This is a genomic window from Streptomyces sp. NPDC001194 (genome assembly GCF_042896985.1).
Taxonomy (GTDB): Bacteria; Actinomycetota; Actinomycetes; order Streptomycetales; family Streptomycetaceae; genus Streptomyces.
This window is the reverse complement of record NZ_JBIAXU010000001.1, coordinates 338,353-394,033: the sequence shown is the minus strand read 5'-3', so window position 1 is coordinate 394,033 and position 55,681 is coordinate 338,353. Positions and strand designations below refer to the sequence as shown.

Annotated in this window: 55 protein-coding genes (2 of these 55 running past the window's edge); 28 read left to right on the top strand and 27 right to left on the bottom strand. The window is 71.3% G+C overall.

Annotated elements, in window-relative coordinates:
• The 3 genes from ACFY1T_RS01855 to ACFY1T_RS01845 all read left to right on the top strand — a co-directional run.
• Positions 1-427: the 3' portion of a DUF1707 domain-containing protein gene (locus tag ACFY1T_RS01855; RefSeq protein ID WP_390786556.1), read on the top strand. Its footprint begins 254 nt before the window's first position; only the last 427 of its 681 coding nucleotides appear in the window; its start codon lies beyond the left edge, outside the window; it ends in the stop codon at positions 425-427.
• 120 nt (positions 428-547) lie between these two features.
• Entirely contained in the window at positions 548-1,168 is a 621-nt protein-coding gene (locus ACFY1T_RS01850) for a TIGR03086 family metal-binding protein (protein WP_390786555.1), read from the top strand.
• A 168-nt stretch (positions 1,169-1,336) separates the two neighbouring features.
• A complete protein-coding gene (locus ACFY1T_RS01845) occupies positions 1,337-1,735 on the top strand; it encodes a WhiB family transcriptional regulator (RefSeq protein ID WP_390786554.1) in 399 nt (132 codons plus the stop codon).
• Between the two features lie 295 nt (positions 1,736-2,030).
• Here ACFY1T_RS01845 and glpX read toward each other — a convergent pair whose 3' ends face one another.
• A complete protein-coding gene (gene glpX / locus ACFY1T_RS01840; protein WP_030159594.1) occupies positions 2,031-3,062 on the bottom strand; it encodes a class II fructose-bisphosphatase in 1,032 nt (343 codons plus the stop codon).
• A 235-nt stretch (positions 3,063-3,297) separates the two neighbouring features.
• Between glpX and ACFY1T_RS01835 the strand changes: the two genes are divergently transcribed.
• Positions 3,298-3,822, top strand: a complete 525-nt coding sequence (locus ACFY1T_RS01835) for a DUF4245 domain-containing protein (RefSeq protein WP_390786945.1) — start codon at positions 3,298-3,300, stop codon at positions 3,820-3,822.
• A gap of 103 nt (positions 3,823-3,925) precedes the next feature.
• On the opposite strand, the gene ACFY1T_RS01830 is transcribed toward ACFY1T_RS01835, so the two are convergent.
• The 4 genes from ACFY1T_RS01830 to ACFY1T_RS01815 form a co-directional block, all read right to left on the bottom strand.
• Entirely contained in the window at positions 3,926-4,516 is a 591-nt protein-coding gene (locus ACFY1T_RS01830; RefSeq protein ID WP_229336694.1) for a malonic semialdehyde reductase, read from the bottom strand.
• A gap of 119 nt (positions 4,517-4,635) precedes the next feature.
• Positions 4,636-4,881, bottom strand: a complete 246-nt coding sequence (locus tag ACFY1T_RS01825) for an exodeoxyribonuclease VII small subunit (protein ID WP_390786553.1) — start codon at positions 4,879-4,881, stop codon at positions 4,636-4,638.
• A gap of 59 nt (positions 4,882-4,940) precedes the next feature.
• Complete coding sequence (gene xseA / locus ACFY1T_RS01820; RefSeq protein ID WP_030867433.1) at positions 4,941-6,161, bottom strand: exodeoxyribonuclease VII large subunit; 1,221 nt, start codon at positions 6,159-6,161, stop codon at positions 4,941-4,943.
• A gap of 202 nt (positions 6,162-6,363) precedes the next feature.
• Positions 6,364-7,743, bottom strand: a complete 1,380-nt coding sequence (locus ACFY1T_RS01815) for an APC family permease (protein ID WP_390786552.1) — start codon at positions 7,741-7,743, stop codon at positions 6,364-6,366.
• An 82-nt stretch (positions 7,744-7,825) separates the two neighbouring features.
• On the opposite strand from ACFY1T_RS01815, the gene ACFY1T_RS01810 reads away from it, so the two are divergent.
• Both ACFY1T_RS01810 and ppgK read left to right on the top strand, forming a co-directional pair.
• On the top strand, positions 7,826-8,830 hold the full coding sequence (locus tag ACFY1T_RS01810) for a 4-hydroxy-3-methylbut-2-enyl diphosphate reductase (RefSeq protein ID WP_030867438.1): 1,005 nt from the start codon (positions 7,826-7,828) through the stop codon (positions 8,828-8,830).
• A gap of 26 nt (positions 8,831-8,856) precedes the next feature.
• Positions 8,857-9,603 (top strand): polyphosphate--glucose phosphotransferase, encoded by a 747-nt coding sequence (gene ppgK / locus ACFY1T_RS01805; RefSeq protein ID WP_376021255.1) that lies wholly within the window; start codon positions 8,857-8,859, stop codon positions 9,601-9,603.
• Between the two features lie 21 nt (positions 9,604-9,624).
• Here ppgK and ACFY1T_RS01800 read toward each other — a convergent pair whose 3' ends face one another.
• The gene (locus tag ACFY1T_RS01800; protein ID WP_390786551.1) at positions 9,625-10,152 is read right to left on the bottom strand and encodes a DUF6542 domain-containing protein; all 528 of its coding nucleotides are present in this window, start codon (positions 10,150-10,152) and stop codon (positions 9,625-9,627) included.
• Between the two features lie 135 nt (positions 10,153-10,287).
• On the opposite strand from ACFY1T_RS01800, the gene ychF reads away from it, so the two are divergent.
• Positions 10,288-11,376 (top strand): redox-regulated ATPase YchF, encoded by a 1,089-nt coding sequence (gene ychF / locus ACFY1T_RS01795; RefSeq protein ID WP_030873010.1) that lies wholly within the window; start codon positions 10,288-10,290, stop codon positions 11,374-11,376.
• Between the two features lie 108 nt (positions 11,377-11,484).
• Here ychF and ACFY1T_RS01790 read toward each other — a convergent pair whose 3' ends face one another.
• Positions 11,485-12,603: a tyrosine-type recombinase/integrase gene (locus ACFY1T_RS01790; protein WP_390786550.1), complete on the bottom strand. Its 1,119-nt coding sequence runs from the start codon at positions 12,601-12,603 to the stop codon at positions 11,485-11,487.
• Between the two features lie 22 nt (positions 12,604-12,625).
• Positions 12,626-13,138 (bottom strand): helix-turn-helix domain-containing protein, encoded by a 513-nt coding sequence (locus ACFY1T_RS01785; RefSeq protein ID WP_266625922.1) that lies wholly within the window; start codon positions 13,136-13,138, stop codon positions 12,626-12,628.
• Between the two features lie 82 nt (positions 13,139-13,220).
• Between ACFY1T_RS01785 and ACFY1T_RS01780 the strand changes: the two genes are divergently transcribed.
• The 4 genes from ACFY1T_RS01780 (at position 13,221) to ACFY1T_RS01765 (ending at position 16,756) form a co-directional block, all read left to right on the top strand.
• The gene (locus tag ACFY1T_RS01780; RefSeq protein ID WP_390786549.1) at positions 13,221-13,457 is read left to right on the top strand and encodes a helix-turn-helix domain-containing protein; all 237 of its coding nucleotides are present in this window, start codon (positions 13,221-13,223) and stop codon (positions 13,455-13,457) included.
• Between the two features lie 134 nt (positions 13,458-13,591).
• Positions 13,592-14,863 (top strand): DUF3631 domain-containing protein, encoded by a 1,272-nt coding sequence (locus tag ACFY1T_RS01775; protein WP_390786944.1) that lies wholly within the window; start codon positions 13,592-13,594, stop codon positions 14,861-14,863.
• A 637-nt stretch (positions 14,864-15,500) separates the two neighbouring features.
• Entirely contained in the window at positions 15,501-15,899 is a 399-nt protein-coding gene (locus tag ACFY1T_RS01770) for a hypothetical protein (protein WP_390786548.1), read from the top strand.
• Positions 15,900-16,189: 290 nt separating this feature from the next.
• A complete protein-coding gene (locus ACFY1T_RS01765) occupies positions 16,190-16,756 on the top strand; it encodes a plasmid mobilization protein (protein ID WP_390786547.1) in 567 nt (188 codons plus the stop codon).
• 19 nt (positions 16,757-16,775) lie between these two features.
• Here ACFY1T_RS01765 and ACFY1T_RS01760 read toward each other — a convergent pair whose 3' ends face one another.
• The 4 genes from ACFY1T_RS01760 to ACFY1T_RS01745 all read right to left on the bottom strand — a co-directional run bounded on the left by ACFY1T_RS01760 (position 16,776) and on the right by ACFY1T_RS01745 (position 19,782).
• Positions 16,776-17,333 carry an HAD domain-containing protein gene (locus ACFY1T_RS01760; protein WP_390786546.1) on the bottom strand — a complete coding sequence of 186 codons (558 nt, stop codon included), beginning with the start codon at positions 17,331-17,333 and terminating at the stop codon, positions 16,776-16,778.
• 14 nt (positions 17,334-17,347) lie between these two features.
• Positions 17,348-18,040, bottom strand: a complete 693-nt coding sequence (locus tag ACFY1T_RS01755; RefSeq protein ID WP_390786545.1) for a class I SAM-dependent methyltransferase — start codon at positions 18,038-18,040, stop codon at positions 17,348-17,350.
• Complete coding sequence (locus ACFY1T_RS01750; protein ID WP_390786544.1) at positions 18,041-18,952, bottom strand: aminoglycoside phosphotransferase family protein; 912 nt, start codon at positions 18,950-18,952, stop codon at positions 18,041-18,043.
• Positions 18,953-19,032: 80 nt separating this feature from the next.
• Positions 19,033-19,782, bottom strand: a complete 750-nt coding sequence (locus tag ACFY1T_RS01745; RefSeq protein WP_390786543.1) for a hypothetical protein — start codon at positions 19,780-19,782, stop codon at positions 19,033-19,035.
• A 195-nt stretch (positions 19,783-19,977) separates the two neighbouring features.
• On the opposite strand from ACFY1T_RS01745, the gene ACFY1T_RS01740 reads away from it, so the two are divergent.
• Entirely contained in the window at positions 19,978-21,333 is a 1,356-nt protein-coding gene (locus ACFY1T_RS01740) for a helix-turn-helix domain-containing protein (protein WP_390786542.1), read from the top strand.
• A 1-nt stretch (position 21,334) separates the two neighbouring features.
• Positions 21,335-21,865, top strand: a complete 531-nt coding sequence (locus ACFY1T_RS01735) for an NUDIX domain-containing protein (RefSeq protein WP_390786541.1) — start codon at positions 21,335-21,337, stop codon at positions 21,863-21,865.
• 23 nt (positions 21,866-21,888) lie between these two features.
• On the opposite strand, the gene ACFY1T_RS01730 is transcribed toward ACFY1T_RS01735, so the two are convergent.
• Positions 21,889-24,060 carry an ATP-dependent endonuclease gene (locus tag ACFY1T_RS01730; protein ID WP_390786540.1) on the bottom strand — a complete coding sequence of 724 codons (2,172 nt, stop codon included), beginning with the start codon at positions 24,058-24,060 and terminating at the stop codon, positions 21,889-21,891.
• A 421-nt stretch (positions 24,061-24,481) separates the two neighbouring features.
• Between ACFY1T_RS01730 and ACFY1T_RS01725 the strand changes: the two genes are divergently transcribed.
• A complete protein-coding gene (locus ACFY1T_RS01725; protein ID WP_355798172.1) occupies positions 24,482-24,691 on the top strand; it encodes a hypothetical protein in 210 nt (69 codons plus the stop codon).
• A 9-nt stretch (positions 24,692-24,700) separates the two neighbouring features.
• Here ACFY1T_RS01725 and ACFY1T_RS01720 read toward each other — a convergent pair whose 3' ends face one another.
• From ACFY1T_RS01720 to ACFY1T_RS01700, 5 genes are all read right to left on the bottom strand, one after another.
• Positions 24,701-25,822, bottom strand: coding sequence for a caspase family protein (locus ACFY1T_RS01720; RefSeq protein ID WP_390786943.1), 1,122 nt, complete (start codon positions 25,820-25,822; stop codon positions 24,701-24,703).
• Positions 25,823-25,854: 32 nt separating this feature from the next.
• Positions 25,855-26,214: a hypothetical protein gene (locus ACFY1T_RS01715; RefSeq protein ID WP_390786539.1), complete on the bottom strand. Its 360-nt coding sequence runs from the start codon at positions 26,212-26,214 to the stop codon at positions 25,855-25,857.
• 213 nt (positions 26,215-26,427) lie between these two features.
• Positions 26,428-27,060 carry a DUF6000 family protein gene (locus ACFY1T_RS01710; protein WP_390786538.1) on the bottom strand — a complete coding sequence of 211 codons (633 nt, stop codon included), beginning with the start codon at positions 27,058-27,060 and terminating at the stop codon, positions 26,428-26,430.
• Positions 27,061-27,064: 4 nt separating this feature from the next.
• Positions 27,065-27,796 (bottom strand): HEAT repeat domain-containing protein, encoded by a 732-nt coding sequence (locus ACFY1T_RS01705; protein ID WP_390786537.1) that lies wholly within the window; start codon positions 27,794-27,796, stop codon positions 27,065-27,067.
• The gene (locus ACFY1T_RS01700; protein ID WP_390786536.1) at positions 27,793-28,179 is read right to left on the bottom strand and encodes a CPCC family cysteine-rich protein; all 387 of its coding nucleotides are present in this window, start codon (positions 28,177-28,179) and stop codon (positions 27,793-27,795) included. Before ACFY1T_RS01700 ends, ACFY1T_RS01705 begins: the two co-directional genes overlap by 4 nt.
• Before the next feature lie 454 nt (positions 28,180-28,633).
• Between ACFY1T_RS01700 and ACFY1T_RS01695 the strand changes: the two genes are divergently transcribed.
• Positions 28,634-31,876, top strand: a complete 3,243-nt coding sequence (locus tag ACFY1T_RS01695) for a M36 family metallopeptidase (protein WP_390786535.1) — start codon at positions 28,634-28,636, stop codon at positions 31,874-31,876.
• Entirely contained in the window at positions 31,869-32,345 is a 477-nt protein-coding gene (locus ACFY1T_RS01690; RefSeq protein WP_390786534.1) for a hypothetical protein, read from the top strand. Before ACFY1T_RS01695 ends, ACFY1T_RS01690 begins: the two co-directional genes overlap by 8 nt.
• 69 nt (positions 32,346-32,414) lie before the next feature.
• Here the strand turns inward: ACFY1T_RS01690 and ACFY1T_RS01685 are convergent, their stop codons facing one another.
• The 3 genes from ACFY1T_RS01685 to ACFY1T_RS01675 form a co-directional block, all read right to left on the bottom strand.
• Positions 32,415-33,044: a PASTA domain-containing protein gene (locus ACFY1T_RS01685; protein WP_390786533.1), complete on the bottom strand. Its 630-nt coding sequence runs from the start codon at positions 33,042-33,044 to the stop codon at positions 32,415-32,417.
• Positions 33,045-33,339: 295 nt separating this feature from the next.
• Positions 33,340-34,035: an anti-sigma factor family protein gene (locus ACFY1T_RS01680; protein WP_390786532.1), complete on the bottom strand. Its 696-nt coding sequence runs from the start codon at positions 34,033-34,035 to the stop codon at positions 33,340-33,342.
• A complete protein-coding gene (locus tag ACFY1T_RS01675) occupies positions 34,032-34,601 on the bottom strand; it encodes an RNA polymerase sigma factor (protein ID WP_030872992.1) in 570 nt (189 codons plus the stop codon). The genes ACFY1T_RS01680 and ACFY1T_RS01675 overlap by 4 nt, the downstream gene beginning before the upstream one ends.
• A 212-nt stretch (positions 34,602-34,813) precedes the next feature.
• On the opposite strand from ACFY1T_RS01675, the gene ACFY1T_RS01670 reads away from it, so the two are divergent.
• Positions 34,814-37,003, top strand: a complete 2,190-nt coding sequence (locus ACFY1T_RS01670) for a DEAD/DEAH box helicase (RefSeq protein ID WP_390786531.1) — start codon at positions 34,814-34,816, stop codon at positions 37,001-37,003.
• Between the two features lie 18 nt (positions 37,004-37,021).
• Here the strand turns inward: ACFY1T_RS01670 and ACFY1T_RS01665 are convergent, their stop codons facing one another.
• Positions 37,022-37,993 carry an SMP-30/gluconolactonase/LRE family protein gene (locus tag ACFY1T_RS01665; protein WP_390786530.1) on the bottom strand — a complete coding sequence of 324 codons (972 nt, stop codon included), beginning with the start codon at positions 37,991-37,993 and terminating at the stop codon, positions 37,022-37,024.
• A 79-nt stretch (positions 37,994-38,072) separates the two neighbouring features.
• Here ACFY1T_RS01665 and ACFY1T_RS01660 point away from each other — a divergent pair, with 79 nt between their 5' ends.
• The 4 genes from ACFY1T_RS01660 (at position 38,073) to ACFY1T_RS01645 (ending at position 41,857) form a co-directional block, all read left to right on the top strand.
• A complete protein-coding gene (locus ACFY1T_RS01660; RefSeq protein ID WP_030872987.1) occupies positions 38,073-38,510 on the top strand; it encodes a MarR family winged helix-turn-helix transcriptional regulator in 438 nt (145 codons plus the stop codon).
• A 136-nt stretch (positions 38,511-38,646) separates the two neighbouring features.
• Positions 38,647-39,708, top strand: coding sequence for an alpha/beta hydrolase (locus ACFY1T_RS01655; protein ID WP_390786942.1), 1,062 nt, complete (start codon positions 38,647-38,649; stop codon positions 39,706-39,708).
• 284 nt (positions 39,709-39,992) lie between these two features.
• A complete protein-coding gene (locus tag ACFY1T_RS01650; protein WP_390786529.1) occupies positions 39,993-41,063 on the top strand; it encodes an alpha/beta hydrolase in 1,071 nt (356 codons plus the stop codon).
• Positions 41,060-41,857, top strand: a complete 798-nt coding sequence (locus ACFY1T_RS01645; protein WP_390786528.1) for a trypsin-like serine peptidase — start codon at positions 41,060-41,062, stop codon at positions 41,855-41,857. The genes ACFY1T_RS01650 and ACFY1T_RS01645 overlap by 4 nt, the downstream gene beginning before the upstream one ends.
• A 59-nt stretch (positions 41,858-41,916) precedes the next feature.
• On the opposite strand, the gene ACFY1T_RS01640 is transcribed toward ACFY1T_RS01645, so the two are convergent.
• From ACFY1T_RS01640 to ACFY1T_RS01630, 3 genes are all read right to left on the bottom strand, one after another.
• Entirely contained in the window at positions 41,917-42,855 is a 939-nt protein-coding gene (locus ACFY1T_RS01640) for an EamA family transporter (protein WP_390786527.1), read from the bottom strand.
• A 64-nt stretch (positions 42,856-42,919) separates the two neighbouring features.
• The gene (locus ACFY1T_RS01635) at positions 42,920-43,729 is read right to left on the bottom strand and encodes an isocitrate lyase/phosphoenolpyruvate mutase family protein (protein WP_390786526.1); all 810 of its coding nucleotides are present in this window, start codon (positions 43,727-43,729) and stop codon (positions 42,920-42,922) included.
• Between the two features lie 78 nt (positions 43,730-43,807).
• Positions 43,808-44,917, bottom strand: coding sequence for a threonine synthase (locus tag ACFY1T_RS01630; protein ID WP_390786525.1), 1,110 nt, complete (start codon positions 44,915-44,917; stop codon positions 43,808-43,810).
• Positions 44,918-45,119: 202 nt separating this feature from the next.
• Here ACFY1T_RS01630 and ACFY1T_RS01625 point away from each other — a divergent pair, with 202 nt between their 5' ends.
• The 7 genes from ACFY1T_RS01625 to ACFY1T_RS01595 all read left to right on the top strand — a co-directional run bounded on the left by ACFY1T_RS01625 (position 45,120) and on the right by ACFY1T_RS01595 (position 53,405).
• Positions 45,120-46,703 (top strand): S8 family peptidase, encoded by a 1,584-nt coding sequence (locus ACFY1T_RS01625; RefSeq protein WP_390786524.1) that lies wholly within the window; start codon positions 45,120-45,122, stop codon positions 46,701-46,703.
• A 154-nt stretch (positions 46,704-46,857) separates the two neighbouring features.
• On the top strand, positions 46,858-47,979 hold the full coding sequence (locus ACFY1T_RS01620; protein ID WP_390786523.1) for a DUF4190 domain-containing protein: 1,122 nt from the start codon (positions 46,858-46,860) through the stop codon (positions 47,977-47,979).
• A 123-nt stretch (positions 47,980-48,102) separates the two neighbouring features.
• A complete protein-coding gene (locus tag ACFY1T_RS01615; RefSeq protein ID WP_390786522.1) occupies positions 48,103-48,855 on the top strand; it encodes a GntR family transcriptional regulator in 753 nt (250 codons plus the stop codon).
• 477 nt (positions 48,856-49,332) lie between these two features.
• Positions 49,333-49,518, top strand: a complete 186-nt coding sequence (locus ACFY1T_RS01610; protein ID WP_030872969.1) for an SPOR domain-containing protein — start codon at positions 49,333-49,335, stop codon at positions 49,516-49,518.
• 29 nt (positions 49,519-49,547) lie between these two features.
• Complete coding sequence (locus tag ACFY1T_RS01605; RefSeq protein WP_390786521.1) at positions 49,548-50,042, top strand: (deoxy)nucleoside triphosphate pyrophosphohydrolase; 495 nt, start codon at positions 49,548-49,550, stop codon at positions 50,040-50,042.
• A 163-nt stretch (positions 50,043-50,205) separates the two neighbouring features.
• Entirely contained in the window at positions 50,206-50,634 is a 429-nt protein-coding gene (locus ACFY1T_RS01600) for an ATP-binding protein (RefSeq protein ID WP_384705254.1), read from the top strand.
• Positions 50,635-50,792: 158 nt separating this feature from the next.
• Positions 50,793-53,405 carry a SpoIIE family protein phosphatase gene (locus tag ACFY1T_RS01595; RefSeq protein ID WP_390786941.1) on the top strand — a complete coding sequence of 871 codons (2,613 nt, stop codon included), beginning with the start codon at positions 50,793-50,795 and terminating at the stop codon, positions 53,403-53,405.
• A gap of 55 nt (positions 53,406-53,460) precedes the next feature.
• On the opposite strand, the gene ACFY1T_RS01590 is transcribed toward ACFY1T_RS01595, so the two are convergent.
• Positions 53,461-54,189, bottom strand: coding sequence for a PspA/IM30 family protein (locus tag ACFY1T_RS01590; RefSeq protein ID WP_390786520.1), 729 nt, complete (start codon positions 54,187-54,189; stop codon positions 53,461-53,463).
• Positions 54,190-54,222: 33 nt separating this feature from the next.
• Positions 54,223-55,681, bottom strand: the 3' portion of a protein-coding gene (locus tag ACFY1T_RS01585) for a TPM domain-containing protein (protein ID WP_390786940.1). The gene runs 674 nt beyond the window's last position; only the last 1,459 of its 2,133 coding nucleotides appear in the window; its start codon lies off the right edge, out of view; it ends in the stop codon at positions 54,223-54,225.

Genomic DNA, 55,681 nt, shown 5'->3' with positions numbered 1-55,681 from the left:
CCCGCACCCGCCGGCCGGCGGCCGGGCCGCGGTCTCGGAGACCGTGGTCGCCGTGTGCAGCAGCTCCACCCGCAAGGGTCGCTGGCGCCCCGGGGCGCACACCCGCGTGGTGTCGGTCCTCGGCGACGTCACCATCGACCTCACCGAGGCCGTCTTCGAGCAGCAGGTCACCGAGATCGACGTGACGAGCGTGTTGGGGAACGTCGAGATCACGGTCCCGGAGAACGTGACCCTGCGCGGCTACGGCAGCGGGGTCCTCGGAAACTTCGAGGTGCACGGGGAGGGCCGCGCCGAGACCACCGACCCGAGCGCGCCGGTCGTGATCATCCGCGGCTTCGCCCTGCTGGGCAACATCGAGGCCCGACCCAAGCTCGGCGCCCGCCTCGTGGACCTGGCCCTCAAGCTGCGCAAGCGCCTCCAGGGGTAGCCCGGGCCCGGCGCCATTCCCGGCCCCGGCCCCGCCCCGGTTCCGGGCCCCGGCCGCGTTCCGGATCAACTGGCCGGGATCTCGGCCGACTTGGCCGAAGTCCGCCCTAGGATCGGCCCCATGACCGCATCCAAGTGGGACCTGCTCGATGCCGCGCACGCGGCGCTGCGCTCCGTCGTCGACGGAGTGCCCGCCGACGGCTGGGACCGTCCGACGCCCTGCGAACGGTGGAGTGTCGGCCAAGTGCTGCAGCACGCGGCCGGCGACCAGCTCGGCTACGCCGCCCGCCTCACCGGCGGCCCGGGCCCGGCCGAGGACCCCTTCGCGCCCTCCGGCATCCTGGCCGCCGCCCCCGCGCAGCTGCTGGCGCCGGCCCTCGACGCCGCGGCGGAGGCCTTCGCCGGTGTCGCGCCGGGTACGGCGGAGGTCGCCGTACCGCTGCCCCCGTTCACCGTCCCCGCCGAGGTCGCGGTCGGCGCGGCCGCCCTCGACGCCGCCGTCCACGCCTGGGACATCGCCGTCGCCACCGGCCTGCCCTCCCCGCTGACCCCGGCCCTCGCCGCGGCCCTGCGCCCGACGGCGGAGGCCCTCGCGGAGCCCCTGCGCGGGTTCGCGTACGGCCCGGCGCTGCTGCCGGCGCCCGACGCCGCCGCCGACCCGGTCGCCGCGCTGCTCGCCTACCTCGGCCGCCGGCCCGACTGGACGCCGCCGGACGCGCTGCGGGGCGCCGGCCGGGAATGAGCCCGCGCGCGGGCGTGCGCGGGCGCGCGACGACGTACACCGGCGTCGCGTTTCGGTCGAAGTTCGACGGGGCGGCGCCCTTGCTCCACGCAGTGCATAGGGGCGCGCACAGCGGGTAGGGACAGGTGCATCGTCTCTCGCTTGCGTATACGTCGTCAGGAGTAGGCCGTGCCGCATCCGCCGCATCAGTCCCTGCAGGTAGCCGCCGTACCGAGCCTTCAAGCCCGTCCGGCCGCCGTACCGAAGCCGCGGGTGCCGGCGAGGGAAGATGACGGCCCATGGCACGCGGAGGCGGTGTGCCGCCGGGACGAGGCGGGGCTGTTCTTCGCCCCCTCCAAGGAGCCGACGGCGGCCCGGCTCTCCCGCGAGGAGGCCGCGAAGCGGGTCTGCGCGCGCTGCCCGGTGATGGTCGCCTGCCGCGAGCACGCCCTGCTCCAGCCCGAGCCGTACGGGGTGTGGGGCGGGCTCACCGCCGCCGAGCGCCGCGTGGTGCTGGCCCGCCGCAGGCGCCGCGCGGCGGAGCTGCGCCAGGCGCAGGGAGCCGGGCCGATAGCCGCCGCGGGCTGAGTCCCGCACGTACACGGACGAGAGGGGCGGGGCCCCCCCCCCCCGGGGCGCCCCCCCCCCCCCACCCGCCCCCCGCCCCGGTGGCGGGGGCCGACAGGGGGCGGGGGCACGCCCACGCGCGGGTAGCCCCCCGCGTCGGCCTGCGGGGCGGCGCGGGCGCGGCCCCGGGGGGGGGGGGGGGGGCCCCCCCCGGCGGGGGGGGCCCCCCCCCCCCCCCCCGCCGGGGGGGGGCCCCCCCCCCCCCCGCGGCCCCGCCCCTCTCGCCGTACCTGCCCGCTGCCCTGTTCGCGGGCTCCTACTGGGCGCGGTCGAAGTCGATCGCGCTGTACGCGCGCAGCTTCGACAGGCGGTGCGTCGAGTCGATCTGCCGGATCGTGCCCGACTTCGAGCGCATGACCAGCGAGGACGTGGTCGCGGTCTCCGAGCGGTAGTGGACGCCGCGCAGCAGCTCGCCGTCCGTGATGCCGGTGGCGACGAAGAAGACGTTGTCGCCGGAGACCAGGTCGTTCGTGTGCAGGACGCGGTCCAGGTCGTGGCCGGCGTCGATGGCCTTCTGGCGCTCGGCCTCGTCCTTGGGCCACAGCTTGCCCTGGATGGTGCCGCCGAGGCACTTGATGGCGCAGGCCGAGATGATGCCCTCGGGGGTGCCGCCGATGCCGAGCAGCAGGTCCACGCCGGTGCCCTCGCGCACCGCCATGACCGAGCCGGCGACGTCGCCGTCGGAGATGAACTTGATGCGGGCGCCCGTCTCGCGGATCTCCTTGACGATGCCCTCGTGGCGCGGGCGGTCCAGGATGATCACGGTGACGTCTTCGACGGCCATGTTCTTGGCCTTGGCGACGCGGCGGATGTTGACGGAGACCGGCGCGTTGATGTCGACGAAGTCGGCGGCCTCGGGTCCGGTGACCAGCTTCTCCATGTAGAAGACCGCGGACGGGTCGAACATGGTGCCGCGGTCGGCGGCGGCCAGGACGGCGATCGCGTTCGGCATGCCCTTGGCGTTCAGGGTGGTGCCGTCGATCGGGTCGACCGCGATGTCGACCTCGGCGCCGGTGCCGTCGCCGACCCGCTCGCCGTTGAACAGCATCGGGGCTTCGTCCTTCTCGCCCTCGCCGATGACGACGACGCCGTTCATCGAAACGGTGGAGATCAGGGTCCGCATCGCGTTGACCGCGGCGCCGTCGGCGCCGAGCTTGTCGCCGCGCCCGACCCACCGGCCCGCGGCCATGGCGGCGGCCTCGGTCACCCGGACGAGCTCCAGGGCGAGGTTGCGGTCGGGGGCCTCCGGAGAGACTTCGAGCTGGGGCGGCAGGTTGTGCTCGGTCATCGGAGCGCACCTTTCTGTACGGCGACGGCCGGGAAGTGAGGGTGCTGGAACTCTATCGGTACGTCGACAAATTGAGCAGACCGGGTCACGTATGAGCGGTATATCGGTCACGCGGTTGGCGTGAGCGGACGTCTTGCGGACCACGTGCGGACGTCCCGGGGGTCCCGGGACCCGCCGCGCCCCACCCCGGCGGAGATCACTCCCGGTCATGGGGGACGATGGTGGCGTGGCAGGTATGAAGGGCAAGCAGACGGTCTGGGACATGGTCCGGTCGCTGGGGGTGATCGGCATCGTCGTCGCGGGGATCTACATCTTCGTCCCGCATGACGAGAAGGCCGATCCGACACACGTGGTCGACTACCGGGTGGAGACGATCACCGCACGGCGCGCCGCGCCGTACCCGGTGGCCGTGCCGGTGGGGCTCCCGGCCGAGTGGCGCGCGACCTCGGTGACGTACGACCGCAAGGCCGCGAACGCCTGGCACCTGGGCTTCCTGGACCCCAAGGGGCAGTACGTCGCGATCGAGCAGTCCAGCGACGCCTCGGCCAAGCACCTGGCCGGCGTCACCCGGCAGGCGAAGGCCACCGGGCAGACGCAGCAGGTCGGCGACCAGGTCTGGGAGCGCTGGGAGGGCGAGAAGTACGACGCCCTCGTCCGGCAGGAGCAGGGGTACGCCACGGTCGTGACCGGCACCGCCTCCTTCGAGGAGCTGGGCGCGATGGCGGCGGCCCTGGAGTTCAAGCAGGGCGCCCAGCAGTGATCCGAGCCGGCCGGGCACCACAGCGGTGATCCGAGCCGGTCGCATACGCAGAAGGCCGCTCCCCGGAACCCCGGGGAGCGGCCTTCTGCGTACCTGTCCTGACTCAGACGGTGGTGATGACCTCGTCGAAGCCCAGGCGCGGCGAGCGGTCGAACCAGGCGTCGGCGCCCGGCTTGCCGATGTTCACGACCATGATCGGGGTGTGGTCGGCGTCCAGGAACTCCTTCTGGATGCCGGCGAGGTCGGCGCCGGTCATCGGGCCCGCGGCCAGGCCGGCGGCGCGGACGCCCACGATGAAGTACGCGGCCTGCAGGGCGCCGTTCACCAGCGCGGACTGCTCACGCACCGGGCGCTCGGAGAAGAACATGTCCTTGGCCGGCGGGAAGTGCGGCAGCAGGCGCGGCAGCTCCTCGTGGAACTCGTTGTCCGCGGAGAGGATCGCGACCAGCGGCGCGGCGGCGGTCTTGGCCTGGTTGCCCTCGGCCATGTGCTTCACGAGGCGCTCGCGGGCCTCGGGGGAGCGGACCAGGGTAATGCGCAGCGGCGTGCCGTTGAAGGCGGTGGGGCCGAACTTCACCAGGTCGTAGATCGCCTGGACCTGCTCCTCGGTCACCGGCTCGTCGGAGAACGAGTTGGCGGTGCGGGCCTCGCGGAACAGCAGGTCCTGGGCGGCGGCGTCGAGAACGAGAGACATCGGAAAGCCTTCTTCCATACATGCGGGGGTGAAGCGATGCCTCGACTCTAAGCCGGAAGTTGTAGAACTTTCAACTAAATCTGCTTGAAGATGACTCACGTCACGTTTGAGCCGCCCGATCAGGCGTCCCGCTCGTCACCCCCGCCGGCCTCGCCGGCCCCCGCCTCGCGGGCCGCCAGCGCCGAGTCGAGCCGGGCGCGGGCGCCCTCCAGCCAGTGCCGGCAGACCTGCGCGAGCTCCTCGCCGCGCTCCCAGAGCGCGAGGGAGTCCTCGAGCGACGTCCCGCCGGCCTCCAGCTTGCGGACGACCTCGATGAGCTCGTCCCGGGCCTGCTCGTACCCCAACGAGGCATCGGTTTCAGTCATTCCCGTTCCACCTTATGTGTGCAGTACATCGAATATGTTCCGGGCTCCGGGTGGCCGGTTCACCCGGCGTCCGGCCCCGCGACCCGTACGGAGAACTCGCCTTCCGCCACCCGCGCCCGCAGCACCTCGTCCCCCGAGACCTGCTCCGGCGACCGCACCACGTGCCCGTCCGCCCGCTGGAGTACGGCGTACCCGCGCTCCAGCGTCGCCGCCGGGGACAGCGCCACCACCCGGGCCAGCGTGTGCGCCAGCTCGGAATCTGCCCGGTCCAGCAGGTGTCCCAGCGTCCGCCGGGTACGTCCCAGCAGGGCCTCCAGCTCGGCCTCGCGGGTCTCCACCATCCGCTGGGGATGGACGAAGACCGGTCGGGCCAGGGCGTGCGCGAGCCCCCGCTCCTCCCGGTCGAGCAGCCCGCGCACCGCCCGCAGCCCCCGGCCCTGCAGCTGGCGTACCCGCTCCAGCTCCTCGCCGACGTCCGGCACCACCTTCTTCGCCGCGTCCGTGGGCGTGGAGGCCCGCACGTCCGCGACGAGGTCCAGCAGCGGGGAGTCCGGCTCGTGCCCGATCGCCGAGACCACGGGCGTGCGGGCCGCCGCGACCGTCCGTACGACCTCCTCGTCGGAGAACGGCAGCAGGTCCTCCACGCTGCCGCCGCCACGGGCCACGATGATCACGTCGACCTCGTCCAGGGCGTCGAGCTCCTTGACCGCCCGGATCACCTGGGGCACCGCGTTCACCCCCTGGACCGCCACGTTCCGCACCTCGAAGCGGACCGCGGGCCAGCGCCGCCGGGCGTTCTCCAGCACGTCGCGCTCGGCCGCCGAGGCCCGCCCGACCACCAGCCCGATCAGCTGCGGCAGGAAGGGCAGCGGCTTCTTGCGGTCCAGCGCGAACAGCCCCTCGGAGGCCAGCGAGCGCTTGAGCTTCTCCAGCCGGGCGAGCAGCTCGCCGATGCCGACGGGCCGTATCTCGGTCGCCCGCAGCGACAGCTGGCCGCGCGGGGCGTACCACTCCGGCTTGGCCAGGACGACGACCCGCGCGCCCTCCGTCACCGCGTCCGCGACCTCGTCGAAGACCTGGCGGTAGCAGGTGACGCTCAGCGAGATGTCGTGCGAGGGGTCGCGCAGCGTCAGGAAGACCACCCCCGCCCCCGGCCGCCGCGACAGCTGCGTGATCTGCCCTTCCACCCACACCTGGCCCAGCCGGTCGATCCAGCCCCCGATGAGCCGGGACACCTGACCGACCGGCAGCGGCGCGTCAGCCGACGTATTCAGACCCATGTACGCAGGCTATCCGCCCGCGCCGACAGCCACACTGACACCGTCTCAGGGGCGGCCGGCGGTGTCGGGATCCGGGCGGGCCCGCGGCGGCGACCGCCGGCTCGGCCCGCGACGCGCCCCCCGGCCCGCGACGCGCCCCCCGGCCCGCGACGCGCCCCCCGGCCCGCGACGCGCCCCCCGGCCCGCGGCGGCAGCCGCCGGCTCAGCGCTCGGACGCGTCCCCGGCCCCGTTCCGCCGGGTCCCCTGGACGGCCAGGACCGCGAGCCCCGCCGCCAGCCAGACCGCACCCACCAGCTGCGCCGTCCAGGCGGCCTCGACGATCACCGCGATCGTCACCGCCGCCCCCAGCACCGGCATCACCAGGTGCTTCCACCAGTTCGGCCGGCCCGCTCCGCGCTGCACCACGAACCAGCCCACCACCGAGGCGTGCAGCAGCGTGAACGCCACCAGTGCCCCCACGTCCACCACGGAGACCAGCTGGTCGAGCCCGTCGTCGCGGCGCGCCGCCCACACCGCCGCGACCAGCGTGATCGTCGCCGCCACCAGCAGCGCCGGCCGCGGGGTCCCGTCCGAGGTGCGCGCCAGGGCCCCCGGCAACCGCCGCTCGCGGGCCATCGCGAACACCAGCCGGCCCGCCGCCGCCTGCCCCGCCAGCGCTGCGAAGGCCGCTCCGATCGCCTTGCTGGCCGCCACCAGATCGTGCAGCCAGTTCCCGACCGAGGACTCCACCGCGGTGTAGAAGGCCGGCCCCTGCTGAGCCGGATCGGCCGCCAGCTGCGCCGAGGACACCGGCATCAGCAGAGCCGCCAGGTAGCTCTGCACGAAGAACAGCACCCCGGCCAGGGCCAGGCAGAACAGCACCGCCCGCGCCACCCGCTCCGAGCCCCCCGTCACCTCCTCCGCGAACGAGGCGATCGCGTCGAAGCCGAGGTACGAGAGGACCGCCACCGACACCGCGCCCAGCACGGCGGCCGGGGAGAAGCCCAGTGACCCGTCCCCGGTCAGCGGCGACAGCCAGCCGCGCTGCGCCCCGTCCCGGACCAGCACCGTCACCGCCGCCACCACGAACACCAGCAGCACCGCGATCTCCATCGCCAGCACCGCGAAGCCCACGCGTGCGGCCGCCCGCACGCCCCACAGGTTCAGCCCGGTGGTCACCAGCACCGCCAGCGCCGTCCACACCCACCGAGAGACCTCCGGGACCAGCGCGTTCATCGCGATCCCGGAGAAGAGGTACGCGACCGCCGGGATCAGCAGGTAGTCGAGCATCGCCATCCAGCCGGCGATCAGCCCGGCACCCTCCCCGAGCCCCTTGCGGGCGTACGTGAAGACGGAGCCGGCCTGCGGGGCCACCTGGACCATCTGCGCGTACGAGAAGGCCGTGAACGCCATCGCGACCGTCGCGCAGAGGTACACGAGCGCGACGGCGCCGTGCGATTTCGCGTCGAGGGCGCCGAAGACCCCGACCGGGGCCATGGGGGCGATGAAGAGGAGCCCGTACACGACCAGGTCGCGGAATCCGAGGCTCCGCCGGAGGGCCGCCTTCGGCGCCGTACCGGGGTCCGTAACGGACGCCATCATTCCTCCGGGGGCGCTCGGTTCGTACGTTCGCCCCAGTCTGTGCCGAACGGGCGACGCCCGGCCTCCTGGAGACCCCCGTACGATGGACCGCATGACTGCTGCCGCCCCTGTTCCCGCTTCCCGACGCGTCCTGCTCGCCGCCCCGCGCGGCTACTGCGCGGGCGTGGACCGAGCCGTGATCGCCGTCGAGAAGGCCCTCGAGCAGTACGGTGCGCCGGTCTACGTCCGCCACGAGATCGTGCACAACAAGTACGTCGTCCAGACGCTGGAGAAGAAGGGCGCCATCTTCGTCGAGCGGACGGAGGAGGTGCCCGAGGGCTCCATCGTGATGTTCTCCGCGCACGGCGTGGCCCCGGTGGTGCACGAGGAGGCGGCGCGCGGCAAGCTCGCGACGATCGACGCGACCTGCCCGCTGGTCACCAAGGTGCACAAGGAGGCCATCCGGTACGCGAACGAGGACTTCGACATCCTCCTCATCGGCCACGAGGGCCACGAGGAGGTCATCGGCACCTCGGGCGAGGCCCCGGACCACATCACGATCGTCGACGGCCCGCACGACGTGGAGAAGGTCACCGTCCGCGACGAGTCCAAGGTCGTCTGGCTGTCGCAGACCACGCTCTCGGTCGACGAGACCATGGAGACGGTCGACGCGCTGAAGACCAAGTTCCCGCTGCTGGTCTCGCCGCCGAGCGACGACATCTGCTACGCCACCTCCAACCGCCAGGCGGCGGTGAAGGTGATGGGCGCCGACTCCGACCTGGTCATCGTCGTCGGCTCGAAGAACTCCTCGAACTCCATCCGCCTCGTCGAGGTCGCCAAGGACGCCGGCGCGCGCGCCGCGTACCTCGTGGACTTCGCGAGCGAGATCGACGAGGCCTGGCTGGAGGGCGTCACCACGGTCGGCCTGACCTCGGGCGCCTCGGTGCCGGAGGTGCTGGTCGAGGAGGTCCTGGAGTGGCTCGCCGCGCGCGGCTACGCGGACGTGGAGATCGTCAAGACCGCCGAGGAGTCGATCGTCTTCTCGCTGCCGAAGGAGCTGCGCCGCGACCTGCGCGCCGAAGCGGCCTCGCTGGTCGCCGAGAAGTAGCCCGCTTCGTTTCGTACGGTGATTCCATGCAGATCTTCGGCGTGGACATCGGTGGTTCCGGGATCAAGGGCGCTCCCGCGGACCTGGACCGTGGCGAGCTGGCGCAGGAGCGCCACAAGGTACTGACACCGCAGCCGGCCACCCCCGACGGGGTGGCCGGCTGCGTCGTCGAGGTGGTGCGCCACTTCGACTGGGACGGCCCCGTGGGGGTGACGTTCCCGGGGGTGGTCACCGGCGGGGTCACCCGTACGGCGGCCAACATGGACAAGGGCTGGATCGGCGTCGACACGGCCGCCCTGCTCTCGCAGCGGCTCGGGGGCCAGCCGGTCACGGTCCTCAACGACGCGGACGCGGCCGGGATCGCGGAGATGACGTACGGCGCGGGCAAGGGCCGTGGCGGGACGGTGATCATGCTGACGCTCGGGACGGGCATCGGCAGCGCGCTGTTCACGGACGGCCGGCTCGTGCCGAACACGGAGCTCGGCCACCTGGAGCTGAAGGGCCACGACGCGGAGAAGCGGGCGTCGGTCAAGGCCAAGGAGGACGGGGACCTGACCTGGGAGCGCTGGGCCCACCGGGTGCAGCGGTACCTGGAGCACGTGGAGATGCTCTTCTCCCCGGACCTGTTCATCATCGGCGGCGGCGTCAGCCGCAAGCCGGAGAAGTTTCTTCCGCTGATCGAGGACGTACGGGCCGAGATCGTCCCGGCGAAGCTCCAGAACAACGCCGGCATCGTGGGCGCGGCGATGGCGGCGCGCGGGTCGGCGGGCTAGAGGGGCCGACGGGCCGACGGGCTAGGCGGCCCGTCGGGGGAGCCTGCGCCGGGAGATCAGCACGGCCTTCCGTACGACGACGATCAGCGCGGAGACGAGGGTCCCCCCGTACAGCCAGCCCGCGTGCAGGGACAGGGCGGACACGATGCCCATGACCTCCGCGCCGAAGCCGCCGGAGCCGCCGGAGAGGGGCCAGACCCCGACGGCGAAGGCGATCGGCGCGGAGATCGGCGCCGTGATCAGGTCGGCCGGGCGCACCCAGAGGGCGGTGGCGGCCGCGACGGGCAGGAAGAGCAGCCCGTACGCGAGCAGCGAGCCGCCGAAGAGCAGCCAGGCGACCCCGGCGGCCAGGGTCATCGCGACGCAGGCGAACAGGCCGCCGCCGAGCCCGGTCAGCCGGGGCCGCGGCAGCCGCCGGGCGGGCGCGGGCCGCGGGCGGCCGCCCTGGGCGGGCACACCGCCGACGGGCGGAGCCGGGCGCCGCGGCTGCTGCCGCTCCGGCTGCTGTCGCTGCGGGTGATCCACCGAACGCGTCCTGTAGTGCTCCACCCCACCACGCTAGGCGGGCCGAGCGCGGTATCGGTGTGGGGACACGCGTACAACGACTGCCACTCATCGGAAAGTAAACTGTCCGGTGGCCCACTCCCGGGCCGCCGCCCCCTCCAGCTACGGGAAGTCGCCAACGTGTCGCTCACGATCGGAATCGTCGGCCTGCCGAATGTCGGCAAGTCGACCCTGTTCAACGCCCTGACCAAGAACGACGTGCTGGCGGCCAACTACCCGTTCGCCACCATCGAGCCGAACGTCGGCGTCGTCGGTGTCCCGGACTCGCGTCTGGCCGTCCTCGCCGGAATCTTCGGCTCGCAGCGCGTCCTGCCGGCGACGGTCGACTTCGTCGACATCGCGGGCATCGTGCGCGGCGCCTCGGAGGGCGAGGGCCTGGGCAACAAGTTCCTCGCGAACATCCGTGAGTCGGACGCGATCTGCCAGGTCATCCGTGCCTTCAAGGACGAGAACGTCGTGCACGTCGACGGCAAGGTCTCGCCGAAGGACGACATCGAGACGATCAACACCGAGCTGATCCTCGCCGACCTCCAGTCGATCGAGAAGGCCGAGCCGCGCCTGACGAAGGAGTCGCGCCTCCAGAAGGAGAAGGTCGCGGTCCTCGCGGCCGTCGTCGAGGCCAAGAAGATCCTCGAAGCGGGCGACACCCTCTTCTCCAAGGGCATCACCAAGGGCACGGAGCAGGGCGACCTCCTCCACGAGCTGCACCTGCTGACCACCAAGCCCTTCCTCTACGTCTTCAACGTGGACGAGGACGAGCTGACGGACGACGCCTTCAAGGCGGAGCAGTCGGCCCTGGTCGCCCCGGCGGAGGCGATCTTCCTGAACGCCAAGCTGGAGCAGGACCTCTCGGAGCTGGACGACGAGGAGGCCCTGGAGCTCCTCCAGTCGGTCGGCCAGGACGAGCCGGGCCTGGCCACCCTCGGCCGCGTCGGCTTCGCGACGCTGGGCCTGCAGACCTACCTGACGGCCGGCCCGAAGGAAACCCGCGCCTGGACGATCAAGCAGGGCGCCACGGCCCCTGAGGCGGCCGGCGTGATCCACACCGACTTCCAGCGCGGCTTCATCAAGGCCGAGGTCATCTCCTTCGCGGACCTGGTCGAATGCGGCTCGGTCGCGGAAGCCCGCGCCAAGGGCAAGGCCCGCATGGAGGGCAAGGACTACGTCATGCAGGACGGCGACGTGGTCGAGTTCCGCTTCAACGTCTAATACGTTCGGCGAAAGGCCGTCTGACCTGCGACGGAGCGGGTTGGGCGGCCTTCGCGGTCCGCACAGAGTCCGCAGCGTGCTGGATGAGTCCGGCACGCGGGGGAGCGGCTACGCCGCTTCGTTAGCTGGCGCTTCGCCGTCCGCAGGGCGGTCCGCGTACGCCTTGTCGACAGCAGCCCGGGTCCGCTCCTCGGAGTCGGGCCACAGGTGGGTGTAGATGTTCAGCGTCATGGCCGCATTGGTGTGGCCGAGGCGCTCGGAGACGGTCTTCACCGACTCGCCGTGCTTGATCAGCAGGCTGGCGTAGTGGTGCCGGAGGGCGTGGGGGCCGGTGCCCTTGGCTATGCCGGCCTTCGCGCAGGCAGGCCGCCAGTGCCCGTCCATGAAGTGCGTGTAGACCACGGGCCCGCCTTGCGGCGCCGTGAAGATCCAGCTCTCGGGCCCATCGGCGGGGAAGTCCCGCAGGTGGGCCTTCATCGCATCCACCGCCACGCGGGGGAGCGGAACCGTGCGGTGCGAGCGCGCGGTCTTCGGCGGGCCGACGTACACGCCGTGCTTGGCCGTCTGCTGGATCTGCTGCTCGACCGAGACGGTCGCGTGCAGCAGGTCCACGTGCCGGAGCTGGAGGCCGAAGAGCTCGCCAGGGCGGAGCCCTGTGGCGGCGCCCAGCAGAACCAGGCCCTTGTAGCGTCCGGGTATCTCCTCGGCCAGCGTCCGCACCTGTTCGACCGCCAGAGGTACGACCGTCTTCCTGGGCACGGAAGGCAGCTTCGCGTCCGTACAAGGGTTGTGCGGAATCATGCGGTCGCGGACCGCTGCCCGGAAGACCGCGTTGACCGTGTTGAAGACGGTGCGGGAGGTGCTCGCGGCGAGCTTGTGGGTGGTCGTCAGGCTGGTGATCCAGCTCTGTACGTCACCGGGCTTGATAGCGCCGAGTGCCCGCTTCTCCCAGACGGGGTAGGCGTAGCAACGTAGGTGCTGGGCTACGGCCTTGGCCGTCGACGGCCGGTGTGGCTGGCTGGCCCGCCACTCCTCCGCGTACTCCTTGAAGGGCTTCTTCGCCGACCTCGGGTCGACGTACTGCCCGGTGACCACGCTGGTCGTGACCTCGTCGAGCCAGCGCTGAGCGTCGATCTTGCGATCGAAGTGGCGCGCATGCTCCTTACCGTCGAGGTCGCGGTAGCGGGCGCGCCATTTGCCGTTGGGTCGCTTCTGGATGTTCGCCAAGTGGGTCTTCTTTCCTCGGTGATTAGTGGTAATAGCCGCCGCTTTCGATGTACTCAGCGAGGGCGCGGGCTTCGCGCTCCTCGCCCATGAGGCGGAGGACCTGCAGGTGGATGCCCTTCGAGCCCTCGGGGTGCGCCTCGATGTACTCGGAGATGGCGACGACCGCGTGGTGGAGGCGGTCCTGCGCGTCGCGGGACTCGTAGAACGCCTCGACTGCCTCCTGGACGATGCGCCGGCCGTCGAGGTCAAGGCCGTCCAGGGCCGGTGACATGAGCTCTTCGAGGGGCAGCTCGAAGACGCGGGCGAAGCCGAGTGCCTCGTCGAGGGTGATCTTGCGGCGTGGGTTGCCGTTCTCGATGCGCCAGACGGCCGTCTGGTTCATCGGAACGCCGGCCTTGGTCATGCGGGCGGCCAGTTCGGTCGTACTCCAGCCCCTGACCTCCCGCTCCAGCCCGATGCGTGCCGCTGCATTGCCCTCGCTGTACAGCAGCGGCGCGCTGCCGTCGCCTGGTCCGTCCTTCACGTCACCCTCCATCTCACGCCCCGCGGCTATCCCAATTGAAACATGGGCTCTCCGATTTGACTAACTCGGCTTCGCGTGGCACCGTTTTGCTGAAATGGAAAGCCTCCTAGTCGAATGGGAAAGCGTGCACCCCTACCTCACCACCGCCGAAGTGGCAGAGCGCTACCGCACCGCCGAGAGCACCGTCCGGTACTGGCGACATGTGGGCTACGGGCCCCGAGGCGTGAAGGTCGGACGACGAGTCCTGTACAGCGAGTCCGAGCTCGCGCGCTTCGACCAGGAACTGCTCAGCCACGACGGGACGCGTGGCAACTGGACCCTGGGAGCTTGATGGGCACGACCCCCGACAACGAAACGGCTCCTGATGCTCGCGCCGAGGGCCTCGTGAACACCCTGTCCGAGAGCGAATCGATTCGAACCGGTGGAGAAGGGCCTGGCGGCCCGGAACCCCACCAGAAGGAGTTCATGTTGCACCCTGCGACCCCCCACACCCGTGCCGCACATCTGGCGGGGTGGCCTCCGGTGGCAGTGCCTGGCCAGCCCAGCATTGTCCGGGACGAGAAGGTGTCGGCTGAGGCTGAAGCGGCGCCGCCTGCAGAGCCCGTGGAGGTTCCGGACGCGCCGGCGACCGAGGGTGCCGCGCTGCTGTCAGAGCTACGGAGGCAGATCGCCCAGTTCGTGATCCTGCCCTCCGAGCGAGCCCTGGACGCGGTCACGCTGTGGGTCGCAGCGACTCATCTCCAGCCCGCCTGGCAGCACGCCCCGCGCCTGGCCGTGGTCGGGCCCGCGAAGCGGTGCGGCAAGTCGCGGCTGCTGGATGTGCTGACCGAGACGGTCCACGAGCCGATGCTCACCATCAACACCACCCCGGCGGCGATCTTCCGGTCCATCACCGAGGAGCCGCCCACGCTCCTGGTGGACGAGGCCGACACTATCTTCGGCACCCCGAAGATGGCCGAGAAGAACGAGGAGATGCGCGGCTTGCTCAACGCGGGCCACCAGCGCAACCGCTACGTCACCCGAGTAGTCGGCAACGACCACACGCCGCACAGGTTCGCCACCTTCGCCATGGCTGCCCTGGCCGGGATCGGCGACCTGCCCGACACGATCATGGACCGCTCGGTGGTCATCCGCATGAGGCGCCGGGCTGAGGGCGAGAGCGTGCACCCATTCCGCTCCCGCCGCGATACGCCCGCCCTGCACGATCTCCGCGACCGCATCGCCGCATGGGCAAGGCCGCTGTTGGACGAGGCAGCCGACCTGGAACCGGCGATGCCGGTCGAGGACCGTGCCGCCGATACCTGGGAACCCCTGGTCATCACCGCCGACCTCGCAGGCGGCCCGTGGCCCCGCCTGGCTCGCGCCGCCTGTGCGCAGATGGTCGCCGATGAGGTTCAGGCCGAGGAGGACAACCCTGGTGGCGCGCGCATCCTCGCCGACATCCGCCGCATCTTCTTCGCCCAGCGCGAGCCGGAGAGCCTGACCACAGACGAGATCCTTGGCTTCCTGCGCGGTGACGCCGAAGGCCCCTGGGTGGATTGGGGGCGTAGCGGCCTCACGGCCCGTGAACTCGGTTCCCTGCTTCGCGAGTACGGCATCAGGCCGGGCAACGTCCGCCTCGCGGACAAGACCCAGCGCAAGGGCTACACCCGCAACAAGTTCCTCGATGCCTGGCGCCGGTACTGCCCTGGCGTCCACCCCGTCGACGCCGCCGGCCCCGGCCCCAGCGAGGGCTGAGACCCCGCCCCACCCCGGTTGCCGTCCGTGCCGTCCCTGCCGTCGCACCGCAGGTCAGACGCATGCAGCCGAGACGGCAACCGGGGCCAAGACGGAAGTCGATCAGGGCTGCCCGCGCCGCACCACTGATACGCCGCCCACATCCGTCTTGCCGCGTCCCAGGCGTCTCCGCCGTATTGCCGCAGGTCACAGGCAGCCCGCCGGGACGGAACCAAGACGGAGCGCCGCATCACTGCCGTACCGCGCCTGACCTGCGCCTGCAACGGCCAAGACGGAAAAGACGGCCAGCACAACACCCCCACCACCCTTGGAGCCCTCGCACCCACATGGCAACCCTCGCGCCACCCGCCCGCATACCCCTGCCCAGCCGTGCCACGGCCTGGGACCACGCCGCGATCCTCGCCCTCGGCGCCGCCGGATGCGCGCTCTCGTACGACGCGCTGCAGCAGATGGCCGTGGCCATCCATGTCCGCGGATTTCTGACGTACCTCTTCCCGCTGCTCATCGACGGGTTCATCGCCTACGGCGTCCGCGCGCTGATCATCCTGCGCGGGGCCCCTTCCGCGCCCGCCTGTACGTATGGACCCTCTTCGGCACCGCCACCGCCGCCAGCACCTGGGCCAACGCTCTTCACGCGGTGCGCCTCAACCAGCAGTCCGCTTCAGGCACTCTGCGGCTGAGTGACCTCACGGTCGGCATCCTCTCCACCCTTGCCCCGCTTGCTCTCGCGGGGGCCGTCCACCTCCGCATCCTCATCACCCGCGAGACCGGTTCCGAAGCGGCGGCCACCGCTCGGGCACCGGCAGTAGTAGACGAGGAGCCGAAGTCTCAGGCGCCAGGTGGTCGGCCGGCCGACGCGCCCCTCGACCGGATCGTCGAAATCGGACGCATCGCTGCGACCCAGCAAGGACGCCTCAGCCGGTCAGTGGTCCGGCAGGCCGTAAAGGACGAGGGCCTCAAGCTCGGCGGCGAACGGCTGACCGACGCGATGAACATCCTGCGACCCGAGTTCGAGACCGAGGCGAACCTCAGTTGACCGCCAAGACGGCGGTCCCGATCGGGTGGTCGGAACCCCTTCCGACCACCCGACCACCCGCCCTTGTGCCCCCCGTACTGATCACCCCCTCCGGGGGACAGAACAGCGGATGGCTTGGATCCCCGGGCGCACGGTTGTCCGTGGCTTGTGGTCGAGTCGCCGCCCGCTGCCGCCACACTGCGTAAAGGAGACTCACCCTGATCGACAACACGAACAACGCTGCTTCCAACGAGGGGAGCGACGACCTTGCATTCACGACCGGTGCAGACGGAGGACAGGACACAGCCGCAATGCCGACCGCGAGCGGAGCAAGTTATCCCTTTGGACACTCCACCGTCGGCGGAGCATCCAAAGGGACCCTCCGGCACCAGGGGGCGCCGGAGGGGGAAGCTGAGGCCGAGGGCGGCCTGCAGCTTGAAGAAGGTCGGCAGCCGGTTCAGCCGCTCTCCCGAATCCGGAGGCGTCACCGGAAGCCCTCGCAGCGCAAGATCGTCTGCACAGTCCGTCTGAGCGAGGAGGAGCTCGTCGAGATCAGCGCGGGCGCCCAGGTCTCCAACATGACGACTGCCGGCTTCCTCGCGCACTGCGCGCTCGCCGCGTCGAGTGACCTGAACCGCACAGCCGCTGAGGTTGCTGGTGAACGAGAGATCGTTGTCGAGATCTTCGCCGCGCGACGCCAACTCGGGTACATCGGCAACAACCTGAACCAGGTTGCCAAGGCACTGAACTCGGGGGCTGATGGTGTTGGTGCCCACTCCGTGCTGGAAGCCGTCCATCGCACTGCGAAGAGGCTGGACGATGCCGTGACGCGGCTGATTGATCACCGGAACGCCCGGTCGGATCGATCCGCTTCGTAGACCGGACGCGAGGCCCTTGCTATGCGGCTTCTGTCGTTCCACCCGCTGCGTCCGGGAGGCCCACCCAGTCCCGCACATCGGCGAGGTGGCTCGGCTGGAGACCGGTGTAAGGGTCCGGCTGGATGAGGAGGGTGGCGCAGCCGCGGGCGGTGCGTTCGGCGGCCCAGTCGTGGTCGAGCACGGTGAAGTCGTCGTCGATCCAGACGACGGGTGCTCTTCCGAGCCAGGGGGCGACGTGGTCGCGCTTCCACAGGTAGCCGTCGGGATGGCTGGTGGTGATCTGTGGGCGGGGGAGGTCGAGGTAGGGGAAGTCCGGCAGCCCCAGGAGCGGCCCGATGATCGTGGTGGCGTCCTTGCGCCAGCTCGTGCACCAAACCGGGGTGACGAGGCCGCTGGCCAGGAGATCGGTGAGCACCAGGCCCTGGCTGGGGTCGAGCCAGATGGGGACGGGATCGTCGGGGTGTCGGCCAGTGGGCAGGACGGTGTGGCGGACGTGGGTGGGTGGGGTGCTGCCATCTGCCGCCGGGAACGGGATGAGGACGCCGTCGATGTCCAAGAGCAGGTAGGGCAGGGTCATCGGTGCCTCCGGGGTCAGCGTTTGCGGGCGGTGATCAGGAGGGTGGTCGGCCACGGGTCGCGGCGAGGGTGACGCAGCTCCAGTGCTGAGGTGATGCGCAGACCGTTACGCGCGAGGTGTGCGCCCCAGCGGCGGGCGTCGAACTCCCACCGGGCGATCGGCAGTCGGGTGTGGTCGGGCATGGTGACGTAGTCCTCGCGCGGACGGTCGTCCGTGGACGGATGTCTTCCGGCCCGTGCCGGGTGCGGGACGGAGAAAGCCAGGACTCCAGCCGGCTTGAGGCGGCGGGACATCGCGGCGAGCAGGAGCTCGGGGGCGACGAGGCCGACGGCGCCGAAGACGGAGTAGATCGCGTCGAAGGTCTGGCCGGTGGCCTGTAGGTGGTGCAGGGCATGGCCAGCAGCGAAGGTGGCGCCGTCGAGGTGTCCGTAGTGGGAGCGGGCGCGGCGTATCTGGAGGCCGACCAGGTCGACACCGGTGACGCGGGCCTGGTGGTGCTTGGCGAGGTGGGCCACGTTGTGGCCGGGGCCGCAGCCCAGCTCCAGGAGGCGCTTGCCGCGCAGGTCCCGTCCCAGAATCTCAGCTCCGGGACCGAGGCCCGCGTGGGTACTCCACTCCATCCGGGCCGGTGCGGTGAGCGCATGGGCGGGGGAAGCGGCTATGCGCTGGACTGCGTGGGCGTACCAGGGGGAGACCTGGGCGAGCACCTAGACCTCCAGGAGTTGGACCACGTCGCCCAGGTGGCGGCGGACGACGGGGATGTACGCGGGGTCCTTGGCCGGGTCGTTGATCCAGCGGATGGCCTGCTCCATGAACCACTCCACGGCCCACATGCGGTGCCAGCCAAGGGCCCACGCCTCGGCAGCGAGGCCGCCTCGGGCGGCGAGGGCGTCCTCGTGGCCGCCTGCGGTGACGTACTGCTCCAGGAACACCCGCAGTCGCACGGGGCTCGGCGCGTCGGTGGTGCCGTGGTACGAGGCGAGGTCGATCAGGCCGGGGCCGGTGAAGGCGCGGGCGAAGTCGAGGAGGTGCCAGCCGTTCTCCCCGATGTGGACGCTCGTGGGGTGGAACTCGGAGTGGACCCAGCCGAACGGATCTAGCGTCGCCCCTTGGACGCGGGCCTCAGCCGATGCGGAGATCTTCCCCAGGGCAGTCTCGATGTCGTCGCAGTCCGTCCACCGGTCGGACTTCCGCAGCCGCTGAAGGTGATCGAGGGCTCGGCCGGGCAGGGCCGCGAGGCCCGCGCCGTCGAGGAGGGGCAGGCCGCCCGCCGGGCGGGCGGCGTGGAGCATCACGGCGGCGGCAACGCCGTCGAGGTCGTCGGCGTCCCGCACGGGGGCTCCGAGGTCGTCCATGAGCATCCCGAGCCACTTGTCCCGCATGGCGGTGGCGTGGAGCTCGGGGACCGGCAGCCCGCGCTGGTGGGCCACCCGCAGGGCCTGGGCCTCGCGGTCGAAGGGCTCCTTGGCGTACTTGAAGACGGCCGTGGTGCCGTCGGGGAAGGTGACGCGTTCGACGCCGGACATGCCCCAGACGCGGATCTCGGCACGTTCGGGGAGGGGCTTGCCGACGAGGGCGCACAGGTCGTCCAGCAGGGCGGCGGGCAGGCTCTGGTCCATGGGGGGTGACTCCAGGGGGCTGGTGGGCGCCGGGGCGGGCGAGCGGGTCAGCCCGCCCCGGCGCCGTATGGGGGTTGGGGTTACTCGGCCGCGGTCACGCGGTGGGCGTAGACCTGCTCGATCCAGCCCGCCTTGAACTCGGCCAGGTCGTCACGGAAGTTCACCATCGAGGCACCGTAGGGCGCGACGACCCCGCCGGACTGGTCCGGCACGGACTGGCAGCCGTGCACGAGCCGGCCCCCGAGCGCGGTGTGGGCCTTGATGGACTCGATCCGGCGGTGCTCGTTGAACCAGCCGCCGTGGTAGACCTCGTCCAGCATTCCGCCCGTCTCGTCGTCCAGGTCGAAGACGACGGAGGTGGCGGCGGGGAAGAACCAGCACGGCCCGACGTTGGAGATCCGCCCGTCCAGCTCGACCTTGTTGAGCGCCATCAGCGTGGCCGCCTCGCGCAGCATCCGCAGGTGATCGGCGGTGATCTGCGGCAGACCGAGGCCGGCCAGGTGCTCCTCGCGGAAGAGGTACGAGTAGACCCCGTATGCCGTCGCCAGGACGCGGGAGACGTCCGACGTGGACTCGCCGTGGTTCTTGATGAAGTCGAGCGCGAGCTGCTCGACCGCGCTCTCGGTCGTCTCGTCCACGTCGAGGAGCTGGGCCTTGACCAACTCCCAGTCGGCGACGAGCCAGGTGTTGGACTCGAAGCGGAAGAAGTACTCGGCCGGGTCGATGGTGATGCGCCGCCCGTCCACCTGGATGCCGGGCAGGCGGCTCCAGCGCGCGTCGAAGGCGTCGGGCAGCTCGACCGTGATGGTCGCGGTGTCGATGGTGGTCACCGTTTCTCCGTCTCTGATCGTCCGGGGCCGGGGCATAGGAATGCCCGAGCCCGGTAGGGCGTACGGAACTTGGGGGCCGCCCGGCCCGAGAGTGGGGCGGCTGTCGATAAGTGAACCGCCCGCTACACAGAGTGGGTACGGTGTGACCGAGGCCAAGCGGTATACGCGGTTTACAGCTCCGGAGCGGAGGAGATCGTGCCAGCGCCGAACAACCCCAACTCCCGCCTGCGCGACACGATCAACGCCGCAGGGTGCACGTACGAGGCACTCGCCAAGGATGTACGCCGCATCGCCGCCGAGAACGGCGAGCTGCTCCAGACCAACAAGTCGGCCATCTCCCACTGGGTGAACGGCACCCGCGCGCCGTCAGGCCAGACAGGGCAGTACCTTGCCGAAGCCCTCTCCCGCAGAGTGGGCCGCGTCGTCACCCAAACCGATCTCGGTCTCCGCTCACCCGACACGGAGTCGCCACCGGACACCGACCCCGTCACCACGGTCACGGACCTCGGCCGCGCCGACGTCGAACGCCGCCGCTTCCTCGCCATCGCCGCCTTCACCACAGCCGGCGTAGCCATGCCGCTCTTGCACGACCACGAAGCCACCTCCCGCATGCTCCGTGCCCGCACGGCCCGCTCCCTCGTCGGCAGCGACGACATCGACGTCGTACGGCAGATCACCGCAGCCTTCAGCGCCGCCGACGAACGCCTCGGCGGCGGCCACGGCCTGACCACCGTCACCGCCTACCTCGCCGACACCGCCGCACCCATGCTCCGGGGCCGCTTCCCCTCCGAAGCCTTACGCCAGGACGCCTTCGGTGCCGTCGCCGAGCTCGCCTACCTCGCCGGGTGGAAACACCACGACCTCGGCCACGAGGGCGCCGCCCAGCGCTACTACCAGGTCGGCTACCAGCTCGCCTGCGAAGCCGACCCCCACGGCCACGCCGCCTGGATGATGCGCGCCCTCGCCCACCAGTCCCTCAGCCTCAAACAGCCCCACCACTGCGTCGACCTTGTCGAAGGCGCCCTCACCCGCGGCCTCGGCCACGTCGACGGACAGACCGAAGCCCTCCTCCACATCACCCACGCCCGCGCCTACGCAGCCGTCGGCGAGAACCCCTCGGCCGCACGTGCCCTCCTCGCCGCCGAAGACGCTCTCCTTCGGGACGACGGCCCACAGCCCAGCTTCTCCCGCGTCAGCGGCCCAGCAGCCGGCACCGTGGCCAGCCACACCGCCCGCACGCTCACCGACCTCGCCGACCACATCGGCACCGAGCAACAACACCGCGACGCCCTCACCCGCTGGGACCCGGAGAAGTACAAGCGCGTCCACGCCCTCACCCACGCCGACCTGGGTGACAGCCTTGCCGCCCAGGCCCGCGCCGACGAAGCGGTCGCCGCCTGGACGCAAGCTCTGGTCCTCATGGAGGGCATGACCTCCGACCGCACGCGCAAGGCCATCTCCTCGATCCGCACCACCCTCGCGGTCTACCAGCGCCGTCGCGTTCCCGGCGCCGCTGATCTCGCCCGCCGCGCCCGCGAGGCCCTCGCCTAACATGCCCAACAACCCGCCCGACGAAGGGAACCCCGTGGCTCAGCAGACCGACGACCGCTCCCAAGCCCTCAAGCCGGCGCTCGAATCGATGACCCTGCTGGTCGCGGCCGTCATCGTCCACGACAAGGCCACCAACCGCGTCGTCCTCCTCCAGCGCAGCGAGAACGCCAAGTTCGCCCAGGGCATGTGGGACCTCCCCGTCGGCAAGAGCGAACCGGGCGAGCCCATCACGGCAACCGCGGTTCGCGAGCTCTACGAGGAGACGGGCCTCACCGTGAAGCCCGAGTCGCTCAAAGTCGCCCACATCATCCACGGCGCCTGGGGCGTCGAAGCCCCCAACGGCTTCCTCACAGTCGTCTTCGCCGCCCACGAATGGACTGGCGAACCCGAAAACCGCGAACCCCGCAAGCATTCCCAGGTCTGCTGGGTCGATGCCAGCGCCATCCCCAATGCCTTTGTAGATACCACGGCGAGCGCGCTCAAGGGGTACCTGTCCAACGGGGCCCAGGTCTCGCTCGATGGCTGGCGCTGAACGGAAACCAATCGAGCCCCAGACTATTGTGAGGTCGGGGTGCTCCATTCTTCTTCTGCTTGCTTCGGGATCCCCTGCGGCGCGAGGTCAATGGCGAAGGATTCCCCAAAGAGAGATTCGAAAATCAGCTCGAATTCACACTCGCCCGAATCCTTGAATGCAGCCAGGCCCCTGATGTCCTCTGCGGTCACATGACGCTCACAGAACGACCGCGCGCGATCGTTCTTATTTGCCGACTCGTTACTTTCTAGTGGTGGGTAGTAGGCCTCAATTGCTCCGCGCTCCCACACGTAGATATCTTCATTTCGTAGCGCTTGCAGCAGCTCTAGTTTCATGTGCCTAAGGCTAGGGTCGGCCGCCTCTTCGAGAATACTTCGCACGGTGCCCGATGCGGACCGTGCAAAAAACGCGCTGACGGCAGCATCGAGCTCTTCCCATTCACAGAGTCCCTGCGCGTACCGCTCTCGCGCACTTCGTGCCTGCTTCCAGAGGTCCAGTACGGCGCCGTTGGAACGCATGCTCTTGAGTGTCTTTCCAGATGCCTCAGGTCCCAAATCTGCGACCAGTTCGTTGACCTTGGCAATGAGGCGATCCCGTAGCTGGCGGCAGGCTTGACTGGCGCCGAGCTTGTCAAACCCGTCGACGAGAACATCCAAGTCTGCGAGCACAGCGACTCGCATTTCGAATTGGTTGAAGAAATTTCTGTAACGGGCGATACTGCCCTTTCCTTCGACCTTGGCAATTGCTGTCGCGCGCTTCTCGAAGTCCCATCCTGCATCGAGAGTCCGGGCGATATGCGGGATCAGGATGTGGTCGCTCGGTCCCTCTACTAGCAGCACGGATTTTGCGAAGAATGCTGCCTCGTTGTTTTCGTGCTTGATGATCTCGAATTGATCACGTGCCTCCACGTCCGAAAGGTCGATGACGCGTGTCCGGCTCGCCGGCGGATCCAGGGAATGATCCTTTATGACCTTCACGAATGTTCCGGTTGCCCCAGGTGCAAAGAATGATGATGAGTGGGTGCTGACCAGGACATCGTTGAACTCAGAGAAGATTGACAGGGCTTCGAACAACTTACGCTGCGCCTGCGGGTGTAGGAATACTTCAGGTTCTTCGAAGAGTAGAAGGCATGGCTGCTGGGAGCTGTCTGCCGTGACCGGTCGGGATGTCTTCATATCCACATACGCGCGAAGGATGGCGAATGCGACTGACCTTCGAAGCCCATCTCCCTTAGTCTTGAAGTGGCCGGTAATTCCGTCATCGATGGAGATTTGGGCCTCTTCGAGAAGGCTTCGCAATCGTGGGGGAGGAATCTCAAGACGCACGCTGGCCCGAGGGAATGATTCCTGAAGATTACGCTGGATTAGGGATTCGATTTGCCGTACTTCATGCAGGCGTTGATCCGACTCCTCGCCATCCTTGGTCGTGATTACATTAAGCTGCCCTCGGAGTGCCTCAAACGATGATTCGAGCTCGGGAAGCTGATGCTCAATTTGCCCGAAGAGTAGGGTGAGGAGGCGCCCAAAAGTTGCTGTGGATGTAGTCTTGACCTCTTCGTTTAGCTCCTTCACGGCAGGGATGTAAATCGACTCTGGAAGGAGCGGCGTAATCGATTTATCCATGCCGGTCGGCAAGGAATCGTCTCCAGTGGTGAAGTCGTCGTCGCCGAACGCTTCCATGATATTGGCGATCTCGCGCCTCACCGCAGCGCGGTTTATCTTTCCATCGAGCCTAAGGGCGATTTCTGGGTACGTCGCCTTTACGTTGGCCGAAATTTCTTCTGCGGATACTCCGGGCTTCAGTGTGGCGTCGATGGCGATTTTTGTGTATCTCGGGTCCTTGGGTACCCTTGTGACGACGAGAAATGTTCCCTTGCCTGGACCTTCGTACACCTTGGCAAGCGTGATTCTTCCGTCACGGACTTCTCGCTCGATCCGAGTTCTGTGCCCATCTTCGAGTCGCTTCAGATCGGTATCGCTAACGTCGGAGAACGTAAGCTGAATTCGGATTCCTTGGCTTCTGTCCAGGAAGTCGGTATCGATTGCGGTACCCGATTTTAGGAACATGTTCAACGCCTGGAAGATGGACGACTTTCCGGCATTGTTTTCGCCGATAAGGCAACCAAATCGAGAGAATGGGATGTCCACGTGTGTGAGGCCGCGGAAGTTCTCGATCTTGATGTTTTCGAGGCGCATGGTGCTCCAGGGTGTTCAAGCCGCAGAGCGATCATCGTAGAGCTCGACGAGGGATGACGGGCGTGCTTTCAGACCACAGGTGCCCGGCACTCCCCTGGTGACCCCCTGGCGTCGCTGCTGGGTTGCAGAGCTGGCGAGTTGACGCGCGACGAGATATCGCCGTGATCTTGGGCGCGAGAGGCTATCTCCGGCCACGAGGGCCCTTCGGCCGGCCGCCGCGACCGGCGTGACGGGTTGCGCGCGGCCGACGAGTGACGGCAGCGCAGCACTCGCTTCTCTGCGTGCCTGTCCAGGCGTCACAGAGGTGGCCACGCCTTCATGGTTCAGAATCAGCCGCACGTAGTGGTTCTGCTGCACCGCAGACGGGCCGCTGCCAAACTGCGTTGAGGGATGGATTGGCAGTGTCGTTGGGGGAGACGCAGTGGCGCAGAAGAGCGACAAGCCCTACTACCGGGCAGGGCACTGGGTACGGCCATCAGCCGTCAAGCAGGTGAAGAAGCCTGCGACGGGCATCCTTGTCGTGGCTGCGTTGCTGGCCATCGCTGCCTGGAACACGGTCTTCGGCGATGACAGCGAGGCACCTGCTCCGACTCCGCAGCAGCCGCTCCCGACCGCCGCAGCTACTCCCTGAACGGGTATCTCAACTGCGGCCGTTTCGTCGGGACACTCTCCCTGCCAATCGCTCCAGCAACGTGGGGTGATGTTCCTGGCTCGGTCGTGGGGCGGTGGGCCGAGCGGCTGCCTTGATCGTCGTCTCTGCCAGCAACCGCATCCACACGGCTTGCCACTCAGCGACCTGTGTATCCGGCAGGCCGCAGCCAGACAGGTACGCCGCTGTGGTCTGCCAGGTCTTGGGTAGGCTCTCGCGGTTCAAGAGCCGACTGACAGTGCCGGCTGAGACGCGCCCACCAGAACGTTGGCTGACCATCTGATGGGTGAGGCCGCTCGTGACGCGAACGTCTGACAACGCCTTGAAGAAGCCCTCGACAGTGCGGATGCCCGAGGGGTTGGGCCAGGAGCGTTCTGACGCCTGGTTCTTGCCGGCGGGAGGAGCCGACCCCGATGCCGGTAGGTACGCCGGGTTGCGGCCGAGGGCAAGCTGCGCTCCCGTGTTTCTGTCTCTCGCCTGTGGTGCGGGACGCCCCTTGGCCGCCAAGCTGATGCGCATGTGTCGGTACAGGGCGCCGAACTCCAGCAGCTCAGGTCCGTGGGGTATGCCCATCTGAAGGGTGTCTAGGAGCTCTCCCGTGAAGGCGGTGAACGGCTCGCCTGGTGGGGCAAGCGCTGTGCGCGTTTCTGCCGCAGCGGCCAGTAGAAATGTTCCCTCTACGGATGCCTGATCGGCCAGATCTGCCGGGCCACCCATCGACCCCAGGGCGAGGCCGCTGTAGCAGCAGTCGAGGACCACGACACATCGCTCGGCCCGCCCGGTCAGGAGCGCCTGCCGTAGCCACCGATAGGACAGCCCGGTCTCGACCCGTTGCTGCTTGGACTGCGGCATGGCCAGATAGAGGTCACCCTCCGGGTCGATCAGCCCATGACCCGCGAAGTAGATGAGCACGGTGTCACGCGCTTGCTCGGCTGCGGCCCGCACTGCGGCCATGGTCATCTCAGCAGTCGTGGGGTTGGAGAGGGTCACGCAGTGTTCCGGCGGCAAGCCCCAGGAGGAGGGTTTTGCCAGCGCCGCGGCCAAAGCCGTCAGGTTGTTGGACACCGCTGGCAGTGGCTCAAGGTGGTCATAGCGACTGGTGCCTATCAGCACAGCTCGGGTCGCGCCAGGATCAGGCAGGGCGCTCACGCCTCTGGTGCCTCATCTGCAGCCGGAGTCTCAAGGGCTCGGACAACACGGGCGATCTCGTCATCGCTGCACTGCGTAAGAACGATCACGGTGTCACCCCGCCTGATCTCGATCCGCGGGTCCTGGGGCCTTGTTCGCTTCCAAGCGGCCAGTGCCACCACGAAGGAGGCAGCGCTCCAGCCGTTGTCAGTCACCAATTGGATGACGTCCACCAGACTGCCCATCTGCCCGGGCTCGGGAGGCTGTTCCTGGAGCGTCAGTGAGGAGGACCTGCGGATATCTGTGTCTGCCCGAAGCCAATTGTGCAGTGAGCGCAGCTCGTCGGCTTCTGCCGTCACCCGTACGTCAACGCGCATGGTTTCCCCTGTCTCCACATGTCGGTGCTCTCGTGCGCCTCCATCGTCTGACAGAGCGTGCCTCCTGGTGTGCGTTTGGCTCATTACCGCTCTTACCTGGTGGGGAATGAGCGGGAGCATGGCCAATGGAGGGCCGGGGCGGGGGCAGCGTGAACCTCGGACCGTTCTCGTCGAGCAGGCTGAAGACCAGGGCTCGGGGCGGATACACCCCGATTACGGGCGGGACCAGCCGTCTGCGAAGTCGCAGTGGAGGTCCGTCCAGCGGCGCTGCTCTGCGGGGGTGTAACCGGGGTGGTCTTGAAGGTGGACTAGGGCATTGACCCACTGCTCCCAGAGGCCGTCAGGCTGGGTGAAGCGGTCGGCGTTGTGGGTGCCGAGGTGGGCGTCGAGGCGGAGCAGGGCGCCAAGGGCTTCTGGCTGGTCGTAGCGGAGGTCGGTGCGGGGCAGGTAGCGGTCGAGGTAGGCGGTGAGGAGCTCGGCGTCCGCGTGCGTGCCGAGACGGGCCAGGGCGAAGCAGTAGCCGCCGCCGGAGTAGCAGACCTCGCTGGCCAGAAGCAGGTCACCAATGCGCTCGCGGAACGAGGTGCGCCGGCCTACGCCGATCAGCCAGGCGGCGGTGAGGCGCGAGCGCCATTCGTAGGCGAGGAGAGCTTCCAGCTCGGCGTCGGTGATCGCGGCCGCGTCGTCGATCAGGTGGCGGGCGAAGCTTTCGGCGTACGGCCACCCTGGCCGCAGCACACGACGGCTGTTCAGTTCGAGGTAGCGCGGGTGGTCCGAGTCCTTCCTCGTCACGTAGCGCTCGATCACGTGGCCGTAGCCGATTTCCTCGGGGCGCTGGAACGGCATGGGGTCACCTTTCCGGGTGTAGGTCGGTGCGGTCGATCCAGGTGGGAGCGACGAAGATGTTGTCGGCGACGGGGGCTTCGGTGGCTTCCAGGAGGGACCAGGCGCGGGCTTCCTCGACCAGGTGCTCCCAGGGCGCGGTCCAGTCGAGCTGCCAGTCGAGGCCGGTGCCGGAGACGCCGTACGTGTGGCCAGCGTCCACTCGCCAGAACTGGGAGTAGAGGACCAGTTGGGAGTGGTCGGCCAGGTCGTCGATGATCGCCGCGAAGTGGGCCGAGGGCCAGCCGGGGCTGTCCGGTCCGGTACCGGCTTGCAGTCGGGCGGTCAGGGAGGGGACGACGGGGCTGCGGGCGCCGAGGTCGGTCAGGGCCCAGCGGATGGCGACGGGTTCGGAGTCGTCGGGTGGGGTCTGCCGCTCCAGGCAGGCGCGGTAGGCGCGGCGCAGGGGCTCGACCGCGTCCGCGATCTCCAGGCTCGCCAGGGCCGTGGCCGCCCACTGACGGACGGTGGGGTTGTCGCTGTCGAGCAGGGTGATCAGGGCGGGGCCGCAGCGGGGGTCGGCGACCTCCTCGAAGACCTCGATGGCGGTCAGTTGTCCGAAGCCCCCGAGGGAGGGGAGGGCGTCGAGGATGGCGGGGGTGGCGGCGGATCCGATGTGGATCAGTTCCGCGCGGGCGTCGTAGGACTCGCCGGACTCGCCGTCGAGCTGCTGGACGAGTCTCTCGATGTGGGTGGTCATGACGCCGGGTGGTTGAGGCGCCAGAAGGTGGGGAGCCACCAGCAGAGCACCGAGCGGTCATCAGGCCACGGGGCGCGGTCCTCGGCTTCCCAGTCCTCGAAGGAGTCGCGCGTCAGGTCGATGGGGCGCCAGGCGGGGTCGAGCGGCTCGTCCTCGGCCGGAGGACGGACGTACTGCCGGCCGTGCTGGTCACAGGCGCCGAAGTCCTGGTAGTTGAGCTGGGCCTCGATCAGGGAGACCTTGTTCGCTCCGCCGTCCATGGTCGGCCAGCGGAACTGGACCCCATCGTCCTCCCAGAAGCAGACGGGGCAGATCTCGTAGGAGCCGGGCATGGCGTCGAGCACGAGATGCCCGCAGCAGGGACAGGGGTAGGAGTCGCTCACCTGCGCAGTCTCGTTGCAGGTCCCGCTGGTGTGCCATGGATTTCTCTGCCCGGCGCACCCGACCAGTCCGCAGCCAGTCCGCAGGACACCCGCAAACAGCCGTCGAGAGCCAACGCATACCAATGAGGAAAATGCAGGTCAGAGCCCTGATCGGGGCTCCGCCGCAGGTCAGGATCTGGCTTCAGACATTCCGCTTCAACGTGTAGTCGTACGGTTCGCAAGGGGTCGGACTCGATCGAGTCCGACCCCTTCCGCGTTCCCCCTGCGGTGCCGACTCGGCCGGCCTCGGGGGCCGGGCGTGGGCGCGGTGCGGGCCCGCGCGCAAATGGGGTTGGGCTGGATGGGCGGGCGGCGGGGCTCGTTGACGGGTGGATCTTGGTGAGTAGGGTCACGGAGCGCACGCGGTCTCGACAGCAGACCCGGGGGGAGCGTGGGCGCTCGGGAGGCTCAGGCCGTGACCAGATGGCGATTCCGCACGCGGTTGTGGACCGCGGTGACCACCACCGGCCTGTTGCTGGCCCTCGCCCCCGGACCGGCCGCCGCCGCGCCCCCGGGTGCCGCGGATCCCGCCGATCCCACCGTACGGCGTGACCCCGCCACCGGGCACGCCCGGATGATCTTCAACTCCGGGGGGTACCTGACCCCGCCGTCCAAGCGGGCCCCCGAGCACGTCGCCCTCGCCTACGTACGCGACCACCGCGGGGAGTTTGGGCTCAGCGCCCGGCAGGCCGAGGCGCTCGTCGTCGTCTCCTCGTACCGCACCCGGCACAACGGGGCGCGGCAGGTGACGATCGGCCAGAGCATCGACGGGATGCGCGTCCACGGAGCGCTCCTGACCGCCACCGTCGACAAGCGCGGCCGCCTCGTCATCCTCGGCGGCGCCGTCGTGACCGCCGAGCCGGCCGGCAGCGTCGAGCTGACGGCCAAGCAGGCCCTCGACCAGGCGGCCGAGGCCCAGGGCGCGCGGCCCCAGCACGCGCTCGCCGGCACCGACAACCGCGACAAGGGCCGGCAGAAGTTCAAGAACGTCTACGCCAAGCGGCTCACGAAGCCCAACGACGTGACCGCCGAACTGGTCTGGTTCCCCGCCGACTCCGGCCGCGAGCTGCGCCCCGCCTGGCTCACCGACATCGAGGTCTCGGGCACCTCCTGGTACGAGACGGTGGTCGACGCCGCCGACGGCCGCGTCCTGAGCCGCCAGAGCCGGTACCACCACGCCGGCCCCGAAGGCACCGTCTTCACCGCCCAGCACCCCGACATCAGCGGCGCCACCCGTACCGTCACGCCGTTCACCGGCCGCGACGGCTCCTGGGTCGCGGACCGGCTGACCCAGGGCAACAACGCCAACGCGTACCGGGACGAGGACGGCGACAACCTGGTGCCGGACACCGGGAACGACGCGCTGCGCCCGCAGTCCCCCGCCAGCGGCGACCCGAACCACCAGCACTTCGACTACACCTTCAACGACACCTGGCGCACCAACGCCAACGCCACGCAGGCCAATCTCGACGCCGACGTCAACCCGGTCATCACGCAGCTCTTCTACTACACCAACGTGATGCACGACTACCTCTACGACCTCGGGTTCGACGAGGCGTCGCGCAACTTCCAGGTCGACAACTTCGGCCGCGGCGGGTCGGGCAACGACCCCGTCCTGGCCGAGGCGCAGGACGGCTGGGACCTCGGCTGCCTCGACGACGCCACCCCGCCGAACAAGATCCGCTGCACGAACAACGCCAACTTCGGCACCCCCGGGGACGGCTCCAGCCCGCGCATGCAGATGTACATGTGGCAGCCGCCGGGCCGGCCGTACCGCGACGGCTCGCTCGACGGCGACGTCATCGCGCACGAGTACGGACACGGCGTCTCCAGCCGCCTCGTCGGCGGCGGCAACCTCGGCGACGGATCCCAGACCGGCGCACTCGGCGAGGGCTGGAGCGACACGATCTCCTTCCTGAAGTGGGGCGACGCGACGGTCGGCGAGTACGTCACCGGCAACACCGCCACCGGCATCCGCTCGCAGGCCTACGACACGTCCACCGAGAAGTGGGGGACCTTCAACCCCGCCCGCGGCGTGCACCGCAACGGCGAGATCTGGGCCGCGACGATGTACGACATCCGCGAGGCGAAGGGCGTCCCGTTCACCCAGCAGCTCGTCATCGACGGCATGAAGAGCACCGTCGCCGCGCCGAGCTACCTCGACGCGCGCGACGGCATCCTCGCCGCCGACATGGCCGGCAACGCGGGCGCCGACCAGTGCCTCCTGTGGCGGGTCTTCGCCGGCCGGGGCATGGGCGCGAACGCCGCCTCCAGCGCCGACCAGAACACCGTGACCGCCGACGAGACCGTCCCGGCCGCCTGCCTGCCGACCGCGAAGGCGGGCGGTCCGTACACGACCGGCGAGGGCACGGACGTCACGCTCAGCGCGGCCGGCTCCGCCAAAGGGACCGCGCCGTCGGCCGGGAACCTGAGCTCGTACGCCTGGGACCTCGACAACGACGGGCAGTACGACGACGCCACCGGGGTCACCGCCGCCTTCAGCGCGGTGGGCCGGGACGGCGTCTCCACCGTCGGGCTGAAGGTGACCGACACCGCGGGCAACACCGACACCGACTCGACGACGGTCACCGTCGCGAACGCCGCACCGGTCGTGACGCTCCAGCCGGTCACCCCGGCCGGCGAGAACAGCCCGGTCACCCTCACGGGCAGCATCGGCGACCCGGGCTGGCTCGACCCGCTGACCGCCACCGTCGACTGGAAGGACGGAGCGGGCCCGCAGGAGCTCACCGGCACCCCGGAGAACGACCGCCCCGACGCGACGCTGACCTTCACGGCGGAGCACACGTACGGGGACGACGGGACCTTCGCCGTCGAGGTCTGCGGCAGGGACGACGACACCGGCACCTGCCGGACGGTCGAAGCGAAGATCGCCAACATCGACCCGACCGCGGCGATCTCCGGCGACGGGCAGACCGCCTACAACGGGCAGAAGGCTTTCATCGCCCACGCCGGCACGCCGGTCGCCGTGACCGGTACGTCGGCCGACCCGGGCAGCGACGACCTGAGCCTCAACTGGCTCTGGGGCGACGGAACCTCGGACGGCCTGGTCTCGCCGGTGAACCCGCCGGCCACCGACCCGGACCCGAGCCCCTCGATCCAGCCGCGCGACGTGACGGCGACGAAGTCGCACGCGTACCCGGCCGCGTGCCTGTCCACGCTGACGTTCACGAGCACGGACGACGACGGCGGATCCGCCTCCGACACGGCCTCCGTCATCACCACCGGCAACACGAAGTGGGCGCACAACCAGGCCTACTGGATGAAGGAGTTCGGCGGGCCCTCGCCGAAGCACTTCACGGCGGCGCAGCGGGCCTGCCTGCTGAGCGTGGCCTCGTTCATGAGCGCCGTGTACGGACCGCTGACCGACGCCCAGGCGTACGCGATCCTCAGCTCGGGATCGCCGCAGCCGAGGCCGCTGGTCTCGCAGCAGCTGCTCGCGGCGTGGCTCAACTTCGCGAACGGGTCGTACGACCTGTCCACGCCGGTCGACACCGACGGCGACTGGAAGACCGACTCGACCTTCGGGGCGGCGGTGGCCAACGCCGAGGCGGTCTACAACAACCCCGCGTCGACGAGGGACCAGCTGCTGAAGCAGGTCGACGTACTGCTGCGCTTCAACGTGCGTGACGGTGGCTGACCGCCGCCTGGTGTGCCTGGCCGCCCTCGCCCTCTTCACGGGGTGCGGGGGCGGCCGGGCGCGTCCGCCGGAGAAGGGGACGCACGAGTCGGGCGGCAGCGGCAGCGGTACGGGCGGTACGGGTGACCCGGCGGGCGCCACCAGCGCCCCGGTCGTCACCGGCGGTACGAGCGCCACGGCGGCCGGCGCGCCGACCCCGGCGCAGGGCCGCGTACTCACCGGGGCCGACGACGGCTTCGCGGGGCGGCTCGCGGTCGGGCAGACGGCCCGCCTGCGCCTGCCCCTGCCGGAAGGCGGTCCGCAGCCCACCGCCCGGGGCGATGCGGTACAGCTGATCCGCGTCAGCAACGTGACGGGCTCGGGCCACCGCGAATGGGAGCTCCGCGCGGTCCGCCCGGGCACCACCCGCATCACCGTCCCCCGCCCCCCGTCCACCTCCCCGGCCACCCTGACCCTCACCGTCACGTAGGCGGGAGGCGGGCCCCCGGCAGGCCGGGGGCGGCGGGCCGGGGGCCGGGGCCGGCGGGCCGGTCGGTGGTCAGGGGCAGGGCTCCTCGAACTTGACCACGGCGAACGCGACGGGCTGCCCGGCCAGCCGGGCACCCGCCTTGGGATCCTGCGAGCACACCTTCCAGTTCGACTCCTGGAGCACCATCCGGCTCTGGGCCGCGTCCTTGACGGTGATGCTCGCGTTCGACGGCAGTGCGGCACGGGCGACCTTCACGGACTTGCCGGCGAAGTCCGGCATGGTCCCGCCCGCTTCCGGCTGCGGCCCCGGATCCGCGGCCGGACAGCTCTCGTCGAGCTTCACGGCTCCGAGGTCGAGCGTCGTGGCGGCGGGGACGGTCGCGCCGGCGACAGGGCTCTGCGAGCAGACCTTCCAGTGCCGGTCCACGGCCTGGAGCCGGCCGCGGCCGAGCGCGTCGTGCGACTTCAGCAGGGCGAACCCCGCCGCCTGGGCCTCGTCCTGCGCGCTCTGGAGCCCCTTCCCCACGAGCTGGGGAACGGTGGCTGTCTTCGCCGCGGATCCGGTGGCCTTGGAGGAGGGGGATAAGCCCGACGAGGCGGGCGGAGCCGGCGCGGCGCCGGGGGCCGCGGGGTCCTGGCAGGCCGTGAGGGCGAGAAGTCCGGCGGTGGTGAGGAGGACGGCGGTGTGGTGTGTGCGCATCCGGCCATGCTTGTCGCGAAGGGGACCTGCCGGGTGGGAAATGACGGGTCTGTGACATGCGGAGGGGGAGACGGACCCGCACCGAAGGGCTTGATCGACGACACCCCCTAGGGGGCGTCTTGCCGATCACGCCGGGCTCGCGGCGGCGGGCACCGCGCCTCGCCGCGTTGTCCTCGGTCGCCGACACACCACGTCGACTCCTCCCCCTGCCTTCGGCGGGGGACCCCCACGTCCGCCTTGCGATCCACGGCGCCCACCACCGCTCCCTGATCCGGCCTGATCGACAAGACACCCCCTAGGCGAAGTGGGCCGAGGCGAGGAGGGAGCCTTCCGGGGTGAGGAGGCGGGCGCCGGCGAGGGTGGTGGCGTTCACGTCGGTCGTGGCGACCCAGTAGCCGTAGCCGTCCCGGAGCGAGAACGTGCCGAGGCGGGTCATCGTGCCGTCCTTGTGGTCGAGCACGCAGCTGATCTCGGGCATCGGCTTCTCCAGGTCCACCGACATGTACACCCAGCCCCGCGCGCCCGGGTGGGCGAACACCCGGCCCACCTCCCGGCCGCCGGTGACCAGCGCGGCCTGGAGCAGCTGGGCGTTCGCGCGGGCCGTCGGGGACGGGGGCGGCGCCGAGGCCTGGATGGCCGTGCCCGCCGCCCAGCCGCCGAAGCCGCATGCCACGGCCAGCGCGGCCGCCGCGGCCGCGACCCGGGGCCGCAGCAGCCACCGCCGGGCCGCGGGAGCGGGAGCCGGGGCCGGCTCCGGAGCCGGCGGCTGGAGGAGGGCCGTGACCCGGCTCTCGAAGCCGACCGGGGGCTCCGTCCCCGGGAGCAGCCCGAGCAGGTCGTCGCCGACCAGAGCCAGCTGCTCGATGTGCTCCCGGCAGCCGGGGCACTGGTCCAGGTGGGCGACCGCACGGGCGCGCTCCCGGGCCGGAAGGATGCCCAGCGCCAGCTCGGCGTCGAGTTCCCTCAGCTGCTCGCAGGTCATCTCGCTCATCGCCGGCTCTCCTCGGCCCCCAGGGTCCTGCGGAGCTTGTGCATCGCAGTCCGGATCCGCGTCTTGGCCGTCCCCAGCGGGACGTGTTCCATGTCGGCTATCTGCTGCGCGGTCAGCCCGTAGATGCCGGCCATCACCAGGGCGCGGGCCTGCTCCCGGGGAAGGGTGGCCACGGCCGCCCGGACGCCGGCCGAGGTCTCGGCGGCGACGGCGTGCTGCTCGGGCGTCTGCGTCACGAGGTCGAGGAGGGCGTCCAGGTCCTCCGGGGCCACCGGATTGGCCCGGCGGGCCCGGACCGCGTCGATCGCCAGATGGTGCGCGATGGCCGTGAGCCAGGTCCGTACGGACCCCCGGCGCGAGTCGTAGACCTGTGCGTGACGCCATGCCCGCTCGAACGTCTGCTGTGCGATGTCCTCGGCGAGCTGGGCATCGCCCACCACGGCGATGGCCACGCCGAACACCGTGCGCTGGAAGCGGCGCACGAACGCGACGGCGATCTCGGGATCACCCGTCGCAAGGCCCGACAGCAACGCTTCGTCCGGCGCACGCCCGAGCGGGAGGCCCATTCTCTGCACGTCAGTGGATACGTTCGGCCTCCCCGAATGGATTGATTCGGGTTCGTGCGGAAACACCCCTTCATTCTGCTCCTCTCCCCGCCCCCGTTCCCGTTCGCGCCCTCACGCCCGCCGCACGCGGGGCACGGCCGACCCCGCCGCCGGGGGTAGGTTGCCTGCAGTCGTTACCCGGCGCGGTCGGGAGCAGTCGGGGGGTGAGGGGCATGCGGCGCAGGGCGGCGGCCGAGGCGATCGGCGCGGGCGAGCGGCTGCACGCCGCGGCCGGCGCGCTGCTGGCCGACCACCGGCGGGCCGTCGACGCCGTACGGGAGTCCTGGTCTGCGATCCACGCCGACCTGGCCCGCTCCGAGCTGCTGCGGATCCCCGCCGACCGGCTCGCCCACGTCACCGAGGGGCGGCTGCGGCCGGCCGCCGTGACCGCCATCGAGGCGGCCGGGTTCGACACCGTGCAGCGGGTCCTCGACGCGGGCCGCCACCGGCTGCGCCAGATCCCCGGGGTCGGTCAGCAGACCGCCGACCAGGCGCTCGGCGCCGCGCGGCAGCTCGCCGAAGCCGTCGGGGAGACCGTCGCCGTACACCTCGACGTGGACCGCCCCGAGCCCCGCACCACCGCCCTGGTCGCCGCCCTGTACCCGCTCGTCGAGGCCGGCCCCGACGCCCACCGGGCCGTCGAGGCCGCCACCGCACTGGACGCCGGGCTCGGACCGCTGCTCGCCGACGCCGCACCCGCCGCCGGACGGCTGCGGGGCTGGTTCGCGGGCCGGGAGCGGCGCGAACGGGCCCTCGCCGCCCTCGCCGAGATCGGCACGCGGACCGGGCGGGCCGCCGCCGACGGGGTCCCCGCCCTGCTCGGGCAGGCCTCGGTCGACCTGCTGCGCGCGCCCGCGGACGAGGTGGCGGCCTGGGTCGACTTCGAGCTGCGCTCCGCCGAGTACTTCGGCCTGCTCGCGGAGGTCACCGAGCGGCCCGGCGGCGCCGCCGACCCGGCCGCCGCCCAGGGCTTCCTGCCCGAGGCGCTGGCCGAACGCGTCCGCGCCCAGGCCCTCGACGGCACGTACCGCCGCGTCTCGCTGCGCGGGTACCAGTCCTTCGGGGCCCGCTTCGCCCTCGCCCAGCGGCGGGTGATCCTCGGCGACGAGATGGGACTGGGCAAGACGATCCAGGCACTCGCCGCCCTCGCGCACCTCGCGGCGCAGGGGCACCGCCACTTCCTCGTGGTCTGCCCGGCCGGGGTCCTGATCAACTGGACCCGCGAGATCGAGGCGCGCAGCACCCTGCGCGCGGTCGCCCTGCACGGCCCCGGCCGGCACGACGCGTTCGCGGACTGGCGGGGGGAGGGCGGGGTGGCCGTGACCACCTTCCAGGCGCTGACCGGATTCCCCGAGCCGGCCGCCGAGGAGCTGGGGATGCTCGTCGTGGACGAGGCCCACCAGGTCAAGAACCCGCGGGCGCAGCGCTCGCTCGCGGTGGCCGCCTGGGCCGGGAGCTGTGGTCACGTCCTCTTCCTCACCGGCACCCCGATGGAGAACCGGGTCGCGGAGTTCCGCAGTCTCGTACGGATCCTGCGGCCCGAGGTGGCCTCCGGGATCGGCGAGCTCGACACGGTGGCGGGGTCCAAGGCGTTCCGCGAGGCCGTGGCGCCCGCGTACCTGCGGCGCAACCAGCGCGACGTGCTCGCCGAGCTGCCCGGGGTCCAGTGGACCGACGAATGGGAGGAGCTGAGCGCGGCCGACCGGGAGGCCTACACGGTGGCGGTGCGGGCCGGCAATTTCATGGCGATGCGCAGGGCCGCGTACGCGAGGCCGGAGAAGTCGGCGAAGCTGGCGCGGCTGCGCGAGCTGGTGGCGGACGCCGCCGCGAACGGGCTGAAGGTCGTGGTGTTCTCCGCCTTCCGCGAGGTGCTCGGGGCGGTCGAGGAGGCGCTCGGACGGCAGGCGTCGGCGGCCGGCGCCGGCGGCCCGCTCTTCGGGCCGGTCTCCGGGCGCGTGCCGCCGGCCCGCCGCCAGCGGCTCGTCGACGGGTTCGGGGCGGCGGCCGGGCACGCCGTGCTGCTCGCGCAGATCGAGGCGGGCGGCATCGGGATCAATCTCCAGGCCGCGTCGGTGGTGATCCTGTGCGAGCCGCAGGCCAAGCCGACCACGGAGGCGCAGGCCGTGGCCCGTGCGCACCGGATGGGCCAGGTGCGCGCGGTACGGGTGCACCGCCTGCTCGCCACCGACGGGGTGGACCAGCGGATGCTGGAGGTGCTGGACCGCAAGGCCCGGCTCTTCGACGCGTACGCCCGGCGCAGCGTGGTGGCGGAGTCGGCGCCGGAGGCGGTCGACGTCTCGGACACCTCGCTGGCCCGGCGCATCGTCGAGGAGGAACAGGCCCGCCTGGGCGCGGCCGGCTGACGGCGTGCGGGCGGCGCGTCAGAGCCCGCGGACCGAGGCGATCGTGAAGGCCGTCGGCGTGCCCGGGCCCATCGGGCCGCCCTTGTCGAACTGGGAGCGGACCACGAGCGTGCGGCCCGGGGTGTGGCTCAGCGTGGTCGGGATCTGGAGCGACGGGTCCGTGATCGTACGGGTCAGCCGGGCCCGGGTGCCGTCGGGGCCGAGGTGCCACCGGGTCAGGGTGTTCGTGGTGTTGTGGGCCACCCGCAGGGTGCCGTCGGGCGCCAGGTCGAGGCCGTCGGCGTGGGTGAGGTCCCCGCCGCTGAGGGCGACGCGGGAGATCGCGCCGGTGCGCAGGTCGATGCGGTGGAGGTCGCCCGCGGTCATGTCCACGGCCAGCAGGAAGCGGCCCGCCGGGTCCGAGACGATGCCGTTGAGGGAGACGCTGCCCGCCGGGGAGGTGAGGTGCCCGCTGAGGTCGTACGCCGGGAGCAGCGCGCCCGAGCCGGCCGCGAGCAGGTCCGGGGTGACCCGGTAGATCACCGCGCGCACGCTGTCGGTCAGGTAGGCGGTGCCGTCCGGGGTGATGGTCAGGTCGTTGACGAACAGGGCGCCGGTCCCGGCGACCTCGAAATGGGCCAGGCGGCGCCCGGACGCGGTGTCGTAGACGGCGACACCGGCCGTGGAGTCGGTCACCCACAGGCGGCCGCGGGCGTCCACGCGCACTCCGTTCGCCGTGTGGCGGCCGTCGGTTCCGGCGGGCAGGAACACCTCGGCGGTGCGCTGCCCGGGGCGGGCCCGGTAGACGGCGCCGTCGGCGTACGAGCCCACGTACACGGTGTGGTTGCGCGGGTCGGTGGCGATGCCCTCCGGGTAGACCTTCCCGCCGGGGAGGGTGAACGCGGTGGAGATCCGGCTGTCGGCGGCCGAGGCCGGCGCCGTCGGGATCGCACTCAGCGTGAGCGCCGTGGTCAGGGTCAGGAGCGTCGCGGGCAGGAGCTTCTTCAGCACAGCAGGTGTCCTCTTCCGTCTGGGTGAGCACGAAGATATGTTAGAGCTCTAATGCTTGCAAGGGCCTTAGGATGCGGCCATGACCTCCATGCCTCCCGAGGAGCGCATCGGCTCGCACGTCAAGCGCGCCGAGCAGGCGCTCCTCGCGGCCAAGAACGCCGCGCTCAAGCCCGCCGCGGTGACGGTTCCGCAGTACGCCGCCCTGCTCTGGCTCTCCGAGAAGCCCGGGATCTCTGCCGCCGCGCTCGCCCGCCTGTGCGGGGTGACCCCGCCGACGATGAACACCGTGCTGAAGAACCTCCAGGAGCGCGGTCTGATCGAGCGGACCCCGCACGAATGGCACCGCAACGTGCTCGAGACCCGCCTGACGGAAGAGGGCCGGGCCGCGATGGAGCTCGCCGACGCCGGCGCCGTACGGGTGGAGCGGGCGCTCGCCGCCGCGTTCTCGGCGCAGGAGCGCGAGCAGCTGATCGGCTTGCTCGGGCGGTGCGCGGAGGCGCTCGACGCCCAGAGGTGACGCCCGGAGGCGAGGTCCGATCCGCGCACCGGACCCGACGCAGTACCCAGCCGTTCTGTCCCGACCGGGACAGCGATGACCGTTCGGAGCCACGTTCGTGCACCAGTCCCCGCCCGCCCGCCGCTCACGCCGCGCGATGTGGATATCCGCCGCCGCGGCCTTCGCGCTCCTGCTCGGCGGAGCCGGCTTCGCCGCCTGGAAGCCCGACCGGTTCTCCGGCAGCGGTGGGACCGTGAGCTTCGGCAAGGCCCCGGCCTCCACGTCCGCCCCGGCCGCCCCCGACGCGGGCAAGTCCTCCCCGGCCGCGCCGTCGCCCTCCGCCCCGCTCGGCGGCGATCCGGACGTACTGCTGCCGACCGGTCCGAGGTCCGACTTCAGGCAGACCGCCAAGCTGGACGACGGCACGGTCATCTCGAAGGCCCGCCTCGCGGGCGCGAAGTCGGGGTTCGAGGGCGACGTCTGGGTCTGGACGCCGAAGGAGTACGGCGAGGCGAAGTACGAGAAGAGCGCCTTCCCGGTGCTCATCGCGCTTCCCGGCGGCAACGGATTCCCGAGCAACTACTGGTCCGACCGGAGCCTCGGCCTCCAGAAGGCCATCAGCGAGGGCGTCCAGGCCGGCACCAGCCTGCCGTTCATCGTGGTCATGCCGGTGCTCAACCCGGACAGCAAGTACTACTACGACGGCGCGGACATCCCCGGCCAGCCCAAGATGGGCACCTGGATCGCCGAGGACGTGCCGGCCTTCGCCAAGGCCAACTTCCGTACGTACAAGTCCCGTGACGGCTGGGCGTTCATGGGCTCCTCCTCCGGCGCCTTCGTCGGCATGAAGACCGTCCTGCAGTACCCCGACCGCTTCAAGGCCGTGATCGCCAGTGGCGGCGAGATCGTTCCCGACTCCCCGCTCTGGAAGGGCCACCAGGCGGAGATGGACGCGAACAACCCCGAGCGGCTCGCGCAGAAGCTGATCGAAACCAACGGCCCCGAGGTCTTCATCAACTTCCAGATCGGCACCAGGGAGTCGGGGCGGGAGCGGATGACCAAGTTCCAGCAGTCGTACGGCAAGGGCCCCGTCAAGATGACCATCCGCGACATCCAGAACGGCGAACACAACGGCTGGCACTACGTCCGGGGCATGAAGGAAGGCTCCCTGGAGTGGATCAGCAAGGTCCTGAAGGCGCCGCAGCCCGCCACCGGCTGACCGCCCGCCCCGGCTGACCGCCCGCCCCGGCTGACCGCCCGCCCCGGCTGACCGCCCGCCCCGGCCGACCGTCAGCCCCGGCTGACCAGCCCGTACGCACGGAAACCTGGGACCGGCGTGGCACGCACCACGTCCCACCGGTCCCAGGCAACCCATCCGATCGTTGACACCTCTGTAAGGGGTGAAGGGGGACCGATCGGTCCGACCCGCGCTCTTCGGGAGCGCCGGAGAAGGAACGGGACAAATCCGTGCAGCATGACCAGCTTCAGGGTGATGGCGACCTCATGACCGAGGAAGGCCCGCAGACCACGGGCCGCCGCCGTCCCAAGCGCTTGCGCAGGCTTTTGATCAGCGGTGCGCTGGCTCTCGCACTCGCCGCCGGGGGCGGCGCCGCGGCGTACAAGTACAAGCTCTTCACCGACATAGGGGATCCGGTCTCCTTCGGGAAGGTCCAGGAGTCGGCGGCCGCCGCCGAGGAGATCCGGCCGGGGGTGAGCATGCCGACCGGGCCGAAGGCCTCGTTCGTCCGGACGTACCGGCTGCCCGACGGCACGCAGATCGGCCGCACGACCCTGACCGGCGCGAAGTCCGGGTTCACCGGTGACGTGTGGGTGTGGGTCCCCAAGCAGTACGACGACCCGAAGTACGCCAAGAGCGCCTTCCCGGTCCTGATCTCCCTGCCCGGCGGCCGCGGCTACCCCACGAACTACTGGGGCACGGGCCCCGGCCTCGGCCTCGAGAAGGCCGTGAGCGACGGGGCGAAGGCGGGCACCAGCCTGCCCTTCATCCTGATCATGCCGGTGCACAACGCGGACACCAAGCACCACTTCGATGCCTCCGACATCCCCGGCGAGCCCAAGATGGGCACCTGGATGGCCGAGGACATCCCGGATTTCACGAGGGCCAATTTCCGCACCTTCACCTCCCGTGACGGCTGGGCCTTCATGGGCTCCTCCGCGGGCGGATTCGGCGCGTTCAAGCACGTCCTGAAGTACCCCGACCGCTTCAAGGCGGCCATCGCGAGCGGGGTCGACATCGTCCCCGATTCCCCGCTGTGGAAGGGGAACACGCGGGCCATGGACGAGAACAACCCCGAGAAGCTCGCCGAGAAGCTGATCAAGGAAGGCGGCCCGGACGTCTACATCAACTTCCAGATCGGCACCAAGGAGACCGGCCGCGAGAAGGCCGAGAGGTTCATGAAGGACTACGGGAAGGGTCCCGTGCACACCACGCTCCAGGTGATCCAGGATGGTGAGCACAATGGGAAGTCGTACGTCCGCGGTATGAGGGAGGGCGCTCTGGAGTGGATCAGCAAGGTCATGCTGGCACCGACGCCCGACCCCGCCGTGCGATGAAAGCATGCGTCCGGGGGGCCTTCGCCGCTGCCGCCGCCACCGTGGCGGCGGCCCTGGCCGTCGGCTTCGTCAAGGCGACGGACGAGGACCGGAACGCGGTGCACGCCTTCCCCGGCGTCGGCGTGCTCATGGCGAACGGGGAGCACTGGTGCACGGCGAGCGTCGTCGACAGCCCGAAGGGCACCGTCGTCGCCACCGCCGCGCACTGCGTGGCCCCCGCGGGCGAGGGCGGCGCGCCCGGAGCGCTCGCGCACGACGGCATGGCCATCGGCGAGCTCTCCTTCGCACCCGCCTTCACCGGGGAGGGCGGGGGGCGCCAGCCGCTGGGCGTGTGGAAGGTCCGCGCGGTCCACGTGGACGAGCGCTGGACCAAATGGGGCGAGGACACCGCCGACTTCGCCTTCCTCAGCATCGCGCCGGACGAGGACGGCCGTACGGTGCAGCAGGCGGTCGGCGGCGCCGACGAGGCCCCCAAGCCCGACTGGACCTCCGGGTACGAACGCGAGGTCACGGTCGTGGGCTACCCCGAGTCGGACCGCAACCCGCAGAACAAGCCGGTCTCCTGCACCACCCAGACCAGCCACGACCAGGAGGACCCCGCGATGCTCTACATCGGCTGCGCGGGCTTCTGGTCGGGCACCAGCGGCAGCCCCTGGATCGCCGACCGCGGCGGTCCGGGGAACCCGGGGCGGCTGATCGGCGTGCTCAGCGGCGGGGACACGGACGTGGACTCCACGGCGGCCCTCTTCGACGAGAAGGCGAAGGCGCTGTACGAGCAGGCCGCGCGGGACTGAGACCCCGGGGCGGCTCCGGCTCCGGCCACGGCCCCTGCCCGCTCACGGCCCGCGCCCGCTCACCGCCCGCGTTCCGTGCTGACGATCACGCACACCGCCACCACGACGATCGCCCCGCCGACCAGGATCGGCACGGTCAGCGCCTCGCCGAGGATCAGCGCCCCCAGTGCGACGGCCACGACCGGATTGACGTACGCGTAGGTGGCCACCAGCGACAGCGGCGCCGCCCGCAGCAGCCACACGTACGCCGTGAAGGCGATCAGCGAGCCGAAGACGACGAGGTAGCCCAGCGCCAGCCAGGAGGCGGTGGAGAACGCGCCCCAGTCCAGCGAGCGGTGCTCGCCGCGCAGCAGGCCGACCACGATCCCGCCCGCCCCGCCCGCGAGCATCTGGTAGCCGCTGCCCGTGAACGGGTTGTCCGGCAGCGAGAGCTTCGACGCGGAGAACGAGCCCAGCGACCACAGCACGGACGCCACGATCACCAGCACCACCCCGGAGAGCCGCACGTCGCCGCTGATGCCCGGGACGGTCAGCACCGCGAGCCCGCCGAAGCCCAGCAGCACGCCGCCGAGGGTCCGCGGCGGCGGCCGGTCGCCGGTGGCGCTGCGCAGCACCACCAGCCACATCGGCACGGCGGCGATCAGCAGCGCGGCGAGGCCCGACGGCACCGAGGTCTCGGCGAGGACGACGAGTCCGTTGCCGCCGAGCACCAGCAGCAGGCCCACCAGCACGGCGGAGCCGGCCTGCGTACGGGTGGCCCGGAGCGCACCCGGCCCGTACCGCCAGGCGACGAGGCCGAGCAGCAGCAGGCCGGCCGTGATGAAGCGGGCTCCGGCGGAGAGGAACGGCGGCATGGACCGTACGACCACGCGGATGGCGAGGTACGTGGAACCCCAGACGACGTAGACGAGGGCGAGCGCGGTCCAGACGGCCCCGCCGACCCCGCGGTGGGCGGACTGCGGCGGCTGCCCGCTCTCAGCGGTCTCCGAGGTGCGCATGACGGGATCCTAGGGTTCGTTGGGGCCTACACGCTTCCCGGTGCCTCCCCCGGATGCCGGAGTCTCAGCCCTTGAGCAGGGCGTTCAGCTCGCCGTACGGGAGGCCCCCGTCCAGCGCGCCGTACGTACCGCCCGCGAGCAGCTCCTCGGCCGCGCGGCGGACCACGTCGTACGCGGCCGACGCGACCCCGGATCCGAGGCTGACGCGGGCGACGCCGAGGGCGCCGAGCTCGGCGACGGCCGGGGCGCCGGGGCCGACGAGAAGGTTGAGCGGGGCGTCGATGCCCTTGACCAGCTCGGTGACGGTGGCCACGTCGTTCACGCCGGGGACGAAGATGCCGGAGGCGCCCGCGCGCAGGCACGCGGCGGCGCGGGCGAGCGTCTCGTCGAGGCGCCCGTCCTCCTCGCCGAGGCCGAAGAGGAACGTGTCGATGCGGGCGTTGATGAACAGCGGCACCCCGGCGGTGTCGGCGGCGGCCCGGGCGGCGGCCACCCGCTCCGCGTGGTCGGCGGGGGCCCGGGTGCCGTCCTCGATGTTGATGCCGACCGCGCCGGCCTCGATGACTCCGGTGACGGTCTCGCCGACCCCGGCGGGGTCGGCGCCGAAGCCGCCCTCGATGTCGGCGGTGACCGGGACGGAGACGGCCGCGGCCACCCGGGCGACGAGGTCGAGGGCGCGGTCCCGGCTCAGGGCGTCCCCGTCGGGCGTACCGAGGGACCAGGCGACCCCGGCGCTGGTGGTGGCGACGGCGGGGGCGCCGGCGGCCTCGACGAGGCGGGCGCTGAGGACGTCCCAGGCATTGGCCAGGGCCAGCGGCGCGGCGGGGGTGTGCAGTGCGGCGAAACGGCGGGCGAGATCAACGGTGGTGGTCATCGGCCCAGTTCACCAGAGCGCGCACGACTCGGGCTGGCGATTTTCCGACGTGTACCCGGATCGCCGCGGCGCCGCGGCCTACCCGGGACCGGACTTCAGGCCCGCTCCGCACAGGGGGAGGACCGCCGTGCGGCCCCGCAGGGGGTCGGCGGGGGACAGCGGGCCGACCGCGGCCCAGCAGGCCGCCGCCGTCGGCTCCACGAAGAGCCCGCGCCGCGCCAGGTCCTGCCGGGCCGCGCGCAGGGCCGTGTCCGGGACGGTCAGGAAGGTGCCGCCGGACGCGCGGACCGCCGCCAGGATCTGGCGGGCCCGCGGCGGGGCCGCGATCGCGATCCCCTCGGCCAGGGTGGGCCGCTGCTCCACCGGACCGGCGTCCTGGGCGCCCGCCGCGAAGGCCGCGGCCAGCGGGGACACCGCCTCCGCCTGGACCGCGATCAGCGCGGGCGGCTTCACCCCGCGCCGCGCCAGCTCCTCCACCGCCAGCGCGGCACCCAGCAGCAGGGTGCCGTTGCCGACGGGGACGACGAGGGCCTCGGGGAGCCGGCCGCCGAGCTCCTCCCACACCTCGTACACGTACGTCTTCGTCCCGTGCAGGAAGTACGGGTTGAAGACGTGGCTCGCGTAGAAGACCCCGGGGAGGTCGGCGGCCTCCCGGGCCGCCAGCGCCGCGGCCTCCCGGCCCCCCGGTACGACGCGCACGGCCGCCCCGTGCGCCCGCATCTGCTCCGTCTTCTTCTCCGAGGTGCCCTCGGGCACGAAAACTTCACATCGCAGCCCGGCCCGCGCGCAGTACGCCGCCACGGACGTCCCCGCGTTCCCGCTGCTGTCCGCGACCACCCGCTCCGGAGCCAGCCGCCGGGCCACTTCCGCGAGCATCACGGCGCCCCGGTCCTTGAACGACAGGGTCGGCATCAGGAAGTCCAGCTTGGCGTGAATGCGTTCCGCGAGCGGGACCAGCGGAGTGTTCCCCTCCGACAGCGTCACGGAGAACGCACCCGGCAGGGGCAGTGCGGAGCCGAACCGCCAGAGCGAGTTGGGCCCGCCGGCCGGTTCGAGCGGACTGGCCGGATCCGGGGTGAAGTCGAGGTCCCACGGTCCGCCGCACAGCGGGCAGCACCACGGGGCCGTCCGGGCGTCGGCGCGCGTGGCGTCTTCGGGGCAGACGTAGCCGGGCAGTGCGTGCGTCATGTGCGGAGCGCCTTTGCTCTTTCATGGCCGTTGTATGGCACGGATGTTAAGCGTTCGTTGACCTCTTGTGGGATTGCGAGAGGGTGCGTCAACCTTTCGGCAGCGGCAGCCGGCAGAACACGAAGCGTTGTCATGTGCATGACCATCACGTGTCCGCTGCCGGATGCCGCTCTTCATGTCACCGACGAGGAGGACCCCCCACATGTCCGCGATGCGTCACACCCGCCGGCAGATCGCCGGCCTCAGCGCGATCGCCGTCGCCGCCCTCGCGCTGGGCACGGCCGCCGCGTTACCCGCTTCCGCCGCCGACGCGGGCCCCCAGGGCGTCATCGAGAACGCCGGGGCCCCCGGCGCGGTCGCCGAGAGCTACATCGTGACCCTGAAGGACTCGGCCGCCCGGTCCACCGCCGACAGCGGCAAGGCCGTCGCCCGCCGCTACGGCGCCACGATCGGCCGCACGTACAGCGCCGCCCTCAACGGCTACTCCGTCAAGGTCTCCGAGGCGCAGGCCAGGAAGCTCGCCGCCGACCCGGCGGTCAAGTCCGTCGTGCAGAACCGGACGTTCACCGTCGACGACGCCCAGGGCACCCAGCCCAGCCCGCCGTCCTGGGGCCTGGACCGCATCGACCAGCACCCGCTCCCGCTCGACAACAGCTACACCTACCCGGACAAGGCCGGCGAGGGCGTCACCGCGTACATCATCGACACCGGTGTCCGCATCAGCCACACCGAGTTCGGCGGGCGCGCCTCCTACGGCTTCGACGCCATCGACAACGACAACACCGCCCAGGACGGCCACGGCCACGGCACGCACGTCGCCGGCACGGTCGCGGGCAACTCGTACGGCGTGGCCAAGAAGGCCAAGATCGTCGGCGTCCGCGTGCTCGACAACAACGGTTCCGGCACGACGGAGCAGGTCGTCGCCGGCATCGACTGGGTGACCCAGCACGCCGTCAAGCCGGCCGTGGCGAACATGTCGCTCGGCGGCGGCGCCGACTCCGCGCTCGACACCGCCGTCCGCAACTCCATAGCCTCCGGCATCACGTACGGCGTCGCCGCGGGCAACGAGTCCACGGACGCGAGCAGCAAGTCCCCGGCGCGCGTCGCCGAGGCCATCACGGTCGGCGCCACCACGAGCACCGACGCCAAGGCCGGCTACTCCAACTACGGCTCCATCCTCGACATCTTCGCCCCCGGCTCCTCCATCACCTCCTCGTGGGGCACCGGCGACACCGCCACCAACACCATCTCGGGCACCTCGATGGCCACGCCGCACGTCGTGGGCGCGGCGGCGCTGTACCTCTCCCAGAACCCGGCGAGCACCCCGGCGCAGGTCCGCGACGGCCTGGTGGCGGCGGCCACGCCGAACGTGGTGACCGGTCCCGGCTCCGGCTCCCCGAACCGCCTGCTCTACGTCGGCGGCGGCACCACCCCGCCGAACCCGGGCAAGCGCTTCGAGAACACCGCCGACTACGCGGTCAACGACAACGCGACGGTCGAGTCGCCGGTCACCGTCAGCGGGGTCGCGGGCAACGCGCCGGCGGCGCTGAGCGTCTCGGTCGACATCAAGCACACGTACATCGGTGACCTGAAGGTCGACCTGGTCGCCCCCGACGGCTCGGTCTACAACCTGCACAACCGCAGCGGCGGCAGCGCGGACAACATCGTCAAGACGTACACCGTCAACGCTTCTTCGGAGGTCGCCAACGGGGTGTGGAAGCTCCGCGTGAACGACAACGCCAACGTCGACACCGGGAAGATCGACTCCTGGGCGCTGCAGTTCTGAGGCACGCCCGGGGCACGTCCGAGGCGTGTCCGAGGCGCGTGTGAGGCACGTGTGACGCACGGAGATCGCGGGGGCGACCGTTACGGCGGTCGCCCCCGCTGCGTACTATTTCGCGCATTCGTTCGTGCACCTCCCGTGATGGAGCCCCCGCCCCGTGAGCACCCCGCCGCCGCCCCACTGGCTCCCCCGGCCCGCGCAGCAGGCTTACGCGGAGCCGGCGCTGAACGGCTTCGCGCTCGCGTCGCTGCTGGTGGGGCTGGTGTGCCTGCCGCCGCTCGGCGTCGTCTTCGCCGTCGTGGCCCTCGTCCAGATCGCCCGGAAGGGGGAGCGGGGCAAGGGGCTCGCGATCGCGGGACTGGTGGTGTCGCTCGCGATGACCCTGGCCCTGGTCCTCGTCGCGGACCGGGTGGGCGGGCGACTCTTCGAGCGGCTGGACACGGTCGAGCAGTACGAGGACGTCGAGGGCGAGTTGACCGCCATGGACGAGATGCGCAGGGGTGACTGCTTCAACGTCCCCGGCGGGGACCTGCTCGCCGAGCGCCCGTTCATCTACAAGACCGCGTGCGCCGGGCCGCACGAGGGGGAGGTCACCTCCTCGACCCGGCTCGCGGGCGGTGCCTTCCCCGGCACGCCCGAGCTGAGGCGGACCGCCGTGGACGCGTGCTGGAAGGCGCAGGACGCGTACGCGATGGACACGTGGGCGCTGCCCCCGTACGCGGAGATGTTCTACTTCGTGCCCACGCACGAGTCCTGGGGCGGCGGCGACCGCCGGCTGCTCTGCGTCATCGGCACGGCGGAGCAGGAGCACCGCGGCAGCCTGCGCAGGGACGCCACGATGCTGACGCCGGAGCAGGTGGCCTTCCTGCGCGTGATGAACGAGGCCGACCTCGCGCTGGGCGGCCAGCCGGAGGAGGAGATCGACGAGGCGCTGCCGCGCTACCGGGAGTGGGCCGCCGCGGTGGACCGGGCGCTGGGCGTGGAGGCGGGGCTGCTGGACGGGGTGCGGGAGCGGCCGGAGCTGGCCGGGCCGGCCGGGGCGCAGCTCAAGGGGGTCGAGGCGGCGCGCGCGGGGTGGCAGCGGGCGGCGCGGGCGACGAAGCCGGCGGACTTCCAGACGGCCTGGGACGAGGCCGCTGCCGCGGAATCCGTGGAGACGGAGAGGGTGCTGCGCGGGGCGTACGGGCTTTCGATGACGGTGCCGGAATGGCTGGCGGGGGAGTCCGACGGCTCGGACGGCGACCCGGAAGACTCGGCCGTCGAGGATAGCGCGATGTAACGCGCGGTAACTGGTTTCAGTGACCTGGCTTCATCACTTCGGGTGAAACTCTGGCCCTTGCTTGCGATGCACAACCGTCGGTTGCCAGGGTGTAGCTGTCTGTCAAGCTGATGGGAGTGGCCAGTGACTTTCGGTGAGCAGCCGGCCTATCTGCGCGTCGCCGGGGATCTGCGACGGAAGATCGTCGATGGGTCCCTGCCCCCGCACGCCCGGCTCCCCTCGCAGGCCCGGATCCGCGAGGAGTACGGGGTCTCCGACACCGTGGCGCTGGAGGCGCGCAAGGTCCTCATGGCGGAGGGGCTGGTCGAGGGCCGTTCCGGGTCGGGTACGTACGTGCGGGAGCAGCCCGTGCCCAGGCGGGTCGCCCGCTCCGGGTACCGCACGGGCGGGGCGTCGACGCCGTTCCGGCAGGAGCAGGCCGAGGCGGGTGCGCGCGGCACGTGGGAATCCAGCAGTGAACAGGCGGCCGCGCCGGCGGAGATCGCCAAACGGCTCGGCATCGAGCCGGGCGAGCGGGTGATGCGGACGCGGTACGTGTTCCGCGACGCGGGCGAGGCGATGATGCTGTCGACCTCCTGGGAGCCGCTCGCGGTCACGGGCCGGACCCCGGTGATGCTCCCGGAGGAGGGGCCGCTCGGCGGCTCGGGGGTCGTGGACCGGATGGCCGCCATCGACGTGGTCGTGGACAACGTGGTGGAGGAGGTCGGGGCCAGGCCGGGCCTGGCGGAGGAGAACATGCTGCTGGGCGGGGTCCCGGGCCACGTGGTCCTGGTGATCGGCCGGACCTACTTCGCCTCCGGGCTGGCGGTCGAGACCGCGGACGTCGTCGTCCCGGCGGACCGCTACCGCCTCTCCTACCACCTGCCGGTCCGCTAGGGGGTGTCCGCGAAGTGGCGCCGGCCGCCCGGAGGGCGGTCGGGACTTCGCGGACACGCCCTTAGGGGGTGTCCTGCCGAGCGGCGCTCCCCGGGTGAGGTGTCCCCGGGGAGCGCCTTCGTGTGACGGGGCGTCATGGACCCGGCGGGTTTCGGCGCGATGGTGATCGTTCCCGCCGCGCCGGTCCTCGTCTTCTTCGCGGCGCGCGCCCCCTGCGCCGAAGTCCGCCCGCGCCCCGCGCCCGCCGCGCGGCCGGACTCGCCCGCGTCCCGTGCCCGTTGACCGTGCGGTTCGCCCCGCGGTGCGCCCCGGTTCGCACCGGCGCGCACGGCGCTCTCGTACGCATGGCCGGATGCGTACGCCTGTGAGGTACCTCTTCGTAAAAAACCGTATCCGCTCCGTAAAGGTCGGGCGTAGGCTCCGGCATATGCGCAATGCGGTTTCCCGGGCAGGTACATCGGCGGAGGGTGAAACGCGATGAACGACAGCGGTGCCCTGCTCCCATGGCTGGTCATACGTCAGGACGACAACGGCAACCGCTACCGGGTGGGCCGCTACCCCACCCGGTCCGAGGCCCAGAAGGTCGTCGACAGCCTCGAAGACAGGGGCCACAAGCAGCTGTACTGGGTCGAGCGGGTCGGTCAGACCGCCACGACGAACTGAGCGTCCGCACGGTGGCATAGGCTCCGCCCATGACGGTACGCGTGGTCGTGGGCGGAGCCCTTTGTCATGAGGGCCGCCTGCTGGCCGCCCGCCGCAGCGCACCCCCCGAGCTGGCCGGACGCTGGGAGCTGCCCGGCGGCAAGGCCGAGCCCGGCGAGTCCGTGCCCGAGGCGCTCGTGCGCGAACTGCGCGAGGAGCTCGGTGTGGAGACCGAGCCGCTGGAGCGGATCCCGGGGGAGTGGCCGCTGAAGCCCGGGCTCGTCCTGCACGTGTGGACCGCGCGGCTCCTGTCCGGGGAACCCGCGCCGCTGGAGGACCACGACGAGCTGCGCTGGCTCGGGCCGGACGAGCTGGACTCCGTGGACTGGCTCGACCAGGACCGGCCGGCCGTCGCCGAAGCCGGCCGCCGGCTGCGCGACGGTCGCGGCCGGGCGGAGGGGTCGCCCGGGGCGGCCCGGCGGGACGGGCGCGACGGGCGCGACGAGCGCCGTGAACGGCACACCAGGTCGCACGGGGGCGCGTGACGCGCGTGCGCTGGGCCGTCTGCGCCACAGTGCGCCGGTGCGTGAAGGATCGGGTGGTACGACGCCTCGAATATCGGGTATGTCGCTATTAGTCCCTATCGTGTACTGCCCCTCGTGGCTCTGTCCCTGCGGAATCGGACTGGGGCCGTTGCCGGCCCGGGAAGTGATCGGCGTGATCGACACAGACGGTGAATGCGCCGAGTGGGCCTTCCCCGCAGAGCCCGGCGCCGTCCGCACCGCCCGTCACGCCGTACGCGGCACGCTGAGTTCCTGGGGCCTCGACTCCGTCGGCGATGTCACCGTCCTGCTGGTCAGCGAGTTGGTCACCAATTCGCTGCGGTACGCCTCCGGCCCCATCGGGGTCCGGCTGGTGCGGCAGAATCCGGCCAGCGGGAGCCCCGCGGGGGCTGCCGCGCTGTTGGTGGAGGTTTCCGATCCGCTTCCGGATCCGCCCCGCGAACGGGTGGCGACGCCGGACGACGAGGGCGGGAGGGGGCTTCATCTGGTCGCCGTCTCGGCGCAGCGCTGGGGAACCCGCCACGGGAAATCGGGCAAGACCGTGTGGTTCGAGTTGGCACTTCCTGGTGAGTAACAAGGTGACGGATGGCCGACGATCACACGGCATGGCTCGAAATAGTCGGGACCTTTTTGTGATCGTGAACGCCGTGCCGTGCGGGGCCGTGGTGCTGAATACTTCGGTCATGGCCGGTCCGGTTGCGGTGAGCTGGAGGGGACGGTCGCGTGAGCGAGATACCTGCGCAGGCACATCAGGCCCGTGTGCCCGGGGAGACATGGCACGACTCCCTGTGGCACAGCAGCCCGCCTGGCTCGATATATGACTACATAAAGGTCGCGTCCTTTTCCATCGGACCCGACGGGCTCGTCGACCAGTGGAGCCTGCGCGCCGAGGAGCTGTTCGGGCTGACCGCCGGGGAGGCCGTGGGCCGTGACCCGGTGGACGCCTTCATGCCGCCGGAGCTGCGCGCCGACGGCCACCGCAGAATGGCCGAGATCCTCGACGGCAAGGAATGGACCGGCCTCGTCCCCTTCCGCATCCCCGGCGGGGACGGCGCCCACGGCGTGGCCGAGATCTACGTGATGCCCACCCAGACCGAGACCGCCGAGCGGGCCGCGCTGTGCGTCGTCGTCGACGTACGCGCGCTGCGCCGCATCGAATCCGACCTTGCCGCTTCGCAGGCCATATTCGGCCAATCTCCTTTCGGCTTCCTGCTCTTCGGCACGGACCTCACCGTGCAGCGGGCCAACCGCCGTTTCGCGACCGTTTTCGGCGGTGCCGTCGAGGAACACCGCGGCCGCACCGTCCACGACTACCTCCCGGCCCAGGAGGCCGACCGGATGACCGAGGCCCTGCGGCGGGTCCTGGAGACCGGAGACTCCGTCACCGATCTCCGGATCACCGGCGCCGCCCCCGGCAGCCGGGACCACCGCCACTGGTCCATCAACCTCTACCGCGTCCACGGCGGCACCGGCCGCCCCATCGGCGTCGCCGGCCTGGGAACCGACGTCACCCGCCGCCACCTCGCCGCGCGCGAGGCCGCCGGGGTCCGGCGCAACCTCGCCCTGCTCAACGAGGCCGGACACCGCATCGGGAACTCCCTCGATCTGGAGACCACAGCCCGCGAACTGCTGGACGTGACCGTCCCGGGCTTCTGCGACCTCGCCGCCGTCGACCTCTACCAGGGGCTGCTGCTCGGCGACGACGACAGGCCCGCCCGGCCGCACGGACCCGGTGTGCCCCCGCTGCCGCACGGGCGGGGCCCCGGACGGGCGCCCTCCCCGCCGCTGCGGCGGGTCGCCTTCGCCTCGGCCGTCTCGGACGGTCCGCTGTCCGACCCGGGCGCGGCCGTCTCCGTGGGGGAGGTCCACCGCTATCCGGCGGCCTCGCCGGGGGCGCTGGCCCTGCGGACCGCCCGGCCCCGGCTGATCGAGGGCGGCGGACCGGACGACCTCGTCCAGTCCACGCTCGTCGTGCCGATGGTCGCGCACGACACGGTGGTCGGGCTCGCCCAGTTCTCCCGTACGAAGGGCAGCGAGCCCTTCGGGGAACGGGACCGGGCGGTGGCCGTCGAGCTCGCCGCCCGCGCCGCCGTCTGCATCGACAACGCCCGCCTCTACCGGCGCGAGCACGAACGGGCGCTCATACTCCAGCGCAGCCTGCTGCCGCCCGGGGACCCCGAGGCGGCCGGCCTGGACATCGCCTGCCGGTACCTGCCGGGGAACGCGGCCACCGAGGTCGGCGGGGACTGGTTCGACGTCATCGAGCTGCCGGGGCACCGCACGGCGCTCGTCGTCGGCGACGTGATGGGCCGGGGGCTGCGGGCCGCCGTCGCGATGGGCGAACTGCGCACCGCCGTACGGACCCTGGCGCTGCTGGACCTGGAGCCGGCGGAGGTGCTGACCGCGCTCGACGAGATCGCCCGCGGGCTCGGCGCACCCGGCGGCGCCCAGCAGGCCTCCCGGGCGGCCCTGCACTCGCGGGACGCCGACCGCTCGGAGGTGTACCTCGCGACCTGCGTGTACGCCGTGTACGACCCGGTGACCCGGCGCTGCACCATCGCCAACGCCGGCCACATGCCGCCGGTTCTGGTGGAGCCGGCCGAACCGGGCGCCCCGCCGCGGCCCGCGCTGCTGCTGGAGGTGCCGCCCGGGATGCCGCTCGGGGTGGGCGGGGAGCCGTTCGAGGAGGTGGAGGTCGACCTCCCCGAGGGCGCCCTGCTGGCCCTCTACACGGACGGGCTGGTCGAATCCCGCGACCACCCGCTGGAGGAGGGGCTGCGCGGACTGCGGGACGCGCTCGCCGACCCGGTGCGGCCGCTGGAGGACGTCTGCGACCACGTGCTGAACACGCTGAACACCCGGCACGGAGAGGACGACATCGCGCTGCTGATGGCACGGGTGCAGGGGCTGCCGATCGACGCCGTCGGGGACTGGCAGCTGCCGCGTGAGGCCCGCTCGGTGGGCCGGGCGCGGGAACTGGCGCGGGCGAAGCTGCCGGCGTGGGGGCTCGAGGGACTGCTCGACACCACCGAACTGCTGGTCAGCGAGCTGGTGACGAACGCCCTCCGGTACGGCGAGGGCGAGATCCGGCTGCGCCTGCTCCTCGACCGCACCCTCGTCTGCGAGGTCTGGGACGGCAATCTGGTGCAGCCGCGCCGCCGCCGTGCCCGGGACACCGACGAGGGCGGGCGCGGCCTCCAGCTGGTCGGCATGCTGTCGGCGGGCTGGGGCACGCGGCGGACCCACCGGGGGAAGACGGTGTGGTTCGAACTCCCGCTGCCGGGCGGCGGTTCGGAGCCGGTGACGGAGCTGTCGGCGGAGCAGCTGCTGAGCATGTACGGCTGAGGGCCGCCGGGCGGGGTCCGGGGCGGCCGCCACCGGACCCCGCCCGGCGGTGTCGTCACGCGGCCTTGCGGGACTTGAGCGCCGCCAGCCGGGCATCGATCTCCGAGGACGTGTCCAGGTCGTCCAGGGCCTCGAACTGGGCGTCCAGGGACGAGGCCGCCAGCTCCTGCTTGCCGAGCGCCCGGGCCTCCTCCCGGCGGACCTTGTCCTCGAAGCGGGCGATGTCGCTCGTCGGGTCCATGACGTCGATGTTCTTCACCGCGTCCATCATCGTGTTCTGCGCCTGCGCGGTCTTGGCCCGGGCCACCAGCTCGTCGCGCTTGGCCGTCAGCTCCGTCAGCTTGTTCCTCATCGAGTCCAGCCCGGACTTGAGCTTGTCCACGACCTCCGTCTGGGCGGCGATCGTCGGCTCCGCCGTCTTCGCCTCCTTCTCCGAACGCAGCTGGCGGCCCAGCGCGACCTTCGCCAGGTTGTCGAACTTGTCGGCGTTCTCGGCGTCGCCCGCCGTCCCCGACGCCCGCAGCTCGTCCGCCTTCCGGCTCGCCGCCAGCGCCTTGCCGCCCCACTCCGCGGCCGCCTCCACGTCCTCCCTGTGGTCCGCCTCCAGCATCCGCAGGTTGCCGATCGTCGTGGCGACGGCCTCCTGCGCCTCCGCGATGTTGTTCGTGTAGTCGCGGATCAGCTGGTCCAGCATCTTCTGCGGGTCCTCCGCCTGGTCCAGCAGCGCGTTGATGTTGGCCCTCGCGAGCTGGGTGACGCGGCCGAGGATGGTCTGCTTGCTCATCGGTGCCCTTTCCACGGGGTGGTGAAGAGTGGGTCAGAAACGGCCGCCGCCGCCCATGCGGCCGCGGGTGCCCCCGCCGCCGAACGAGCCCGGGCCGGGTCCCCCGCCGCCGAAGCCGCCGCTCCCGAAGCCCCCTCCGAAGCCCCCGCCTCCGCCCCGGCCCCGGCCGCCGCCCAGGATCTCGCCGAGGATGATCCCGCCGAGGACCGCGCCGCCCATGCCCCCGCGCTGCTGCCGCTGCCCGCCGTACGGGTTCTCGTACGCCCGTACGTCCTGCTCCGCCAGCTCCTGGGCCTGCCGCGCCAGCCCGTCCGCCTGCTGCGCCTCGGCCAGCGCGCCCGCCGGGTCCGAGCCCGCCAGCGCCTGCGACCGCTCCAGCCTCCGCCGCGCCTCCGCCAGCCGGGTCCGGGCCTGGCTGCCGACCGCGCCCCGGCTCGTGGTGACGTAGTCCGTCGCCGCCCCGATCGCGCTGCGCGCCGAGAGCATCGCCTGGTCCAGCAGGGCGGCCGCCCGCTGCCGGCCCGTCTCCCGCTCCCGCGCCCCGGCCAGCGCCTCGTCGAGGACGGCGTCGGCCTCCTCCACCCGGCGCAGGGCGTCGATCGGGTCGTACCGGCCGGCCGCCTGCTCCCGCCGTACGCCGGCCAGGACCGCCTCCGCCCGGCCGATCCGGCCGCGCAGGTCCGCCGTCGAGGCCCCTTCCGCGGTACCGGTCAGCAGGCCGCGCGCATCGGCGAGGTCGGTGTCCGTCTCCGTGAGCGCCCCGGGCAGCTTCCCGGCCGCCTCCGCCAGCTCCTGCGCCCGCCGCTCCACCGCGTCGACGAGCGTGGCCGCCTGGTCCACCGCGCCCTCGGCGGCCCGTACGTGCACGGCCGCCTTCCCGTTGTCGCCCCCGTCGATCGCCGCCCGGGCCTCGCCGAGGCTGGTCGTCGCGAACAGCAGCCGGTCCTTGGCCTGTTCGGCGTTGGAGGCCACCGGCGCGGCCGCCGAGTCCGCGTAGCGCCCGGTCAGCGCGGTCAGTGTCGCCTCGGCCGTCGTCGTACGGCCCGTCAGCGCGCGGAAGTGCGCCTCCACCGTGGCGAGCGCCTGCGGGGCGTTCTTCTCCAGGTCCCGCAGCCGGTCGAAGTCGGCCGACTCGGCGTCGAGGCGCCGGTTCGCCTCGGTGCAGCGGGCCACGATCTCGTCCAGCATCCGCCTCCGCGTCGGATCGTCCTCCGGGTACGCGTCGTCGAGCTGCTGGCGCAGCCGGAACGCGGCCGTCAGCTCGCTCTGGGCGAAGGCCACGGCCGCGGTGAAGGTGCCCACCGCCTCGTCGCCGAACTGGGCGGAGGCGAAGCCGAGCTCCTCGCTGCTGGTGCGGATCGCGTCGTCGGTCTCGACCAGCAGGGACTTGGCCTTGGAGTCCAGTTCGGGCAGCGGGAGCGCGGTCGTGGTCGCGGGCTGACCGCCCCACCCCGTGGTGCCGGAGCCCGCGCCCCCGCCGCCGCCCTTGCGC

Coding starts and splice junctions, on each gene's coding strand:
- ACFY1T_RS01850 (WP_390786555.1), top strand. CDS start 548: ATGACCGCATCCAAGTGGGACCTGCTCGATGCCGCGCACGCGGCGCTG.
- glpX (WP_030159594.1), bottom strand. CDS start 3,062: ATGACCGAGCACAACCTGCCGCCCCAGCTCGAAGTCTCTCCGGAGGCC.
- ACFY1T_RS01835 (WP_390786945.1), top strand. CDS start 3,298: ATGAAGGGCAAGCAGACGGTCTGGGACATGGTCCGGTCGCTGGGGGTG.
- ACFY1T_RS01830 (WP_229336694.1), bottom strand. CDS start 4,516: ATGTCTCTCGTTCTCGACGCCGCCGCCCAGGACCTGCTGTTCCGCGAG.
- ACFY1T_RS01825 (WP_390786553.1), bottom strand. CDS start 4,881: ATGACTGAAACCGATGCCTCGTTGGGGTACGAGCAGGCCCGGGACGAG.
- xseA (WP_030867433.1), bottom strand. CDS start 6,161: ATGGGTCTGAATACGTCGGCTGACGCGCCGCTGCCGGTCGGTCAGGTG.
- ACFY1T_RS01815 (WP_390786552.1), bottom strand. CDS start 7,743: ATGATGGCGTCCGTTACGGACCCCGGTACGGCGCCGAAGGCGGCCCTC.
- ACFY1T_RS01810 (WP_030867438.1), top strand. CDS start 7,826: ATGGACCGCATGACTGCTGCCGCCCCTGTTCCCGCTTCCCGACGCGTC.
- ppgK (WP_376021255.1), top strand. CDS start 8,857: ATGCAGATCTTCGGCGTGGACATCGGTGGTTCCGGGATCAAGGGCGCT.
- ACFY1T_RS01785 (WP_266625922.1), bottom strand. CDS start 13,138: ATGGAGGGTGACGTGAAGGACGGACCAGGCGACGGCAGCGCGCCGCTG.
- ACFY1T_RS01780 (WP_390786549.1), top strand. CDS start 13,221: ATGGAAAGCCTCCTAGTCGAATGGGAAAGCGTGCACCCCTACCTCACC.
- ACFY1T_RS01775 (WP_390786944.1), top strand. CDS start 13,592: ATGTTGCACCCTGCGACCCCCCACACCCGTGCCGCACATCTGGCGGGG.
- ACFY1T_RS01765 (WP_390786547.1), top strand. CDS start 16,190: ATGCCGACCGCGAGCGGAGCAAGTTATCCCTTTGGACACTCCACCGTC.
- ACFY1T_RS01760 (WP_390786546.1), bottom strand. CDS start 17,333: ATGACCCTGCCCTACCTGCTCTTGGACATCGACGGCGTCCTCATCCCG.
- ACFY1T_RS01750 (WP_390786544.1), bottom strand. CDS start 18,952: ATGGACCAGAGCCTGCCCGCCGCCCTGCTGGACGACCTGTGCGCCCTC.
- ACFY1T_RS01735 (WP_390786541.1), top strand. CDS start 21,335: ATGCCCAACAACCCGCCCGACGAAGGGAACCCCGTGGCTCAGCAGACC.
- ACFY1T_RS01730 (WP_390786540.1), bottom strand. CDS start 24,060: ATGCGCCTCGAAAACATCAAGATCGAGAACTTCCGCGGCCTCACACAC.
- ACFY1T_RS01715 (WP_390786539.1), bottom strand. CDS start 26,214: ATGCGCGTTGACGTACGGGTGACGGCAGAAGCCGACGAGCTGCGCTCA.
- ACFY1T_RS01710 (WP_390786538.1), bottom strand. CDS start 27,060: ATGCCGTTCCAGCGCCCCGAGGAAATCGGCTACGGCCACGTGATCGAG.
- ACFY1T_RS01705 (WP_390786537.1), bottom strand. CDS start 27,796: ATGACCACCCACATCGAGAGACTCGTCCAGCAGCTCGACGGCGAGTCC.
- ACFY1T_RS01685 (WP_390786533.1), bottom strand. CDS start 33,044: ATGCGCACACACCACACCGCCGTCCTCCTCACCACCGCCGGACTTCTC.
- ACFY1T_RS01680 (WP_390786532.1), bottom strand. CDS start 34,035: ATGAGCGAGATGACCTGCGAGCAGCTGAGGGAACTCGACGCCGAGCTG.
- ACFY1T_RS01675 (WP_030872992.1), bottom strand. CDS start 34,601: ATGGGCCTCCCGCTCGGGCGTGCGCCGGACGAAGCGTTGCTGTCGGGC.
- ACFY1T_RS01670 (WP_390786531.1), top strand. CDS start 34,814: ATGCGGCGCAGGGCGGCGGCCGAGGCGATCGGCGCGGGCGAGCGGCTG.
- ACFY1T_RS01660 (WP_030872987.1), top strand. CDS start 38,073: ATGACCTCCATGCCTCCCGAGGAGCGCATCGGCTCGCACGTCAAGCGC.
- ACFY1T_RS01655 (WP_390786942.1), top strand. CDS start 38,647: ATGTGGATATCCGCCGCCGCGGCCTTCGCGCTCCTGCTCGGCGGAGCC.
- ACFY1T_RS01650 (WP_390786529.1), top strand. CDS start 39,993: ATGACCGAGGAAGGCCCGCAGACCACGGGCCGCCGCCGTCCCAAGCGC.
- ACFY1T_RS01645 (WP_390786528.1), top strand. CDS start 41,060: ATGAAAGCATGCGTCCGGGGGGCCTTCGCCGCTGCCGCCGCCACCGTG.
- ACFY1T_RS01640 (WP_390786527.1), bottom strand. CDS start 42,855: ATGCGCACCTCGGAGACCGCTGAGAGCGGGCAGCCGCCGCAGTCCGCC.
- ACFY1T_RS01635 (WP_390786526.1), bottom strand. CDS start 43,729: ATGACCACCACCGTTGATCTCGCCCGCCGTTTCGCCGCACTGCACACC.
- ACFY1T_RS01630 (WP_390786525.1), bottom strand. CDS start 44,917: ATGACGCACGCACTGCCCGGCTACGTCTGCCCCGAAGACGCCACGCGC.
- ACFY1T_RS01625 (WP_390786524.1), top strand. CDS start 45,120: ATGTCCGCGATGCGTCACACCCGCCGGCAGATCGCCGGCCTCAGCGCG.
- ACFY1T_RS01610 (WP_030872969.1), top strand. CDS start 49,333: ATGAACGACAGCGGTGCCCTGCTCCCATGGCTGGTCATACGTCAGGAC.
- ACFY1T_RS01605 (WP_390786521.1), top strand. CDS start 49,548: ATGACGGTACGCGTGGTCGTGGGCGGAGCCCTTTGTCATGAGGGCCGC.
- ACFY1T_RS01590 (WP_390786520.1), bottom strand. CDS start 54,189: ATGAGCAAGCAGACCATCCTCGGCCGCGTCACCCAGCTCGCGAGGGCC.